This window comes from Kitasatospora sp. NPDC059648 (assembly GCF_042734825.1).
Taxonomy (GTDB): Bacteria; Actinomycetota; Actinomycetes; order Streptomycetales; family Streptomycetaceae; genus Kitasatospora.
Genome location: NZ_JBHWDU010000051.1, coordinates 1 through 55,638 on the forward strand (window position 1 = coordinate 1; position 55,638 = coordinate 55,638).

Consider the following 55,638-nt stretch of genomic DNA (forward strand, 5'->3'; position numbering starts at 1 on the left):
GGCCCTACGGGATCGCCACCGCCGTACCGGAGACCCGCACCCGGGCGTCCTCGGCACGCAGTTCGACCCGCAGGACGCCCGGGCGGCCGAGGTCCTCGCCCTGGTGCAGCGTCAGCACCGTAGGCGCCGCCACCTCGCCCAGTTCGCGCAGGTAGGCGCCGAAGGCCGCCGCGGCGGCGCCGGTGGCCGGGTCCTCGACCACGCCGCCGACCGGGAACGGGTCGCGGACGTGGAAGACCTCGGCGGCCTCGCGCCAGACCAGCTGCAGGGTGACCAGGTCGCGGGCGCGCATGAAGGCGGCCAGGCCGTCGAAGTCGTAGTCCAGCCGGGCCAGTCGGGCCCGGGTGCCCGCGGCGAGGACCAGGTGCCGGGCACCGGCGTAGGCGATCCGCGGCGGGAGCGCCGGATCCAGGTCGGCGGCCGCCCAGCCGAGCAGCGCGAGCGCCTCCTCGACGTCCGGCGCCGGCACCTCCTCGACCTTCGGCTCGACGCTGGTCAGCGTCGCCCGCAGGCCGTCGGCACCGCGCTCGACCTCGACCGGGACGTCACCGGCGGCGGTGTCGAACACGTACCGCCCGGGGCCGGTCCGGTCGGCGAGCGCGACGGCGGCGGCCACCGTCGCGTGCCCGCAGAACGGCACCTCGGTGAGCGGGCTGAAGTACCGCACACGGTAGGTGCCCTGGGCGTCCCCGGGGGTCAGGAAGGCGGTCTCGGAGTACCCGACCTCGGCGGCGACGGCGAGCATCCGCTCCTCGGTCAGTCCGGTGGCGTCGAGCACCACGCCCGCCGGGTTGCCGCCCTCGGGGCGGATCGCGAAGGCGGCGTAGCGAAGGATCTCAGGGGCGTCGTCGGTCATGACCGGACGAACGTCCCGCCGGTGACCGCTGTTCCCGGCGGCCCGGATCACCGCAGCACCGCCTCCAGGAAGTCCGAGCCCAGCCGGGCGCTGCCGGCCAGGTCCAGCTGGTAGAGCATGTACCGCCCGCGCCGCTCGGTGACCAGCAGCCCGGCCCTGCGCAGCACGGCCAGGTGGCGGGACACCTCGGGCGCGCTGAGCTGCCAGGCGGTGGCGAGTTCGCCGGTGGTGTGCGGGCCGCGGGCGATGGTGCGGGCCAGCCGCAGCCGGACCGGGTGGGCGAGCGCCTCCAGCCGCTGCTGGACCAGGGCCAGCGAGACCGGCTCGGGCAGGCCCGCCTCGGCGACGGGGTACTGGAGCACCGGCCGCCAGCCCTGGGCGTACACCGCCAGCAGATGGGGGCGGCCGAAGACGGTGGGGATGAAGGTGACGCCGCCCCGGTCGGCGGCGTTGGCGGTGCTGTCCTGGAGCTTGTCGATGACGATCCGCCGCCGCCCGTCGCGCTCGTCCAGGGAGACCGAGGGGGACATCGCGGCGACCGCCTCGGCGAGGCCGCGGCGGGCGAGCAGGTCGGCCTTGTGCCGGGCGTCGGCGGCGAGGTCCGGCAGGACGCGCTCCCAGGCGTCGCCGAAGAACGCGGACCGGCAGTCCTCCAGCAGCTTCCGTACCAGGGCCCGGACCGCGGGCGGATCGGCGAGCAGCCGCTCGGCGAAGGCGGCCTGCCGGGGGCCCCGGGCGAGGGCGAGGTCACGGGCGCGCTCGTTGGCGACCGGATCGGTGAGCGGGGAGGCCAGCCGGTAGGGGAAACGGGAGGCGCCGCAGGTGGTGATCAGGGCGGAGGCGACGTACCGCTCGTCGTCGAGCCGGTCGACGGCGTCGAGCTCCTCGGCGAGGGTGGTGCCGGGCAGGCCGGGGACGAGGAAGTCGGCGCGCGAGGAGCGCCACAGGAAGTCGGCCTCCAGCAGCCGCTCGGCGAGCTCCGGCGGGATCGCGGCGGTGGTGCTGGCCGCCCAGCCGTGCAGCGCCGGATGGTGCGCGGGCTCGGAGAGCACGTGCAGCATGGCGTTCAGCTCGGCGAGCGGGGAGGGGCTGAAGAGCAGGCGCTCCTCGGACAGACCGGTGATGTCGATCGTCACACTCATGCGCCCACCTCACCGCGCTCGGCAGGGGCGTTCGCCCGCCCGCCCCTCTTGATGGCCCGTTCGCTCCGCTCACTCACGACTGCGATCCTGCCACCCCCTCTGACCTGACCCGCCGTCGATTGACGCCAATCGTCAATCGACGGGACACCGCCCCCCACCCGGGCGGACCGTACCGGCCATGAGTGTGACCCAGGAGAAGTCCGTCCATGACCACGCCGCCGTCCGCGCCGGCGAGCCGCCCGCCCCGCCGATCGGCACCGGCCGCAACGGCCCGTCCGCTCTGCTGAGCCTGCTGACCGCCGCCGGCGGCCCCCGCTACGCGGCGGCGCTCGCCGTGGACGCGGTCGGCGGCGGCATGCTGCGCCCGTTCCTGCTGCTGTACGGCGTCGGGGTGCTGCACCTGCGCGCCGGGTCGGTCGGCCTGGCCCTGTCCGCCGGGATGGTCGCGGGCCTGCTGGTGGTGCCGCTGACCGGCCGTTGGATCGACAGCGGCGCCCGCACCCTGCCCGCCGCGGTCACCCTGGTGCTCCGGTCGGCGGGCGCGCTCACCCTCCTGACGGCCGACGGGCTGCCGCTGTTCACCGCGGCGGCCGTGCTGTTCGGCATCGGCAGCCAGTCCTGGCCGACCACCCACGCCGCCGTGGTGAGCACCCTGACCGAGGGTCGGCTGCGGGACGCCGCGCTCGCGGCCGGCAAGTCGGTGCGCAACGCGGGCCTGGGCGCGGGCGCGCTGCTGGCCACCGTCGCGGTGGCCGGCGGGACGGACTCGATCCGCCTGCTGGCCGGGGTCACGGGCGTGGCCTGCCTGGTCGCCGCCGCACTGGTCGGGTCGCTGCGGGTCCGGGCGCCGCAGAAGGTCGCCGAGCGGGCGGGGGCCGCCGGGGCGACGGGCGAGCCGCTGCGCCGGATCACCCTGCTGAGCCTCGCCAACCTGCCCTACGCGTTCTGCTTCGACGTGCTGGAGGTGGCGCTGCCCGCGCTGCTGGTGCTCCACCTGCACACCTCGGCGGCCTGGTCCTCGGGCGTGTTCGTGGGCAACACCGTGCTGGTGATCTCGCTGCAGCTGGCCATCGTGCTCCGGCTGGCGAGGCGCTCGCGGCGGGCCGTACTGGCGGCCGCGGGAGCGACGCTGAGCGTCTCGTACCTGGGCTTCTGGGCGGCCGGTTCGCTGGGCGGCACCTCGGGGGCGGCGGGCGTCGCGGCGGTGGCCGTGCTGTACACGCTGGGCGAGATCCTCTACACCGGCTCGGGCACGGCCCTGGTGGCGGCCTCCGCCCCGCCGCACCTGCTCGGGCGGGCGCTGGCCCGCTGGGAGCTGTCCTCGGGGGTGGGCCGGGCGGCGGCGCCGGCGGTGCTGACGGCGCTGCTGGCCTCCGGCCCCGGGCTGCTGTGGGGAGCGCTCGCGGTGACCACGGCGGTCGGGGCACTGGCGGTGCTGCGGCTGGGACCGGCGGAGTAGGGCGCGTCCGACAACTGGCGTCGGATCAGCGTGCCGCACGCCCGGCGGGAATCGTCGGACACGCCCTGGTGCCGACCGGATGGGACGATCACCCGCATGGCCCTCCCCGGGCGGCGGCTCCGGATGCGGAGCGGGTCCCCAGCGCCGATCCTGGCGACGAGCCGTGCCCGGCCCGAGGAAGGAACTGATAGAAGCATGAGTGCTCTCGACTTCGAGATCATCGACGCGCCCGACAGCTCGCTCAACAAGACCGCCGTCCTGGTCACCGGCCCGAACGACGCCATGCTGGTGGACGCCGGGTTCACCCGTTCCGACGGGCGCCGGCTGGTCGAGCGGGTGCGGGCCACCGGCAAGCGGCTGACCACCGTGTTCGTCAGCCACGGCGACCCGGACTTCTACTTCGGCGCCCAGGAGGTCCAGGACGCCTTCCCCCGGGCCCGCTTCCTCGCCACCGCCTCGACCGTGGAGCACATCCAGGAGACCTTCGAGGAGAAGCTGCGCGCCTGGGCGCGCCTGGGCCCCGAGCTGCCGACCCGGCTGGTGCGCCCCGAGGTGCTGCCCGGGGACGAAATCGTCTTCGAGGGACACCGTTTCGAACTGCGCGGCGCCGACTTCCACCTGCCCGACCGGCACTACCTGTGGCAGCACCACCACCGCGCGGTGCTCGGCGGCGTGCTGCTCTTCGAGGGCCTGCACGTGTGGACGGCCGACACCCCGACCGCCGCCCAACGGGCCGCCTGGATCGACCTGTTGGACGGCATGGAGGCGCTCCACCCGACCTGGGTGGCGGCCGGCCACCGGGTCGCCGACGCCCCCACCGACCTGAACGCCGTCGACCACACCCGTGCGTACCTGCGCGCCTTCGAGACCGAACTGGGCCGCAACGCCGACGCGGCCGCCACCAAGGAGGCGCTGGAGCGGCGCTTCCCCGATCTGGGGCTGCGGATCGCGGTCGACATCGGTACCAAAGTCGCCAAGGGCGAGATGGCGTGGGGGTGAGCACCCGGTGATCGAGATCCCCAGGGACGTCGCCGGCTTCGCCGAGTCCCCGGCCCCCGCCGACGTGGTGCGCCGCCAGTACCTGGCCTCCGCCCGGGGCGACCTGGCCGCGCTGCGCAGCACCCTCGCCGAGGACGTCGAGTGGACCGAGATGGCGGGCTTCCCGCTGGCCGGCACCTACCGAACCCCGAAGAGCGTCACCGCCAACGTCATGGAGCGCCTGGCCGCCGAGTGGGACCACTGGACGACGCACGACGACACCTACGTGGTGGACGGCGAGAACGTGGTGGTGCTGGCCCGCTACACGGCCGTGCACAAGACCACCGGAAAGCCGCTCTCGGTCCGGACCGCCCACCACTTCACGGTGCGCGGCGGCCGGATCGTCCGTTTCGAGCAGTTCACCGACACCGCTCTGGTCAGGGAGGCGATGACCGACTGAGCCGGAGCCCCGCGACCGCGCCGTTCACCCGAACGGGTCAGCGTGGCGCGGCGCGCCCGGCGCGGTCTCGACAGACCACCCGGACGGCGGCAGGCTGACCCCGGATCTGCAACGGAGCGCGAGGAGTCGGGAATGGCGGACAGCGGGCGGCCGATCGTGATCGTCGGGGCCTCCCTGGGCGGTGCCAAGGCTGCCGAGGCACTGCGGGAGGCCGGGTACCGGGGCGGCATCGTCCTGATCGGCGATGAGCACGAACGCCCCTACGAGCGGCCGCCGTTGTCCAAGGGCTACCTGATGGGCAAGGACAACCGGGAGAAGATCTACGTCCACCCGCCGCAGTGGTACGCCGACCATGACGTCACCCTGCGCCTCGGCACGGCGGTGGCCGCGATCGACCCGGCCGACCGCACCGTGACCCTCACCGACGACGGCCGGCTGCCCTACGACAAGCTGCTGCTGACCACCGGCTCGGTGCCGCGCCGGCTGCCGGTGCCCGGCGCGGACCAGGAGGGCGTGCTCTACCTGCGCCGGGTGGAGGACAGCGAGCGGATCAAGGCCGCGCTGCGCCCGGGCGCCCGGATCGCGGTGATCGGCGCCGGCTGGATCGGCCTGGAGGTGGCGGCTGCGGCCCGTACGGCGGGTGCCGAGGTGACCGTCCTGGAGTCCTTGGAGCTGCCGCTGCTGCGGGTGCTCGGCCGGGAGGTCGCCCAGGTCTTCGCCGACCTGCACCGCGACCACGGGGTGGACCTGCGCTTCGGCGTGCAGGTGACCGAACTGATCGGCGCCGACGGCACGGTGAGCGGCGTGCGGCTCGGCGACGGCAGCGAGGTGGCGGCCGACGCGGTGGTGATCGGCATCGGCATCTCCCCCGCCACCGCCCTGGCCGAGGCCGCCGGCCTGGAGGTCGACAACGGCATCAAGACCGACCAGCACCTGCGCACCTCGGCCCCGGACGTGTACGCGGCCGGCGACGTCGCCAACGCCTACCACCCGCTGTTCGGCAGGCACGTCCGGGTCGAGCACTGGGCCAACGCCCTCAACCAGCCGCAGACCGCCGCCCGCGCGATGCTCGGGCAGCCGGACGCGGTGTACGACCGTGTCCCGTACTTCTTCACGGATGCCGAGTGGACACCCCGGCATCCTAACGAGCCGGTGGCCTCGCGGGACAAGCTGAGCATGGAATACCTCGGCTACGTCGAGCCCGACGGCTACGACAGGGTCGTGTTCCGAGGGGACGTGAAGGCCAACGAGTTCATCGCGTTCTGGCTCAAGGACGGCCGGGTCCTCGCCGGTATGAACATGAACCTCTGGGATGTCACCGAACCGATCCGCGAACTGATCGTCTCCAAGCGCGTGGTGGACGCCGACCGCCTGGCGGACCCGAACATCGCCCTCGGCGAGGTCTGACTTAGCCGGCTGTTCCGACGCGGCTTCGGCCCACTCGACCTGTTCCTCCACCGGTTACCCGACCAGCCGCGGCTGGTACAACTGGCCCGCCGGCCAGTGCAGCTTCGCGGGCGGCGAGTTCTACAACAACGACGGTCAGCTGCCCGCCGGCGACACCTGCTACGAGTACGACGTCTACCCGCGCGCCCGCGGCAACCACCGGGACGCCTACCGGATCATCGTCGACGCCAACACCGGCACGGTCTGGTACTCCCCCAACCACTACCGGGACTTCTACCGCTGTAGGAGCGCATCGACCGCCCGGGGGCGGCGCCACTCCACCAGGGAAACGGCGTCGCCCCCGGTTCTGGCCGTGGCATCCAGGACCGCGCGGTAGTTCGCGCGGGAACGTGAGTTGGACCCGCCTCCAGGTGAGTACGGTCCTGCGGCCGCCCTGTCCCGGTGGCCCAGGCAAGGCGGACGGCACGGCGCATCAGGTGTCCCGGAGTCGACCGGCCCCTCGGGCGATCAGGGCCGCCTGGACGGTTGCAGGATGTCGACGCCGATGTCGGCGGCGGTGCTCGCGCAGCTCCGGCCGGCGCCCCTGGAACAGGGGACCGCCTACCCCCGCGCCGCCACGCTCCGTCTCCATGGCGTCGGTGGACTCCGTCCGGCGCCCGGCCCGGCCAGGTCTCGGCAACCAGGTCCAGGTCCCGACCACGCGGGGTATGGGTCGAGCTCCTGGGCCGGGCCGCCACGCCCGCCCGCGGCATCGCGCTGGCGGCAACCGCTGGTGCCCGGTGGCTCACCCCCAGGGCTGAGCGACCAGCCAGCTGGTGTCGGCGGCCCAACTGGTACTGCTGTCCCATGCATTGGCGCCGCCGTTGGAGGCGATGTAGGCCGTGTAGTTGTAGTGGCGGAGGTAGTTCGTCGGGAAGTTGACCGACCGGAAGGACGTGCCGGCCCCGCTGTTGCCCTTGGTGGGGCAGAAGGTGGCGTCCTTCGCGAACGAGCTGCCGCCGGTGTCGGCGTCCAGGTAGAGCTGGTAGTTGGAGTGGTGCAGGAACCGGCCGGGGCTGTTGGCGGACTCGAACGACAGGCAGGAGGTGTCGGCCAGTCCGGCGCGGACGATCCAGGTGGCGTCGGCCTTGTCCGCGGCCGAGCTGGAGGAGCTGGTGTCGGAGATGACGACCTTGTTGTCGGCGGAGTCGTGGCGGAGGTAGTGGGAGGTGCAGCAGGGCGCGGTGGTGGCCCGCAGGGAGATCCGGGAGCCGGGGGTCAGCGTGCCGGTGCCGGTCGAGCCGCTGTCGTAACCGGCGGCGGTGATGTTGGCCTGGACGGCGTTCTCGGTGGCGTCGGAGGGGTAGCCCTGGGTCATGACGCCCTCGTAGAAGGTCCCGGCGCTGGCGTTGCTGTTGTCGCCGCCGGTGCCGAGGATGATCGCGTCCTGCTTCTTCATCGGGTTGTAGCCGCCAGCGGTGGGGCGTATGCCGTTGAAGAAGGTGGACGGGCTTCCCGCCTGGGCGTCGCCGCCGCGGATGGCCCACTGGTTCGGGCCGCCCTTGAGCATGGCCGTCAGGAAGCGGTTGTTGACGCTGGGGTCATTGGCGTTGAAGCCGCGGTTGACGCCGGAGAACAGGCCGTTCTCCAGGTCGGCCATGACCCAGGGACCGTTGCCGCTGCCGTAGCCCCAGCCCTTGCTGTTGCCGAAGTAGAGGGCCTCCATGGTGCCGTTGCCGTCGTCGTTGCCGGTCGTCTCGGCGTTGCCGTAGTCGAAGCAGCAGCCGCCGTTGAAGTGCGTGCCGTCGAAGATCGCGTACATGCCCTCGGGCTGGTCGCCGGTCGCGACGCCGTTGGTGTGGTTGTTCCGGTAGCCGGTCCCGGGGGCCGCGTAGACGCCGTACGCCTTGTGGCCGGCGACGGTGACCGGCGCCTCGAAGGCGTTGGCCAGGTTGTCGTTCCCGCCCTCGGCCGGCCCGGGCCAGTGCCCCCTGAGCGCCTGGGTGAGGTGGTTGCCCTTGCCGGACTGGTCGTAGGTGACGGTGATGACGCAGCTGGTGCCGGCGCAGAAGGAGTCGGAGCCCTGTCCCCCGGCCGAATCATCCGAAGTCCGGCAGCTCGCCATCACCATCGACCGCCTCCGAGAACCGGCAACAAGGACTGTGGGCGCCGAAGCGGGTCGATCAACGGCAAGGGTCAGGGTCTGGCCCCCCGAGGGGGGCCTGAGCCCGCACGCACCTCTGCCCGGCGGGCCGGGAGCGGCGCGGGCAGAGGTGCGCCTTGCCTTTCAGTCGCCGTTGGCGGTGAGGGGGATGCGCAGGCCGACCCGGTAGCCGCCTTCGGTGGTCGGGCCGGCTTCGAGGCACCGTGGCCCGCTACCGGTGGCGAGGGACCTGCGTCCCCAACCCCGGAACTCCACAGACCGATTGACGGAGCCTCCGTGGAGAGCCCGCTGCATGACGGGATACGCAACGTCGAGCGCGTACCTGGCGGGAGCTTTCAGCGCGCGAGCGCGGGCCGGTCGGTCGCGCGGATCGCGCTGTTCAGAGCGGCGTGAGCTGACCAATGACCCCGGCCGCCTCGATCCAACGACAAGGGTGCGCGAAAGCTCAGCCGCCGGATGGACCGGGGCTGCCGCGCCGTCGTAGGAGCCACGGGCTGGCCCCGCGTGCCATCGACGGCTACCGACGGTGCGGGGCCTGGTCGGACCGCAGGTGTTCTCTGAGCCACTGTTCGGTGTTGCTCACGTGCAGCAGTGCGGTGGCCTGGCTGCGGAGGACGTCGCGGGTGGACAGGGCGTGGAAGATCGCCTCGTGCTCGGCGAGGGTCCGGCTCGCGGCCTGGGCGTCGACCAGGCCGCGCCAGATGCGGGCACGCAGCGTGCGGCCGGAGATGCCTTCGAGAAGGGTGAGCAGCGTCTCGTTACCCGTGGCCGCGATGACGACGCGGTGGAAGGCGGCGTCGTGGATGTTGAGCTGCTCGACGTCGTCGCGAGCCTCGCGCATGGCTTCGAGGTGCTGCTTCACCTCGGCAAGCTGCTCGTCGGAGATCCGGGTGGCGGCCAGGGCGGTGGCGACCGGTTCGAGCAGGCGCCGCACCTCCATGAGGTCCTGCAGCGCGGAGGAGTCGCCCTGCAGTAGTTCCACCGCCCCGCCGATCCCTTCCAGGAGCAGGCTCGGCTGCAGGCTGGTCACGTACGTGCCGTCACCCCGCCGGACCTCCAGAACCCGCGCGACTGCCAGCGCCTTGACCGCCTCACGGGCCAAGTTGCGGGACAGGCCCAGCTGGGCTGCCAGGTCCGGCTCCGGCGGCAGCTTGGAGCCCGGAGGCAGCGCACCCGTGCGGATCAGCTCGCGGAGCTGCGCTATGGCCTTGTCCGTCAGGGACACTTCGGACTCCTTCCGGAATCGTTCACCGTGGACACGTCCGACCTGATCAGTCCTCGGGCACGGAGGTCATCCCAGAGACCTTCGGGGATCCGCTGATCGTAGAGCTCCACGTTTCGCACAACCTGCTCCGCATTCCGCACACCGAGCGTGACGTTGATGATACTGGGATGGGTGCGCGGAAAGGCGATCGCGGCGGCGGGCAGGGTCGTGCCGTGCGCCGTGCAGACGTCGGCGATCGCCCTGGCGCGGGCCACCAGGGCAGGCGGGGCGTCCTGGTAGTCGTACTTCATGCCCTCGGCGGGGAGGTCGCGGGAGAGCAGCCCCGAGTTGAAGACGCCGACCGCCACGACGCTCTTGCCGAGTTTCCGCGCGGCGGGCAGGACATCGTCCAGAGCCGACTGGTCGAGGAGTGTGTAGCGCCCGGCCAGCATGACCAGGTCGGCTGCGGTCTCGTTCAGGAAGCGGGCCAGCATGGCCGACTGGTTCATGCCGGCGCCGATCGCACCGATCACCCTCTGGTCGCGGAGGTCCGCGAGGGCGGGCATGGCCTCCACGGCGGCCTGTCTCCAGTGGTCGTCGGGGTCGTGCAGGTAGACGACGTCCAAGCGGTCCAGGCCGGTGCGTTCCAAGGTCGCCTCGATGGAGCGGAGCACACCGTCACGGCTGAAGTCCCACTGCCTGCGCAGGTCGTCCGGCACCGCGAAGCCCTCCGGGTCGATGCCGCGCGGCTGCTCGTTGGGGACGAGCAGCCGGCCGACCTTCGAGGAGACGACGTACGCGTCGCGTGGACGGTCCCGCAGGGCGGATCCCAGGCGTCGCTCGGAGAGACCGAGCCCGTAGTGCGGTGCCGTGTCGAAGTACCGGATGCCGGCGTCCCAGGCCGCCTCGATCGCGGCGCGTGCGTCGCGAGGAGGGGTGACACGGTAGAGGTTGCCGATCCCGGAGGCCCCGAAGCCGAGTTCCGTGAGCTCGACGGAGGTGTTCGCGATCTTCCGGTGTTTCATGGTCCGGTGTGTCAACTGCTCTCCTCTTGTGGCCCCTGGTGTGCGGTTCGGTACGGCGGCCGAGGGCCGGTCATCGTCTGACGGCGGCCGAGCCATCCGCCATGAGCGCCTCGATCTCGGCGAGTGAGGCCATGGAGACGTCACCGGGCGTGGTCATGGTCAGTGCGCCGTGGACGGTGCCGTAGGCCAGTGCGCGTTGCAGGCGGGCGGCGTCGAGGTTCTCCGCGAGGCCGGTGCTAGCCGCCGAGCCGCCCTCCTCTCCGCCGCCCGTCAGCAGTCCGTAGATCAGTCCGGCCGCGAACGCGTCACCGGAGCCGATGCGGTCCAGGACGTGCAGACCGGGCATGCCGGGGCCGTGCACGCAGCCGGTCCGGGCCGACCAGGCGGCCGAGGACCAGTCGTTCACCCCGGCCGAGGGCACCGCGCGTACGGTCGTCGCCAGCAGCTCGGCCCCGGGCAGGCGTCCCGCGACCTCCGCGAGCGCGTCCGGCACCTCGTCCGCCTCGACCCGCAGCGCCCCGGGGTAGGGTCCGGCCAGGCCCAGTGCACCCACGACGACGTCGGCGTGGCGGGCGAGGCTCAGGTCGACCTCGCGTGCCCGGTCTGCGCCGCCGCGGCCGTCCCAGAGACTGGGGCGGTAGTTGGGGTCGTAGGAGACTGTCACACCGTGCCGCCGCGCGGCCGCCATGGCCTCCTCCGCGACGTCCGCGGTCGTGTCCGACAGGCCGGCGAAGATACCGCCGGTGTGGAACCAGCGCGGCCCCGAGGAGAAGACCTCGTCCCAGTCGACGTCCCCCTTGCGCAGCTGCGAGACGGCCGTACCCGCCCGGTCGCTGACGCCCAGCGCGCCCCGGACACCGAATCCGCGCTCGACGAAGTTCAGGCCGTTGCGCGCGGTACGGCCGATGCCGTCCGCGGGCACCCAGCGCATCAGCGAGGTGTCGACACCGCCCTGGAGGATCAGGTCCTCGACCAGCCGCCCCACCTGGTTGTCGGCCAGGGCGGTGACGACGGCCGTGCGCAGGCCGAAGCAGCGGCGCAGCCCGCGCACGACGTTGTACTCACCGCCGCCCTCCCAGACCTGGAAGGTGCGCGCGGTGCGGATCCTGCCCTCGCCCGGGTCGAAGCGGAGCATCACCTCGCCGAGGGCCACCACGTCCGTCATGTCGAACTCCCGTGCACCGCCTCGGCGATCAGCCGGCGGATCTCCCCGTACTCCCCCCGCTGCAGATGGGCAGCGGTGGCCATCCAGCTGCCGCCGACGGCGAGGACCGCCGGGACGGCGAGGTAGACGGGCAGGCGCGGAGCGTCGATGCCACCCGTCGGCACGAACCGTGCCTGCGGGAAGGCTGCCGCGAGGGCGTGCAGCATCGGGGTGCCGCCGAGCGGTTCGGCCGGGAAGAGCTTGACGGTGTCGAGGCCGGCCCGCAGGGCGCGCATCAGCTCGGTGGCGGAGGCGACACCGGGCACCACGGGCACTCCCAACTCGCAGCACTTGGCGACGACCTCCTCGTCGAAGCCCGGGGAGACGACGAAGCGTGCCCCGGCCGCCACGGCCCGTTCCGCCTGCTGCGGTGTGAGGACCGTGCCGGCGCCGACGGTCAGCCCGCCGTGGGCGGCCATCGCCCTGAGTACCTGCTCGGCGTCGGGGGTGCGGAAGGTGATCTCGGCACAGCGGGCGCCGCCCGCCGCGAGCGCGTCGGCCAACGGGCCGGCGGTCGCGGCGGAGGGCACGGTCAGCACCGGCACCACGCGGGCACCGTCCAGCACGGAGGCGAGGTCGGTGTGGGTCATCGGCCCAGCCACCCGCCGTCGACGGGCAGCACGGTGCCGTGGACGTAGGCGGCGGCGTCCGAGGCGAGGAACACCGCGGCGCCCGCCAGGTCGTCGGCGCGGCCCCAGCGGGCGGCCGGGATCCGCTCCAGGATCGCCTTGCTGCGGACCGGGTCGTCCTGCAGCGCCTGGGTGTTGTCCGTGGCGATGTAGCCGGGCGCGACGGCGTTGACGTTGACGCCGTGCGGCGCCCACTCGTTGGCCAGTGCCTTGGTCAGGCCGGCGATGCCGTGCTTGGCGGCCGTGTAGCCGGGCACGGTGATGCCGCCCTGGAAGCCGAGCAGCGACGACGTAAAGATGATCTTCCCCTGGCCGCGGGCCACCATGGCCGCTCCCACCGGCCGGGTCAGCGCGAACTGTGCGTTGAGGTTGACCTGCAGGACCAGATCCCAGTCCGCGTCGGTGTGTTCGGCGGCCGGTGCCCGGCGGATCGTGCCGGCGTTGTTGACCAGGATGTCCACCGGCCGCTCGCGCCCGGCGAGGTCCGCGCCCAGGGCCCGGACCGCGGCCGGGTCGGCGAAGTCGGTGCGGATGGCTTCGAAGGTGCGGCCCGCGGCCAGGACGTCCTTCTCCACGTCGCTGCCGGTCTCCTCCAGTGAGGCGCTGACGCCGATGACGTCCGCGCCGGCCTCGGCGAGGGCTCGGGCCATGGCCCGGCCGATACCGCGGCGGGCGCCGGTGACGACGGCGAGTCTGCCGGTGAGGTCGAAGGCGTTCACCGGGTGGCTCCCGGGGCGTCGTCGGTGCAGTTCACGAGGATCTTCATCACGTCGCCGCCGCCCTCCAGGGCCTCGAACGCCGTCGGCGCCTCGGTGAGCGGGACGACCTTGCTGATCAGCCGCTCGGCCGGGATCATGCCATCGGCCACCAGGGTCACCGCCTTCTCGAAGTCGGAACGGTCGTACAACCGGGCTCCCACGAGCGTGAGTTCACGCCAGAAGAAGCGGTGCAGGTTCACCTCGCGCGGGCGGGCGTGGATGGCGACCAGGCACAGCCGGCCGCGCACGCCGAGAACCTCGACGGCGGTGTCCACACCGCCCTGCGCGCCGGAGACCTCGAAGGCGACGTCCGCACCGGCGTCGCCGGTCCACTGCCGGACCAGCTCGGGGATGACGTCGGTGCCCGGATCCCAGGCGGCCAGCCCCAGTTCCTCGGCGATCCGTCGCCGGTGCGGGCTCGGCTCGACCACTCGGACGTCGGCGCCGGCGGCCCGGGCGACCAGGGCGATGAGGACGCCGACGGGGCCGCCGCCGACCACGACGGCCTTCTCGCCGTCGCGGACCTGGGCGCGGCCGACGTCGTGCACCGCGACCGCGGTGGGCTCCACGAGGGCGGCGCGGTCCAGTGGGAGAGAGTCGGGCAGGCGGACGAGGGTCGTGGCGGGCACGGTCCAGCGCTGCTGCATCGCGCCCGGGGAGTCGATGCCGATGAAGTCCAGGTGCTGGCAGATGTGCCGGTGCCCCGCCTGGCAGGCCGGGCAGCTGTCGTCCCAGCGCAGCGGCATCACGGTGACCGCGTCCCCGGGCGACCAGCCCTCCACTCCGGCACCGACCCGTACGATCAGGCCGGACATCTCGTGCCCGATGACGGCCGGCGCGGCGACCCGGGCGTCCATGTCGCCGTGGAAGATGTGCAGGTCGGTGCCGCAGATACCGACGTAGGCGGGGGCGATCTCCACCTGCCCCGGGCCGGGGGACGGGCTCTCGGCGAGAGCGGTGTCCAGGGTGCGGGCGGCGAGGTAGCGGACTGCGAGTGTCATCGTGTTCCCAGGGTCCCTTCAGCGCGGACGCCGATGGTGAGCAGCAGGTTGGCGTAGGTGCGGATGTCGGCGGTGACGACGGCGAGTGCCAGGTCCGGTGAGCGGGCGGCGTCGTAGAACTCGAAGCGGCCGAGCGTCTCGACGGGGACGGGCGCCAGCATCGAGCGGTACTCGGCGATGGGCGGCGGCTCCGGCTCGCCCTCGGGCGGCACCATCACGTGCGCCGACTCGACGGGCAGAGCCCGCAGCAGGACGTCGAGCACGGTGGTGACGTCCAGCAGACCCGGCGCCAGGTTGAGATGGACGCTCCTGGCTCGCGGGCCGGTGGCCGTACTCGCCGGATAGTGGCCGTCGGCGAGCAGGACCCGAGCTCCGTGCCCGGCGCCCGCCAGGGCTTCGAGGATGCCCGGGTGCAGCAGTTCGGTCAGGAGCACGGAGTGCCCTCCTTCCCTTGATCGGGGTCGAGGTCGAGGCGGTAGAACGCGGTGGCGGTACCGGCGAGGACCGCCTCGGTCTCGGCGGCGGAGCAGCCGGCCAGGAGTTCCTCGACGGCGGCGGCCCACCGGTTCCATCCGCCGGCGAGGACGCAGACCGGCCAGTCGGAGCCGAACATGAGCCGGTCGGGGCCGAAGGCCGCCAGCAGGACCTCCCACACCGGCCGGAGGTCGTCGACGGTCCACTTCTCGTGGTCGGCCTCGGTGACCAGGCCCGACACCTTGCACCGCACCTGGGGATGAGAGGCCAGCCGCCGCACGCCCCGCTCCCAGTCGCCCAGGTCCTGCTGGGCGATGGGTGGCTTTCCGGCGTGGTCGAGGACCAGGGGAAGGCCGGGGAGGCGTTCGGCCAGGTGGATCGCCTGGGCGAACTGGTGGCTGCGGATGAGCAGGTCGTACCCGAGGCCCCGATCTGCCACCGCCCGCAGCCCCCGCTCCACCGGGGGCTGTTGCAGCCAGGCGGCATCGGACTCCCCCTGGACGAGGTGGCGTACGGCGCGCAGGTGGCCGCCGCCCGGCCCGGCGCGCAGTGCGTCGAGTACGTCGCCGATCGCGGGGGACGTGAGATCCGCCCAGCCGACGACCGCGCCGACGAGCGGGTCGCTGTCGGCGAGGGCGAGGAACTCGCGCGTCTCGTCGACGGACGTCACGCACTGGACGAGCACCGTGCGCCCCAGCCGCCGGCCTGCCACGGTCGCGGTCGCGGCGGTGCGCAGGTCGGCGGTGCCGAGGGTGCGGCGGATGGGCCCGTGGCCGGGCTCGTCCAGCCAGTGCTGGGGGCGGACGTCCAGGTCCCAGACGTGGTGGTGCGCGTCGACGAGGAGCTGGGTGTCAGGCACGGGCCGTCCAGACCGGGCCGTCGGGGTAGGTGTACTCCTTGAGCGAGCCCGGACGTATCTGCGCGCTCAGCCCGGGCAGGGTCGGCGCGAGGTAGTGGCCGTCCACGATGCGGACGGGGTCGACGAAGTGCTCGTGCAGGTGGTCGACGTACTCGATGACCCGGTCCTCGGTGGTGCCGGAGACGGCGACGTAGTCGAACATCGACAGGTGCTGGACCATCTCGCACAGCCCCACACCGCCGGCGTGCGGACAGACCGGCACCCCGAACTTCGCGGCGAGCAGGAGGATCGCGAGATTCTCGTTGACGCCGCCGACCCGCGCGGAGTCGATCTGCACGATGTCCACCGCGCCGGCCTGGAGGAGCTGCTTGAAGACCACCCGGTTGGCGATGTGCTCGCCGGTGGCGACCTTGATGGGGCTGAGCGCCGCGCGGACGGCGGCGTGTCCGAGGATGTCGTCGGGGGAGGTGGGCTCCTCGATCCAGTACGGATCGTAGGGGGCGAGGGCGCGCATCCAGTCGATCGCGGGTCCGACATCCCACCTCTGGTTGGCGTCGACGGCGACGCGGATGTCCGGGCCGACCGCCTCGCGGGCGACGCGCATGCGCCGTACGTCGTCCTCCAGGGACGCACCGACCTTCAGCTTGATCTGGGTGAAACCGTCGGCGACGGCCTCGCGGGCCAGGTGGGCCAGCTTCTCGTCGGAGTAGCCGAGCCAGCCGGGCGTGGTGGTGTAGGCGGGGTAGCCGCGCTCCAGAAGACGGGCGATGCGCTCCTGGCGACCCGGTTCGGCACGGCGCAGGATCTCCAGCGCCTCCTCGGTAGTGAGCGCGTCGCTGAGCCAGCGGAAGTCGACCTGGGCGACCAGCTCCTCGGGGGACATCTCGCCGAGAAACCGCCAGACGGGCCGGCCCGCGCGCTTCGCGGCGAGGTCCCAGGCGGCGTTGACGACGGCTCCGGTGGCCATGTGGATGGCACCCTTCTCCGGGCCCAGCCAGCGCAGTTGCGGATCGTGCACGAGCGAGCGGGAGAAGGCCCCGAGGTCACCGCAGACCTCCTCGACGGACAGGCCGACCACATACGGGGCGAGGGCGGCGATGGCGGCGGCCTGCACGTCGTTGCCGCGTCCGGTGGTGAAGGCGAGGGCGTGGCCCTCCAGTCCATCGCCGGCGTCGGTGCGCAGCACCACGTAGGCGGCGGAGTAGTCGGGCTCGGGATTCATCGCGTCCGAGCCGTCGAGGTGTTCGGAGGTGGGGAACCGCACGTCCAGGACGTCCAGGGCAGCGAGGCGGGCGGTTGGGAGCACGGGCGAGGACATGGCGGCAACTCCTGTGAGGGGCAAGGGGCGATCCCCCTTGCGACGAGACGTGAACGCGGCGGAGAACGAGCGGCGGGCGACAGCCGCCCGGGTCACTCCTGGACCTTGCCGCCGGTGATGCGCGAGATGGCGAGGGCGACCAGGATGATCAGACCGTTGAGAGCACCGATCCACTGGGCGGGGACGCCCGCCAGCGTGAGCACGTTCTGGATCATGAACAGCAGCAGGATGCCGCAGAAGGCGCCGAACACCGTGCCCTTGCCGCCGTTCAGGCTGATCCCGCCGATGACGGCGGCGGCGAAGACGGTGAAGATGTAGCCGTTGCCCTGCGCGGACGCGACCGAGGCCAGGCGTCCGGACAGCATCAGGCCGGCGAGGGCGGCGAGCACGCTGCCCGTGACGATCACGGTCCACAGCGTCCGGTCGGTGCGGATGCCAGCCGCCTTCGCCGCGTCGACGTTGCCGCCGATGGCGTAGAGGGAGCGGCCGAAGCTGGTCCAGCCGAGCACCACGGTCGCGACCGCGAACAGGGCCAGACAGATCCAGATGGAGGCGGGAATCCCGAACCACTCGGCGGTACCGAGGTAGAGCATCGAGTCCGGCAGCTGGAAGAAGGTCTGGCCGCCGGAGATGCCGGTGAGGATGCCGCGCAGGACGATGAGCATCCCGAGGGTGACGATGAAGCCGTTGAGTCCGAAGCGGATGATCAGCAGGGCGTTGATCACGCCGACGAGTGCGCCCACGGCGAGGGTGACGGGGATCGACCAGGCACCGGGGAGCAGGCCGAGTCCGTGTCCGGCGCCTGCCGGGACGACCAGCCAGGCCGCGACGCCGGGCGCGAGGCCCATGGTGGACTCCAGGGACAGGTCCATCTTCTTGACGATCAGGATCATCGTCTGGGCGAGGACCAGCAGGGCCATCTCGGACATGGTCTGCAGGACGTTGATGAGGTTGTCGGCCTGCAGGAAGACCGGATTGACGATCTGGCCGACGACCGCGATGACGACGATCGCGGGGACGAGGGCGAGGTCTCGCAGGCGGGCCAGGGGTATCCGGCCGCCGAGCAGCGCGGTGCGCCCGGGCTTGCGTTCCACGGCCTTGGCGGCTGCGTCCGGGAGGACGGTTTCAGGCATCGAGGTCCACTCCTTCCATCGCGGCCACGAGTTCGTGGTCGTGCCAGCCGCGGGCCAACTCCGAGGTCACCCGGCCCTGGAACATCACCAGGACCCGGTCGCACATGCGCAGGTCGTCGAGTTCGTCAGAAGCGACGAGTACTCCCGTGCCGGTCCGTGCCGTCTCCTCGACCTTGCCGAGGAGGAACTCCTTGGAGCGCACGTCCACGCCCGCGGTCGGGTTGATCAACACCAGCAGGCGAGGGTCGTCCGCGAGGGCGCGCGCCATGACGACCTTCTGCTGGTTGCCGCCCGAGAGCGCGGAGACGGGCAGCTCGGGTCCAGGTGTCTTGATCGCCAGCTTCTCGATCATGTTGTCGGCGAGCCGGTCCCGTCGGTCACGGCTGAGGAAGCCGTTCCTGCCGAGCCGGTGAGGAACGGACAGCGTGGCGTTGTCCGCGATCGACATGTCGGGCACGAATCCCTGGTGGTGCCGGTCCTGCGGGACGAACCCCGCGCCCGCGGCGAGCGCGGCGGGAACGCTGCCCGGCCGGGGTCGCAGACCGGCGATCTCCACCGCGCCCACCTGGGCCGCCCGCAGCCCCACGACGGTCTCGGCGACCTCGGTACGACCGCTGCCGGCGGCCCCCGCGAGGCCGACGATCTCCCCGGCGCCCACCTCGAAGGTGACGTCACCGTAAGTGCCGTCACTGCCCAGCGCCTGCACGGAGAGGGCGGGCGTGGCGGTGCGGTCGAGGCTGCTCGACCGCGTCTGCAACCCGTCGACCGCCGCCTCGCCGGTCATCGCGGCTACCAGCTCGGTCCGGGGAAGCTCCGCGACCGGCGCGGTCACGATGTGCCGGGCGTCGCGGAACACCGTCACCATGTCGCAGATGTCGTAGACCTCCTGGAGATGGTGGCTGATGAACAGGAAGGTCACGCCCTGGTGCTGCAGGTCGCGGATCCGGTCGAAGAGGCGGTTGATGGCCGCCCCGTCGAGCTGGGCGGTCGGCTCGTCGAGGATGATGAACCGGGCACCGAAGGACAGCGCCCGGGCGATCTCCACGAACTGCCGCTGCTCCACGCCGAGATCGCCGGCCGGGGTCTGCGGGTCGACGTCCACCGACCACGCCGACAGCAGCTCCTGAGCCCGCCGACGCACACCCTGCCAGCTGATGAGCCGGCCGCGACCGTGGTCGTGCCGGTTGAGGAAGAGGTTCTCGGCGACGGTCAGGGTGGGGATGATCGTCGACTTCTGGTAGACGCAGGCCACGCGCTGTCGCCAGGCGTCGCGGTCCGCGAGTCGTGGTGCGGGGCTGCCGCCGAAGGTGACCGTTCCCTCGTCGGGTGCCTGCAGACCGGTGAGGACCGACACGAGCGTCGACTTGCCGGCCCCGTTGCGGCCGACGAGCGCGTGGGTCTCGCCGGGCCTGATGGTGATCCGGGCGCCGTTGAGGGCCACCGTCGGACCGAATCGCTTGACTATGCCCGTCGCCTCGACGACGGGCGGGCCTGCCGGGATCCGTCCGTCGTCCGCCGGGGCGGGCGCGGGGTTGGCTGTTCGCTCCCCGTCGCTCATCACAACCGCCTTGTACTCGTTAGCTGTTGGGTTCCTGGCAGGGGATGTCAGCCGAGGTTGTTGCCCCACAGGGAGGTGTCACCGCTCTTGACGCTGGGCACGCCGCCGTAGGCACCGCCGTCGGCGGTGACGAGGGGAGCGGAGAGCTGGTCCTCGAGCAGACCGGGACGGACCTGGATGATGGTGCTGTCATGGTCAGTCTTGCCGGGCTGGAACGTCTTCCCGTCGATCGCCGCCTTCAGGTAGGACAGGGCGTACTTGGCGTACAGGTCGGCCGGCTGGGAGACGGTGGCGTCGATGTTGCCGGCCGCGATGTTCTTGAGCTCCTCGGGGATGCCGTCGTTGGACACGATGAAGACGTGCTTCGGGTCCGTGGGGGCGACCAGCAGGCCCTTCTGCTTGAGCACCTGGAGCGTGCCCGACAGGGCGAAGCTGGACTCCATGTAGATGCCCTTGATGTCCGGGTTGGCGATCAGATCGGTCTGCAGCTTCTGCGCGGCGACCGCACCGTCCCAGTTGGTGGCCTCCCCGAGCACCTTGATGCCGGGGTAGTTCATCTTCATGCAGTCGTTGAACGCCTCGGTGCGGTCACGGCCGTTGATGGAGTCCAGGCCGCCCTCCAGCATGACGACCTTGCCCCCGCCGTTCAGCTTCGCGCCGAGGAACTGGCAGGCCTTCTCGCCGTAGGCGCGGTTGTCGGCCCGCACCACCATGAACACCTTGCCGCTGTCGGGGCGGGTGTCGACAGTGACCACGGGGATCTTCTTCGCCTCCAGCTGCGCCAGCGTCGGCGCGATGGCGGCGGTGTCCTGGGGCGCCATCGCGATGCCCTTCACACCCTGGCTGATGAACGTCTGCGCGTTGGCGGTCAGCTTGGCGACGTCGTTCTGCGAGTTCGTCGTCTTGAGCGAGAGGCCCAGCTGACCAGCGTAGTTGGGCGTGTACTTGATGTAGGAGTTCCAGAAGTCGGTGTCGGAACGCGGGTAGTCGACCCCGACCAGCGGTGCGCCGCTGGACGCGGAACTGGTGCCCGAGCTGCTGCAGGCGCTGAGCAGCGCCAGGGCGGACAGAGCTGAGGCGGTGGAGTAGAGGGCGGTTCTGAGTCTCATCGGTACTTCCTCGCGCTGGTCCCGTGAGCGGGAGAGAGTTCTGCAGGGCGACAGCTGTGCGTCGTCGCATCAGAGAGATGGGATGTATGTATAGGTGGCGACGGAATCTGCTGTCTAGACGTCAGGAGAAAGTTGCTGGAAGAGAGATGAGCGGGGAGCTCCCAGGGCGACCCGTGGGAACCAAATCAATCCCATCAATGACGCGTACTCGTGATGCCCGCTCACGGCTTACGCCGGAGCTCCCGTGCGGCGGCGGCCCTCCGTCGCCCCCCGAACGTTCCATGTCTGGTGCATAGCACCCCGGCGGCAGCGAGCAGCGACGCGGCGGCAGCGACGGCGGACACGCCGCGGTAGCCCAGCGGGCCGCCCAGCACAGCGCCTGCCGGCACGCCGAGAGCGAGAGGGTCGTGTCGTCATTCGGCTCAGTCTCTGGCCGGTGGCGGATGCCGCTGGGGCCAGCCCCGCGGCCGGCCCCGATGACTCAGCGGCCCCGCCTCGGCGTACCGGCCCGAGCTCCGGCCAGCGGCGCGTCCTCGCAGAGATATCACCCACTCTCCGCCGCTGAACATCCCATGTATGCCACAGACTTCAAGCTCCGTGACGAGGAGGAGCTCACCGTATCTCATTCAGTGCCGCTCGCAGCAGCCTTACGCCCGCCGGTCGACAACTCGCCACATGGCCCAACACATCCCATGTATCGGACCAGGCGACTCATTCTGTCCTACGTCTTGACAGTCACCCTGAGGCTGCCAGAATCGGCAAGGCCGTAGAGCTGTTATCGCTCACATTTCTCGTCCCCCTCGCGCCGCAGGCCGTGTCGAGCCGCACTGCATGCGCTGCCCGAGCTTCGGCGTCGCGGCCCCGAACGTCCCCACCCAACGACGAAGGATCCAGCCATGGCGATCAACAGACGCGTCTTCCTGTCGAGTGCCGCCGGCATCGCTGCCGCCGCTACGGCGAATCTGACGATTGGTACGGCGAGGGCGCTCGCGGCTCCGTCGTCCTATTCACCCACCTGGGCCTCGGTGGATCAGCACCCACCGGCGCCGGAGTGGTTCCAGGACGCCAAGTTCGGGATCTACTTCCACTGGGGGGCCTTCAGTGTCCCGGCGTACGGCAGTGAGTGGTACCCGCGGAACATGTACATCGGTGGAAGTGATGTGAACAGCCATCACATCGCCACCTACGGGGATCCGTCGGTCTGGCCCTACGACAACTTCATCGACGGGGCCCGCGACAAGGCCGGCAACTGGGTGCAGTTCTCGCCCAAGCTGACCTCCCAGGGCGGGAACTTCGACCCGGACGCCTGGGCCCAGCTCTTCGTGGACGCCGGCGCCCGGTTCGCCGGGCCGGTGGCGGAGCACCACGACGGCTTCTCGATGTGGAACAGCTCGGTCAACGAGTGGAACTCGGTGCAGCGAGGGCCCAAGCTGAACCTCCTGCAGATCTTCCGCGACTCGATCCGGGGCAAGGGTCTGAAGCTGCTGGTGGCGATGCACCACGCCTACAACTTCAACGGCTACTACGACCACGCGCCGGCGCAGCCGACTGCGAGCCTGCAGAAGCTCTTCGGCCAGCTGGGCACGACGGCGGAGAACCAGCTCTGGTACGACAAGCTCAGGGAGGTCGTCGACCTGGCCCGACCGGACATCCTGTGGGAGGACTTCGACCTCTCCAAGGTCGACGAGACTCAACGCCTGAACTTCCTGTCGTACTACTACAACCAGGCCCAGGGCTGGGGCCAGGAGGTCGTCGCCACCTACAAGGACGGCTACGACAACCTCGGCGAGGTCTTCGACTACGAACGCGGTGGCCCGGGCGACATCGCCAGCCCGTACTGGCTGACCGACGACAGCATCAGCAGCTCCAGCTGGTGCTACACCGTCGGCATCGGCTACTACTCCACCCAGCAGATGCTGCACGCGCTGATCGATCGGATCAGCAAGAACGGCAACATGCTGCTCAACATCGCTCCGACGGCGGACGGGACGATCCCCCAGGGCCAGAAGGACGTCCTCCTGGGCATCGGCGACCACCTCCACCGATTCGGCGAGTCCCTGTACGCCACCCGGGCCTGGACGGTCTACGGGGAGGGGCCGACCAAGATGGGCGGCGGCTCCTTCACCACCCCCGTGGCGGGCACGAACAAGGACTTCCGGTTCACCCGCAGCAAGGACAGCACCGTCCTGTACGCCACGGTCCTGGGCTGGCCCGGGAGTTCCACGACCATCAGCACCCTGGCGAGCGGCCGCATCGACCTGAGCTCCCTGACGTCGGTCCAGCTGCTGAATCCGACCGCGGGCACGTACACCAGCCTGCCCGCGCCGACCCAGGCGAGCGACGGCCTGCACATCACCCTGCCGTCGTCCTCGGCCCCGTTCAATGCCCTCGCCTACGTGCTGAAGTTCACCTTCTCCGGTCAGATCCCCGTCCTCCAGCCCGGGGGCACCGGCGTGGTCACCGCGTACAGCGACGTCTCGTACGCGGGCACGGCGGCCGGCCTGGTGCTGGGCGGCTACACGGCCGCCCAGTTGCAGAGTGCGGGTCTGGCGGCGCGGACCATCTCCTCCGTGCGGGTGCCGGCGGGCTACCAACTGGTCGGCTACTCCGGCGACAACTTCACCGGGACGGCGTGGACCTTCAGTGCGGACACCCCCGACCTGCGCAACACCGGCAACAACGACGCCATCACGTCGCTGAAGGTGATCTTCAATCCGGCCACCTACTTCCGGATCGGCAACGTCACCGACGGCCTGGCCCTGGACAGCGGCGGCAACGTCGCCTCGGGCAGCAACCTCAAGCAGTGGACCTGGGACGGCAGCCCCAACCTCCAGTGGCAGGCCGTCGACCTCGGCAACGGCTACTACAAGCTGGTCAACCGCACCAACGGGATGGTGGCCGACGGCTGGGGCTCCACCTCCAACGGGGCACCCGCGCAGCAAGCTCCCTGGAACGGCGGCACCAACCAGCAGTGGCAGATCACAAACCGCGGCAACGGCCTGTACAGCATCGCCAACCGCACCACGGGCCTGGTCCTGGACGGCGGCGGCCAGGTCGCCGCCGGCTCCGTCACCAAGCAGTGGGGCTGGAACGGCAGCCCCAACCTGCAGTGGTCCTTCATCGCACAGTAGGCCGCCGACCGGGCGGTTCACGACGCACTGCCCGAACCCCTGCAATACCGTCAACGCGTCGACCCCGCAAGCGCGTCCGCGTGGCCGCCGCGCTCCACTTCGTGGTGCGCGGCGGCCACGTCGTCCGGTGCGAGCAGTCCCAGCAGAGACCCCGCCTGTGCGTCCTGCGGCGGGGGTGCCACCCCGTCGACCCCGCACAACGCCGTCCACCATCCCTTGGGGCCCGGGCGCCACGCGGTTCGGGGACCGTCTCCGTGGTCGGGGATGGGCAGGCGCACTCCGACCTGGCGGGCGCCCAGGCCGCGATGGTCGACGACGATGCCTACTACCGGCTGGTCCCAGTGCGCAGCGGCAAGGTGCTGGAAGGAGGACGGCCTGTCGGGCGCGGCCGGTGTGGGGTCGCCGAGTTGCCGATCTGCTCGCGTTGCCTGGTTTCCACGCTGATGACCGGCTCGCCTGCCGCCTGGTACTGCTCGACCCGGCGGGCCTGCGCGAACACCTGGAGGACCTCGACGACGAACTCGCCGAACACGCCGGCCCGGACGCCGACCCGGGCGTCCGGCGCTACGACGCCCCGCCCGCCTGGCTCACCCCACTGGCCGACCTCGCCTTCACGGGCGAGGCCGGGAAGACGGCCGAGCACCAGGTCGGCCGCCCGATGGACTCAGGCGGCCGACCTCCCCGACCCGGCTTGGGACGCCGTGGCCGCCGAGGGTGAATTCGCGCTCACTCGGGCGATGCTGGCGATGACCCAGCTGGCCCGCCCCAAGCCCACGTGCTTCCTCGCGGTAAAGACGGCCCACGGCGGCGGGCCGCTCGCGGCCACCGTCGTCCAAATGGTCGCTGAGGGCACCTCCGAGTCCTCCTTCGTCCGGCTCGACCTGATGCTGCGCCGGATCGCGGCGGACGCGGGCCCGCTGCCCGTGCCCGAGGGGGCCCGTGCCACGTCGCGTGACGCGGCACGGGCCCCCGGCCGCTTCGAGCCGCCCCCGCGCACCGACCGGCGCAAGCCCCCGGCCCGCTCCGGCTTCAGCCGCGCGGCGCACGCCGCATCGTCCACAGCGTCGGGCCGTCGCCCGGCAGCGGCACCTCCTCCAGCACCTCGAAGCCGAAGTGCCGGTAGACGGCGAGGTTCTCCGCCTTCGAGGACTCCAGGTGGACGGGCAGTCCAGCCGCGTCCGCCCTGGCCAGACCCGAGCGCAGCAGGGCGGCGCCCTGCCCCTGGCCCCGCGCGACCGGTTCCGCGCCGATCACCGCCAGGTACCAGTGCGCCTCCTGCGGGGCGTTCGCGGCGGCCGCCTCGACGCACTGGCGGAACCAGTGGGCCCGGTCACCCAGGAGTTCCGAGAGCTCCCGGATCGTTTCCTCGTCCGGGGTGGCCTTCTCCTGCGCCTCCGGCGCCACCCAGAAGGCGGCCGCGTGCCCGGTGCGCTCGCACAGGCCGTACGGCAGGTACTGCCGGGTGAACAGCGTGGTGAAGTAACCGCCCAGTGCGGCGGGGCGCTCGGCGGCGTCCGGGAAGAACCAGCACATCATCGGATCGTCCTCGAAGGCCCGGGCCAGCACCCGGGATATCACCCCGACGTCCTCGCCGGTCGCCGCCCTCGGCGCGTTCGCCGTCCTGTTCGAGGACGCAGCCGGGTCCGCATTCATGTTCGTCATCCGCATACGGACATTCTGCGCGCCCTTATCCCGCCCGCCCAGGCCGGGTCCGTCAACTCCACTTCTGAGAAACCTTCCTGACGGTCAGCAGCGGCGGACAGCGAGGGGACGGTCAGCACCGCACAGCCGGCCCGGCGGGCACAGTACGGGGGGACCGGGCGGCGCAGCCCGCGGCGCAGCGGGCCGCCGCTGCGTCCGAGTACCAGCAGGTCGTCCGGCCGGTCGGCGACGTGCAGCAGGGCGGGGCCGGTCTCTCCGCGGATCACCACCGGCCGCACCGGGACACCAGGGGCGACCCCGCCGAAGGCCGCGTCCAGCGCCTCGTCCAGCCGCCGCTCGGCGGCCTCCCGGACGACGGCGAGCAGCGGCGGGCACGGCGAGCACCGGTAGCCGTGCTCACCGCCCGGCGGCTCCCAGGCGAGCACCGGCCACAGCTCGGCGCCGCGCTCCCGGGCCTCGGCCGCGCCGCGGTGCAGCGCCGCCAGGCTCCCCGGCGAGCCGCTGACCCCGACCACCACCCTGGGTGCCGTGCCGCCCTGCCGCCGCCCGTCGCCGTGCATGGTTCGCCCTCGTCCGTTCCGGTGGTTCATCGCCCCCCACCCAACCGCCACCGGGCCGGCCGACCGGCCCTCGTTGACGGCTTCCTGACGCCGCGGACCGGGTTTCCTACGGACTCCGTACACGCCGTCGGCCGACCGGGGCCGGAGCGGATCCGGCGGGACCGCCGACAGCGCGGAGCGGGCGTCCTCAAACGCTCACGGACATTCGGCCCATCCCGCCGCCCTGCGAGGTGACCCCCGCACGCATTCGGCGAGGGGCCGAGGCGCAGCGGTTATGCATACGGCATGAAGCTCACCCCCAACGCCGCCCTCGGCGTCCCACTGATGATCGCCGCCGCCCTGGCCCTGGGCACCTCTCCGACCGCCGCGGCCACCGGAGACCTGGCCGTCAACGGCACCACCCACACCGACCCCTCCGGGTGCTACGCACTGGACGGGACCGCCAGCATCGTCGACAACCTCACGGACGAGGCGGCGGAGATCCACTCCGGCGCAGACTGCACCGGGGAGGTCGTCGAGGTGATCCAGGCCGGCGACGACAGTCGCGTCACGGAGGCGCAGAGCCTCTACATCCCCTGATCCGGAACCAACCCATGGTGCTAACCTCACTAGCACCATGTTGCTGAAGCTCGATCTTGGCGACGCCCGCCCCCTGCACGAGCAGGTGGCGGGCGCGATCCGACGGGCCGTCGCGGAGGGCGAGTGCGCCCCCGGCGACAAGCTGCCGCCCGCCCGGGAGCTGTCCCGGGCCCTCGGAGTGAACACCAACACCGTGCTGCGCGGGCTGCGCGCCCTGCGAGACGAGGGGGTGCTGGAGTTCCGCCGGGGCCGTGGCATCACGGTCGCGAAGGAGGCCGGCACCCGCGCCGAACTGGTCGACCGGGTACGGCAGCTGATCGCGGAGGCGGCCAGGGCCGGCTACAGCAGGAACGATCTCGTGGATCTGATCAGGGGGATGTCGTGAGGGACGAGGAGCCTACGGGAGAGCCCGCCCCGGACGGGCCGGTCCGGCGGGGCGCACTGTGGGGGGCGGTGGTCTGGACCCTCGGTGTGGCCGCTCTGCTGGTTGCGATGCCGATGAGCGCGCGCGACCGGCTGCCGGAGCGGGTGGCGACCCACTGGAGCGGGAGCCGGCCGGACGGTTCGATGCCGCTGACGACGGCGGCGCTGTTCCCTGCCGCCGTCTGGCTGCTGGTCGCGGGGGCGCTCGCCGTCGCGCTCCGGTTCCGGCCCGGGTGGGCCCGCGGCCTCGCCGGGCCCCTACTGGCCGCCACCGGGGTGCTGCTGAGCGGGGCGCAGGCCTCCATCGTGCGCGCCAACCTGGACCGCGCCCGGTGGCAGGACGCCGCGCCGATGGGCTTCGAGGTGGTCCTGATCGTCGTGGCGGCCGGCCTGACGGGCGCCCTGGCCTGGCTGGCGACCCGACGGCCCGTCGGCGCCAGCGTCGGCACCGGCACCGGCGCCCCGGCCGCCCCGCTCGGGGCGCCGGTGCTGGAGCCGAGGACCGGTGAGCGGCTGGTCTGGCTCTCGCAGGCCTCCAACCACTGGCTGCAGACGCTCTCCTCGGTCCTGGGGCTGCTCTCGGTGCCGGGAGTGATGCTGGCCGCGAGCGGGCTCACCGGTTCCGTGGACTGGCGGGCGGTCACGTTCTTCGGCCTCGGCGCCGTGGTCACCCTGCTCTGCTCCTCGGTGCGGGTCCGGGTGACCGAGGCGGGCCTGCACGTCGGCTTCGGCCCGTTCGGCTGGCCCGCCCGGCACCTGGCCCCCGCCGAGCTGGTCTCGGCCCGGGTCGAGCGGCTGACCGCCCGCCAGGCCGGCGGCTGGGGCTACCGCGTCCACCGCGGGGGCAGCATCGTGTTCCTGCGCCGGGGCGAATGCCTGGTGGTCCGCACCGAGCGCGGACGGGACTTCGCGGTCAGCGTCGACGACGCCGAGCGCGGCGCCGCCCTGCTCAACGCACTGATCGCCCGTAGGGCCGACGCCTCGACGCGCTGATCGCCCGTAGGGCCGACGCCCCGACACGCTGATCGCCCTACCGCCGGTGCCCCAGTACGCCGAGCCCCGCCCGGGCCCGCCACCCGTGAGCAGCCCTCCGGTGGCGGGCCGGTCCGTCTGCGGCGAGGCTGGTGCGCGGCCGACCCAGCGGCCGGGACCCGTCCTCGGGTGATGAGCGGGCGAGCAGCGGAGGACGGTGGTGCGGGTGGCCGACGGCAGCGGCGGCTTCCCCTCGCGCAGCGTCTGGCGCCGCCCCGAACTCAGCTGGGTCGACGTGCTGGTCGCCGCCGCGCTGGTGGCCGGGCTGTACGGGCTGCTGCGGCTCGCCCCCTCGCTGGACGCGCCGTTCCTGCCCGCCCAGGCCCCCGCCACGGTCTCCACCGACCCGTCGAACCTCCCCTTCTACGCGGTGCGTTCGCTGCTGCGGATGTTCGTCGCGCTGTTCGCCTCGGTGCTGTTCACCTTCGTCTACGCGAGCGCCGCGGCCCGGCTGCGGCGGGCGGAGAAGGTGCTGCTGCCGGTCCTGGACATCCTCCAGTCGGTGCCGATCCTGGGCTTCCTGTCGATCACCGTCACCGCCTTCATCAACCTCTTCCCCGGCTCCACGCTCGGCCTGGAGTGCGCGTCGGTCTTCGCCATCTTCACCTCCATGGCCTGGAACATGACCTTCGCGTTCTACTACTCCCTGGTCAGCCAGCCGCGCGAACTGGACGAGGCGGCCCGGGTGATACGACTGACCAAGTGGCAGCGGTTCTGGCGCCTGGACGTGCCCGGCGGCATGATCCCGCTGGTCTGGAACGGGATGATGAGCTTCGGCGGGGCCTGGTTCTTCCTCGCCGCCTCCGAGTCGATCGGCGTGCTCAACCACCGCTACGCGCTGCCCGGCATCGGCTCCTACGCGGCCACCGCCATCGGCGACGGCGACCTGCGGCAGGTCGGCATCGCGACCGGCGTGATGGTCGTCATGGTGATCGGCGTCAACGTGCTGTTCTGGCGGCCGATGACGGCCTGGTCCGAGCGGTTCCGGGTGGAGGAGTCGGAGTCCGCCGACCGGCCGCGCAGCGTCGTCCTCGACCTGCTGCGCCGCTCCAGCCTGCCGGAGCTGGCGGCCCGGCCGCTGCGGCCGCTCGGGCTCGCGCTGGACCGCGGCACGCGCGTCTTCGGCCTGGCCGAGCACCCGCTCGCCCGCCCCGCTGCCCGGGAGCGCACCGGGGACGTGTTCTTCGCCGGGGCGGTGGCCGTCCTGGTCGTCTTCGGCGCCTGGAGGGCCTTCGACTACGTCCGCACCACCGTCGGCCTCGGCGAGTTCGGCCACGCCTTCGCCCTCGGTGCGGCCACCTTCGGGCGGGTGGTGGTGGTGCTGGTGGCGGCGACCGCGCTGTGGGTGCCGGTCGGGGTTTGGATCGGGATGAACCCCGGGGTCGCCCGCTTCGCCCAGCCGGTGGTGCAGGTGCTGGCCAGCTTCCCGGCAAACTTCCTGTTCCCCTTCGCCACCGCCGCATTCGTCGCCCTCGGGGTCCCGCTGGACGTCGGCGCGGTGCTGCTGATGGCCCTCGGCGCCCAGTGGTACATCCTGTTCAACGTCGTCGCCGGGGCCTCCGCGATCCCCAGCGACCTGCGCGAGGCGATGGCCGGCTTCCAGGTCGGGGGCGGGCTGCGCTGGCGCGCCTTCGTCCTCCCGGCGGTCTTCCCGTACTACGTCACCGGCGGCATCACCGCGGCCGGCGGCGCCTGGAACGCCTCGATCGTCGCCGAGGTGGTGGACTACGGCTCGCACCACCTCACCGCCACCGGGCTCGGCTCGTACATCGCGGACGCCACCGCCACCGGGGCCTTCCCGAAGGTCCTGGTCGGGGTGAGCGTGATGAGCGTGTACGTGGTCGCGCTCAACCGGCTGCTGTGGCGCCGGCTCCACCGGCTCTCCGAGACCCGCTACGCCCTGTGAGGAAGTCCGTGACCACCACCAGCGCCCGCACGACGATCGTCGAGGCCTCCGCCGTCACCAAGACCTTCACCACTCCGGACGGGCGGGCCCTGCCGGTGCTGGACGACATCAGCCTGCACCTGGCCGAGGGCGAGATCGTCGCCCTGCTCGGCAAGTCCGGCTCCGGCAAGTCCACCCTGCTGCGTTGCCTGGCCGGGCTGATCCCGCCCTCCTCCGGGACGATCAGCTACCGCGGCATCCCGCTGCGGGCCGCCAACCCGGGCGTGGCGATGGTGTTCCAGTCCTTCGCGCTGCTGCCCTGGCTGACCGTCCAGCAGAACGTCGAACTGAGCCTCCAGGCCCGCGGGGTGGGCGAGGAGGAGCGGCGGGAGCGCGCCCTGCGGGCGATCGACCTGATCGGTCTGGACGGCTTCGAGGGCGCCTACCCCAAGGAGCTGTCCGGCGGGATGCGCCAGCGGGTCGGCTTCGCCCGGGCGCTGGTGGTCGAACCGGACGCGCTGTTCATGGACGAGCCGTTCTCCGCCCTGGACGTGCTGACCGCCGAGAACCTGCGCAACGAGCTGGTCGGCCTCTGGGAGGGGCACGAGGCGCCGGCCAAGTCGGTCCTGATCGTCACCCACAACATCGAGGAGGCGGTGCTGCTGGCCGACCGGATCCTGGTGCTGTCCTCCAACCCCGGCCGGATCCGCTCCGAACTGACCGTCGGCCTCCCCCGCCCGCGCGACCGCCGCACCGCCCAGTTCGAGGCCCTGGTCGACACCGTCTACGGCATCCTCACCGGCCGCGGGGAACAGCCCGCCGCCGAACCCGCCGCCCGCCAGGCCGCCACCCCGATCACCACCCCGCTGCCGCCCGCCACCGTCGGCGGACTGGCCGGCCTGCTGGAGATCCTGCTCGCCATGGGCGGCGAGGAGGGCCTCGCCGAGATCGCCGACGAACTGAACTTCGAGGTCGACGACCTGCTCCCACTGGTCGACGCCGCCGTCCTGCTGGACCTCGCCCGCACCACCGGGGGCCGCTTCGCCATCACCCCGGCCGGCCGCGAGTTCGCCGCCGCCGACATCCTCACCAGCAAGCAGCTGTTCGCCCGCAACGCCGCCCGCCACGCCCCGCTGGTGCGCGCCGTCGTCCAGGCGCTGGCCACCACCGAGGACCACAAACTGCGCGAGGACTTCTTCCTCGACCTGCTGCGCGCCGGCTTCGACACCGAGGACGCCCGGCGGCAACTGGAGACCGCCATCGACTGGGGCCGCTACGGGGAGCTGTACGACTACGACGCCGACGACGCCGAATTCGTGCTGGACCCGGGCGCGGCGGCGACCTTGTGGGCGGCCGATCAGTCCTGCCGGTAGAGGACCGGGGTGTCGACCTTCAGCGGCAGGCGCTCGCCGGCCCGGGGAGGCGGCTCCGTGCGGGTCGACCGGGTCGACCCGGTCGATGCTGGTCACCGGGGGATGCCAGTGGGCTCTCCGCGGGCTAAACCACCCGATCAAGTGGTGGGGCGATCTCCTGTGCGGGTACACCAGTTGACGGCCAACCATCGCACGGACCAGCGAGGAGGCATCCGTGAGCGACGACCGGAGCATCCAGAGAGCAATCGATTCACGGCGGACCGTCCAGGACGAACGAACAGTCAGGTTCCTGCGCTTCGGGGTCGGGGCGATCGGCGTGCTGCTGCCGCCCGCCCTGCCGCTGGGCGACTGGCTGGCGGACGAGGTCACGGGGCGCTCGACGGGCGGGTTCTGGCCCGCGTCGATGAGCGCCGCGTACTACACGGGGACGCGCGACGTCTTCGTCGGGGCGCTGTGCGCGCTCGGGGTGTTCCTGGTCTGCTACCGCTTCGACCGGCGGGACGACCGGTGGAGCACGGCGGCCGGGCTGTTCGCGCTGGGGGTGGCGCTGTGCCCGACGGCGCCGGGGGATCCGACCGGGCTGCAGCGCACGGTCGGGGTGTTCCACCTGGTGTTCGCCGCCCTGCTGTTCGTGATGCTGGCGCTGTTCTGCCTGTACTCCTTCCGCAATCCGCGCTCGACGCAGCCGGCCCGGGTCGGTGCGGCGTACCTGGCGGCGGGGGTGCTGATCCTGGTCGCGCTGGTGGCGGCGGCGGTCGCGGGGCTGTCGGGGTTCGGGGCGGACTGGGCGGTCCGGCCGATGTACCTGTGCGAGTGGGTGGCGACCTGGGCGTTCGGTGCGGCCTGGATCGGTGCGGCGGTGGAGCTGGCGGCCGGGCGCGGCGGGCGGGCCGGGTCCGGGACGATCCCCCGTCAGGCGGTGGCGCTGGACGTACGGAGTCCGGAGGCGCCCCAGACCTGAGCCTTCGTCCCCGGCGTGACCCTGGTCCACCACTGGCGGCCGGACGCCGACGCCCCGGCGATCCGCGACCGGGACAGCGCGATGTACGCGGGCGTGGCCGTCAAGCGCTGAGCGCGCCCTGAGTGCCTGATCAGCCGGGGACGGAGACCAGGCCCGTCTCGTAGGCGAGGATGACCAGTTGGACCCGGTCACGGGCGTCCAGCTTGGCCAGAAGCCGGGTCATGTAGGTCTTCACGGTGGCGACGCTGAGAACCAGCTCGGCGGCGATCTCGGTGTTGGACAGGCCCCGGCCGACCAGGGTGAGGATCTCCCGCTCCCGGTCGGTGATCACGTCCAGTCGGCGCGGGACCGGCACCGGAACCGGCTTCGGCTGCTGTCCGGCGAACGCCCCGATCAGCCGGCGGGTGACACTCGGCGCGATCAGGGCCTCCCCCGCGGCGACCACCCGCACCGCGGCGAGGATGTGGTCCAGTGCCATGTCCTTGACCAGGAACCCGGACGCCCCGGCGCGCAGCGCCGCGTACACGTGCTCGTCCTCGTCGAAGGTGGTGAGCACCACCACCCTGGTCGGCCCGTCGGCGGCGGTCAGCTGCCGGGTGGCCTCGATGCCGTCGGTGCCGGGCATCCGGATGTCCATCACCACGACGTCCGGGCGCAGTTCGGTGGCCAGCCGGACGGCCTCGGCGCCGTCGCCCGCCTCGCCGACCACCTCGACGTCCGTCGTCTCGGCGATCACCATCTCCAGGGCGGCCCGTACCAGCGGCTGGTCGTCGGCCAGGACGACGCGGATCACGCCGTCGCCTCCCCGGGGACGGGCAGCCGGGCGGCGACCCGGAAGCCGCCCTCCGGGCGCGGTCCGGCCTCGAACTCGCCGTGCAGCAGGGCGACCCGTTCGCGCAGCCCGGCCAGGCCGAAGCCGCCGGGCGCGGTGCCGTGGCCCCGGCCGCGGTCGGTGATCTCGACGCGGAGCTCCCCCGCGGTACGGCCGACGGTCACCAGGCAGTCGCGGACGTCCGCGTGCCGGAGCACGTTGGTGACCGACTCCTGGATGATCCGGAACGCCGAGAGGTCGATCTCCGGTGGCAGCGGCCCCGGTTCGCCCGAGCGCCGCACCTCGACCCGCACACCCGCCGCGGTGGTGGTCGCGGCCAGCCGGTCGAGATCGGCCAGGCCCTGCGGGACGGTGTGCGACACCTCGCCGTCGGCCTGTCGCAGGGCGACCAGCATCCGGCGCAGCGCGGCCAGGGTCTCCCGCCCGGCGGACTCGATCTCGCCCAGTGCCTGCTTGGCCCGCTCGGGCCGGCGGTCGATGACCCGGCGGGCGGCGCCGGCCTGCAGGGCGACGATGCCGATGCTGTGGGCGACGGTGTCGTGCATCTCCCGTGCGATCCGCAGCCGTTCGGCGGTGACCGCCTCGGCGGCGGCCCGGCTGCTCAGTGCCTCGGCGTGCTCCCGGTTCTGCCGCAGCGAGCGCCCTGCCAGCCAGGCGACCAGGGCGAGCAGCGCGGCGCCGTCGGCGGTGCCGATGTGGGTGCCGGTGAAGATGCCGACGGTGTTGCCGGGGACCAGTCCGATGTGCAGCACCAGGAAGGTCATGACCAGTGCGAAGGCGGCGCGCGAACTGCGGCGCGGGGCACGGGCGGTGATCAGGAACAGCGCGACGTCCACGGCGAGCAGCGCGACCGCGGGCACCTGCGACTTCGCCGCCCAGCCGTCGGTCTCCGTCCAGGTGGCGATCAGTAGCACGGCGACCGAGAGCACCGGCACCCGGCGCACCAGCGCGGCGCCGGCGAAGGCGACGGCCGTATCGGCCAGGGTGAACGGCAGGCCGCCGTGCGCGGCGGCGCCGCCGTACAGCCGTCCGGTGCCGCGGAGCAGCAGGGCGGGATAGGCGACGGCCACGCACCAGGCGAGGGCGGTCCAGGCCTCGGGCGGGACGTGCCGGAACAGCGGGGGCGTCGGTGTCGCGGGCATGGTTCGAGATCGTAACGACGGCGGTGAACGCCGTCATCCGACCGTGGTTGTACGACCGGGGCCGACCTGTGGTGTCGACACCGGTCCGATGTGGCGGCAGGGGCTCCCCCGGCACCGTGGTGCCCATGATCGAAGTCATCGAACTGACCAAGCGCTACGGCCGCCGACCGGCCGTCGACCGGCTGACCTTCACCGTGCGCCCCGGTCACGTCACCGGGTTCCTCGGCCCCAACGGCGCCGGCAAGTCCACCACCCTGCGGCTGGCCCTGGGCCTCAACGACCCCACCTCGGGCACGGTGACCGTCGACGGCCGGACCTTCCGCGGGCTGCCGCGCGGCCTGCGCGAGGTCGGCGCGCTGCTCGACGCGGGCGACGTCCACGGCGGACGCACCGGCGCGGCCCACCTGCTCGCCCTGGCCCGCAGCAACGCGGTCCCGCCCGGCCGGGTGGAGGAGGTGCTGGCCGAGGTCGGGCTCGCCGACGCCGCCGGGCGGCGGATCGGCGGCTACTCACTGGGCATGAAGCAGCGCCTCGGCATCGCCGGCGCCCTGCTCGGCGACCCGCCCGTGCTGCTCTTCGACGAGCCGCTGAACGGGCTGGACCCGGAGGGCGTGCTGTGGGTGCGCGGGCTGTTCCGGCGGCTCGCCGCGGAGGGCCGGACGGTCTTCGTCTCCAGCCACATGATGGCCGAGATGGAGCACACGGCCGACCGTCTGGTGGTGATCGGCCGCGGCCGGCTGATCGCCGACGAGAGCCTCGCCGAGTTCTCGGCCCGGGCCGGCCGCTCCGCCGTCACCGTCCGCGCCGCCGAACCCGAGCGGCTGACCGCCGTGCTGCGCGCAGCCGGCGCCGCCGTCCGACCCGGCCCGGACGGCGGCCTCGACGTCACCGGCCTGGACGCCCGCAGGATCGGCGAACTCGCCCTGGAGCAGCGCCTGCTGCTGTACGCCCTGACCGAGCGCGGCGCCTCCCTGGAGGAGGCCTTCATGGAACTGACCGCCGACAGCGTCGAATACCTCGCCGGAGAGCCCCGATGAGCACCGCCACCCTCCCGACCCCCGTGCGCCGCCACCGCTTCGGCGACCTGCTCGCCGCCGAGTGGCTCAAGTTCTGGTCGCTGCGCTCGATCCCCTGGGTGCTCGGCCTCGCCACGCTGTTCGCCGTCGCGGCCAACGTCAAGTCCGCCCAGTACACCCACGACCACTACGCGCCCGGCGACGGCGACCCGGCGGTGATGGCACAGGTCGCGCTGAACGACTCCTTCATCACGGCCTCGGCCGACGTCCTGATGCTGGTCGGCGGCGGTCTCGGCGCGATCGTCATCGCGGGCGAGTACGCGACCGGACTGATCCGCACCACCCTGGCCGCCGTCCCCGACCGCCGGGCGGTGCTGCTCGCCAAGGCGGCCGTGCTGACGGCGGTGCTGCTCGGCTTCGGGACGGTCACCGCGGGCGGCTCCTTCGGCCTCACCCAGGCGATCCTGGCCGACCGGGGCATCGGGCGGTCCATCACCGACCCGTCCGCCCTTCGGTACGTGGCGGCGGCCGCGCTGTTCGCCCCGGTGTGCGGACTGGTCGGGCTCTGCCTCGGTACCCTGATCCGGCACAGCGCGGGCGCGGTGGTCGGCACCGTGGTGGTGCTGTTCTTCCTGCCGTCCCTGGTCACCGAGCGCTACCGTTGGACGGCCGACCTGCTGCACGCCCTGCCCTTCCCCGCGTGGCAGCGCCTGTCCCGGATCTCGCCGGCGGGCATGCGGCCCACCGACTACCCGGCCACCGTCGCGGGCTCCTGGACCACCTACGCGATGTGGGCGCTCGTCTCGGTGGCCGTGGCGGTAGCGGCGATCCGGCGCCGCGACCACTGACGATCAGAAGGCCGCGATGCTGCCCGGCGCCCGCTCGGCCCGGCTGAGCGCCCGCAGCACGCTCACCTGGCCGTGCCTGCGCACCGCCAGCCGGGTCAGCAGGTCGATCACCGACCGGGCCGTCTCGGACGGGAGTTCGGGGGTCGGGACCCCGACGCTGACCGCGAGGTCGTCCGCGTGGACGGCCAGTTCCATGGTCCGGGTGGTCAGCAGGTCGTCGAGTACGAGCGACCACGCCCCCCAGAACGGCAGCCGGACCGGCCGGGCGCCGTCCTCACCCGCGAGGACGGCCGTGAGCCCGCCGAGCGTCTCGGCCAGCCGGCCGCTCAGCGCCGCCGCCCCTGGGGCCGCGACCGCTTCGCTGCCCTGCCGGATCCGCACGTTGATCTCGGTGTCGACCCCGGCCCCGACCCACCGGGACCGGCGGTAGTGCTCCAGCAGCCCCACCGTCTCCTCGCCCGGCACCGGGGCGGCCAGCACCTCCGGCACGCACAGCACCTGGTACGCCAGGTGCCCGGCCAGGCCGCCCACGCTCCACCGGGCCAACGCACTGGGCCTCGCCCAGTCGTCGGCCACCTCGGCCCGGCGCAGCAGCGCCTCCGCCGCGCGGGCCGCCGCCAGGAAGTCCGTCCGGGCATCCGTCATGCCGCACCTCCTACCCCGCTGCCGCCCCGACTCACCACGGGTCAGGGCCCCCGGGACCGCCCCGTGCTCTCCCGCTGGTTCGCCCACTCGTCGGCCAGGGCCACCAGCAGCGCCGCGAGGACCAGCCCCGAGGCGACGGTGTCGGCCAGCTGGAAGGCGAGCGCCCAGTCGGGGTGGGGGCCTGCGGCGTGGGCGAAGAAGACCGAGCCGACGACCGCGATGCCGACGGCCGAGCCGACCCGCTGGGCGGTCTGCAGGACGCCGCCGGCGCTGCCGGCGCGGGCGAGCGGGACGTACTGGAGGGTGAGCGTCTGGTTCGGGGAGATCACCAGGCCGCTGCCCACCCCGGCCACCAGCAGCGGGCCGAGGGTCGTCCAGCCCACGGAGGGGCCGGACCACAGCTGGACGGCCAGGACGGAGACCAGCAGACCGAGCAGCACCAGCACCAGCCCGAGCACCACCAGCCGCCGTCCGAATCGGCTGACCAGCCGCCCGCCCACGGCGGCGGCCACTCCCGAGCCGACCGCGAAGGGGGTGACCGCCAGGCCCGCCGTCAGCGCCGAGTAGTGCAGGCCCGCCTGGAGGTAGAGCGTGAAGATGAAGAAGACCGCGGTGAAGCCGGCGAAGTACACCAGCGACAGCAGCACCCCCGCCGCGTACGGGCGCACCGTGAACAGGGCCATGCTGACCAGCGGTTCGCGCCGCCGCGCGTAGTGCCGCTCCCAGCCGACGAAAGCGGTCAGCAGCACGGCAGCCACCGGCAGCAGCAGCCAGCGGGTCGCGCTGTGCCACTGCTGCTGCTGCACGAAGGGCAGCAGCAGGGCGACGGTGCCCGCGCCGAGCAGCAGCACCCCGACCGGGTCGAAGTCGCGGTGCCCGGCCCGTTCGGCGGCCGGGCCGGGCGGCGGGAGCAGCCGGTAGGCGATCGGCAGGGCGGCCGCGCCGATCGGCAGGTTGACCAGGAACACCCAGCGCCAGCCGTCCTGCCGGCCGAACAGCTGGATCAGCAGGCCGCCGAGCAGTGGCCCGACGGCGGTGGACAGTCCGATGGTGGCGCCGAGCGCGCCGAAGGCCCGGCCGCGTTCGGCGCCCTGGAACAGGGTCTGGATGAAGCCGGACACCTGGGGCACCAGCACCCCGCCGGCCGCGCCCTGGAACAGCCGGGCCAGCACCAGCCACTCCTGGCTCTGGGCCGCCCCGGCCAGCGCGCTGGCGGCGGTGAACAGGGCCAGGCCGGTGAGGAAGACGGCCCGTCGGCTGCGGGCGTCCCCGAGCCGCCCGGAGGGGACGAGCACCAGGCCGAAGGCGAGCGCGTAGCCGCTGAGCACCCACTGCAGTCCGCTGTCCGACATGTGCAGCCCGGCCCGGACGGTGGGCAGCGCGACGTTCACGATGCTGACGTCCAGCAGGGTCATGAATCCGGCGACCAGGCAGACCGTCAGCGCTCGCCAGCGCCGAGCCTCGGCCCGCCCACTGGCGGCGGTGGAACCGGGCGGCTGCGGTTTCTCCGCGTCGCGGGACGGTTGGGAGGTCATGGGGGCCTCTTCGCGGGGTCCGGGCACTGGTCCCGGGTGGGCCTGGCTCTGCTCCGGCTCATCCTCGCCCGGCCCCCGGCGCGCCGCCACCCGGGTCCGCCGCGGCCCGCGCGCGCCCCACCGCGCGGCCGGCCGCGCACACCGCGCCGGTCGTCCAGGCCCACTCGGACGCGCTGCACACCGTGCCGTTCAGCGGGCCAGCAGGTCCCGGAGCGCCTCCGTGACCTCGTCGGGCGCCTCCTCCGCCATGAAGTGCCCGGCCCCGGTCAGCCGGTGGTCCAGGTCCGGTGCCCACGCCCGCCACACCGCGGCGGCGTCGTAGCCCAGCTGCGCCCCCCAGTCCTGCTGGACCACCGTCACGGGCATCGCCAGCTGCGACCCGGCGTCCAGGTCCGCCTGGTCGTGCCGGACGTCGACGCCCGCCGAGGCCCGGTAGTCCGCGACGATCGACGGCACCGCCGCGGCGCAGGCCCGCAGGTACTCGGCCCGCACCTCCGGCGGCAGGGCGGCCGGGTCGTTCCCCCAGGCGTCGAGGAAGGAGCCGAAGAACGCGTCCGCACTGTTGGCGATCATGGTCTCCGGCAGGCCCGGCGGCTGCGCCATCAGGTACAGGTGGTAACCGACCGCCGCCGACACCCCGTGCAGGACGTTCCACATGTCGAGCGTCGGCACGACGTCGAGGATGCCCAGGTGGGTGACGGTCTCGGGGTGGTCGAGCCCGGCCCGGAAGGCGACCAGGGCGCCCCGGTCGTGGCCGACCAGGGCGAAGCGGTCGTGGCCGAGCGCCGCCGCCACGGCCACCACGTCGGCGGCCATGGTGCGCTTGGCGTACACCTCGGGGCCGGTCTCCGCCGGCTTGTCGCTGGCGCCGTACCCGCGCAGGTCGGGGCAGATCACCGTGTGCTGGTCGGCGAGCCGCTCGGCGACGTGCCGCCACATCAGGTGGGTCTGCGGGAAGCCGTGCAGCAGCACGACCGGGCTGCCGCTGCCGCCGACGGCGGCGGCCAGCCGCACTCCGTCCGTGCCGGGCAGGCGGAGGTGGTCGAAGCCGGGGATGGTGGGGGCCATGGAGGGCGTCTCCTCTCGGGTCTGGGACCGGGCGTCGGGAACCGGGCGCCGGAAAGCGGGTGCCGGGAACCGGGCGCGGGGTGCCGGGTGCAGGGGGTTGGGTGCGGGGTGTCGGGTGGAACCGACCTGGCCAGCCTGCTCGACCCCGATCAGCAACCGATCAGTGCGGTCGGGCGCGGCCCACCCCCGGCACGGAGGATGGGGGCATGCGAATCGACGTGCTCGGAGCCGTACGGGCCCTCCGCGACGACGGCTGCCCCGTCGAGCTGGGCGGCCCCCGCCACCGGGAGGTGCTGGCCCGGCTGGTCGCCGCCGAAGGCCGGATGGTCACCACCGACACCCTCGTCGAGGACCTGTGGACCGACCCGCCGGTCCGCGCCGTGGGCGCCCTGCGCACCTTCGTCGCCGCGCTGCGCCGCGCCCTCGAACCCGACCGGCCGCCCCGCGACGCGCCGCGCGTCATCGTCACCGAGGGCCCCGGCTACGCGCTTCGCCTGCCCCGCGAGGACGTGGACGCCCACCGGTTCCAGGACACCCTGGCCCGCGCCCGGCGCGACCCCGGCACGGCGGCCGAGCTCGGCGCGGCACTCGCCGCCTGGCGCGGGCCCGCCTACGCCGACGTGCCCGACTCCGCCTGGGCGCAGCGCGAGCGCGCCCGCCTGGAGGAGCTGCGGCTGGAGGGGGTGGAACTGCGCGCCCGGCTCCTGCTGGACGCCGGGGAGGGAGCCGGGCTCGTCGCCGAACTGGGCGCCCACGTCGCCGAACACCCGTGGCGCGAGCCGGCCTGGGGGCTGCTCGCCCGCGCGCTGCACCGCGCGGGCCGCCAGGCCGACGCGCTGGCCGCCCTCCGCCGTGCCCGCGCCATGCTGGTCGACCAGCTCGGGCTCGACCCCGGCGTCGAACTGCGGCGCCTGGAGGCGGAGATCCTCAACGGCCCCGCACCCGTCGGGCCCGCCCGGACCACCTGGTCCGGGCCCGGCGTCCGGCTCGGCCCGCGCACCACCGTGGAACTGGCCCGCACCCTCGCCCTGGCGGGCGGCGACGCCCTCGTCCACTCCCGTCGCGACCGGCTCGCCGCGATCCGGGCGGCGGAACGCACCGGGGACCTGCTGCTGACCGCCCGGATCATCGGCGCGTACGACGTGCCCGCCCTGTGGAGCCGGGCCGACGACCCCGAACAGTCGCGCGCGGTCGTCGAGGCCGCCGAGCGTACCCTCACCGCGCTCGGCCCCGACGGGCCCGCCGACCTCTCCGCCCGGCTCCTGGCGACCGTCGCCGTCGAGAGCCGAAGCGCCGACCTGTCCACGGCCGGACTGCGGCGCGCGAACCGGGCCGCCCGGCAGGCCGAGGCGCTGGCCCGGGGCCTGGCCGATCCCGGGCTGCTGGCCTTCGCCCTCAACGGGGTGTTCCTGCAGTCCTTCGGCCGCCCCGGGCTGGCCGTGGCCCGGGACGGGATCGGCACCGAACTCCTCGACCTGGCCGGTCGGCACGGCCTGGCGAACTTCGCCGTACTGGGCCGGCTCGTGCGTCTGCAGTCCGCCTCGGCCCTCGGCGACCTGGACGCCGCGGCCGCCCACGCCGAGGCGGCCGAACGGATCGCCGCCACCACCGAGGCGCCGCTCGTGCCCGTGCTCACCGGGTGGTTCCGGGCCCGGGCGACGGCCGCCCACAGCGCCGAACCCGGCGGGCCGACCGCCGCCATGGCCGCGGCGGAGTACCGCGCCGCCGAGGAGGCCCTCCGCACGGCCGGCATGCCGGGACTGCACCGCGGCCTCTTCCCGCTCGCCCTGCTGGGGCTGCGCCTGCTGCACGACCGTCCGGCGCCCACCGACCCGCGGCTCGACTGGGGACCGTACCGGCCCTGGGCGCGGCCCCTGGTGCTGCTCGCCGAGGGCCGGGCCGAGGAGGCCCGGGCCGCCCTCGCCGCGGCACCCGAACCGCCGCACGACCACCTCCAGGAGGCCCTGTGGTGCCTGACGGCCCGCGCCGCCTCCCGCCTCGGCGAACGCGCGACCGCCGCCCGGGCCGCGGCCGCCCTGCACGGCGCCGCGGTGGAGGACGCCGGTGGCGCCAGCGGGATGCTGACCCTCGGCCCGGTCGCGCGGTACCTGGCAGAGGCGGAGGCCTGCGCCGGGGCCGACGGCGGCCCCGCGGACGCGAGTTCGCGGAGGGGCCCTGGCCGGGACCGGTGCTGAACGGTGCCCGTCTGATCGTCCTGCCGGGGCTCTGATCGTCCTTCCGGGGCTCGCCCACCGGGGCACCCGTGGCGGCGGCCGGGGAGTGCGCGTCAGGCCTTCGGCCAGTTGCGCAGCAGGGCGTCGAGGGCGTCGAGGACGCGCGCCCAGGTCTCCTCCGTGGTGCGCGGGGTGTGCTGGAAGCTTCCCGCCCGTTCCAGCGCGACGTAGCCGTGGAAGGTGCTGCCGAGCAGGCGGACCGCGTCGGTCTCGTCGGGCTCCGCGAGGTCGTAGCCGCGCAGGATCGCGCGGGTCATCCGGGAGTGCCGGACGGCGGCGCTGTCGAGGGCCGTCTCGTAGTCGAGTTCGAGCTGCGCGGCGGCGTAACGGCCGGGGTGCTCGCGGGCGTAGTCGCGGTAGGCGTTGGCGAAGGCGGCCAGGGCGTCCTTGCCGGCGCGTCCGGCCAGGGCGGCGGAGACCCGGTCGGCGAGTTCCTCCAGCGCGAGCAGGGCGATCCGGGTCTTGAGGTCCCGGGAGCTCCTGACGTGCGAGTACAGGCTCGCGTCCTTGACCCCGAAGTGCCGCGCGAGCGCGGAGACCGTGACCTTGTCGAAGCCGACCTCGTCGGCCAGTTCCGCTCCCGCCCGGGTGAGTCGTTCCGCGTTCAGTCCTACGCGTGCCATGGGCTTCCCCTTCGATCGCCTGAAGCCATTATACGTTTGCCTAATTCCCCTAGGTAATTTACTTTGCTCCCTATGAAGCCGATGACCGAACACGAGATCCGCTCCGCCTTCGTGAACTGCAGCAAGGGCGAGGCGAAACGCCTGCACGTCCCCCGGGACCTGACCGAACTGCCTTGGGACGACCTGGACTTCCTCGGCTGGCGCGACCCCCAGGCGCCCGATCGCGCCTATCTCGCGGCCCAGCTGGACGGCCGCACCGTGGGCGTCGCCCTGCGCTCCTCCGGCGCCGCCTCCTGGCAGGCCCGGCGCAGCATCTGCTCGCTCTGCGTGACCACCCACACCGGGGGCGTCTCGCTGCTGGTCGCACCGCTGGCCGGAACGGCCGGGAAGCAGGGCAACTCCGTCGGCGCCTACATGTGCACCGACCTCGCCTGCTCGCTCTACGTGCGCGGAAAGCGGGAGGTCGGCACCCGGCTCCACGAGTCGCTCACCCTGGAGGAGAAGATCCGGCGCACCGTCGACAACCTCGCCGCCTTCCTCGCCAAGGTCACGGCCTGACCGGCCACCGGACCGCGGGCGGGTCAGCCGGCCAGCGGCGGGTCGAGCCGGGCGAAGGCGGCCTGGCGGCGGTACGGGAAGTAGGGGTACGGCGCGGTGCGGGCGCTGGCCGCGTCCAGCCGGGCGATCTGATCCTCCGTCAGCGACCAGCCGACGGCGCCGAGGTTCTGCCGCAGCTGCTCCTCGTTGCGGGCGCCGATGATGACCGAGGAGACGGTCGGGCGGCGCAGCAGCCAGTTGATGGCCACCTGGGGAATGGTGCGGCCGGTCTCGGCGGCGACCCCGTCGAGGGCGTCGACCACCCGGTACAGCAGCTCGTCCTCGACCGGCGGCCCGTAGTCGGCGGTGTCGTGCAGCCGGCTGCCGGCCGGGAGGGGCCGGCCGCGCCGGATCCGGCCGGTGAGGCGCCCCCAGCCGAGCGGGCTCCACACCAGGGCGCCGACGCCCTCCTGCCGGGCGAGCGGCATCAGCTCCCACTCGTAGTCGCGGCCGACCAGCGAGTAGTAGACCTGGTGGGCGGCGTAGCGGGGGCGGCCGTGGCGGTCGGCGAGGTCCAGGGACTTCATCAGCTGCCAGCCGGAGAAGTTGGAGACGCCGGTGTAGCGGATCTTGCCCGCACGGACCAGGTCCTCCAGAGTGGCCAGCACCTCTTCGATCGGGGTGGCGGCGTCGTAGGCGTGCAGCTGGAACAGGTCGAGGTGGTCGGTACCGAGGCGGCGCAGCGCGTCGTCCACCGACCGGATGAGCCTGGCGCGGGACGTACCGGCGTCCTGCGGGCCGTCGCCGAGCGGCAGTCCGGCCTTGGTGGAGATCAGCACCTGGTCGCGGCGGCCGCGGAGGGCCTGGCCGAGCACCTCCTCGGAGGCGCCGTCGGAGTAGACGTCGGCGGTGTCGAAGAGGGTGACTCCGGCGTCGATGGCGATGTCGAGCAGGCGGCGGGCCTCCTGGACGTCGGTGGTTCCCCAGGCGCCGAACAGCGGGCCGCGGCCGCCGAAGGTGCCGGTGCCGAGGCTGAGCGCGGGGACCTTGAGTCCGGACGCGCCGAGCCGGCGGTACTCCATGCCGCTGGATTCCGTGGTGGTTGCCATGACAGTACTCCCCTCGGAGTCCCTAATGGGATTCCCGTTCCGTTAGGATGCTTCGAAGCTAGCAGACTCCACCCGACTAATGGAACAGGAATCCCGTTAATGGCTGTCGAGCCGGTTGAACCCGCCGAGTCCGCCGACCCCGCCGCCTCCGGCCCGCCCGGTTCGCCCGGGACGGCTGGGGCGCCCAGGACGGCTGGGGCGCCCGGGACGGCTGGGGCGCCCGGGACGACCGGCTCGCCCGGGAGCGTCCGCCCCGGCGGCCGTACCGCCCGGGTCCGCGCCGCCGTCCTGCGGGCCGCCGAGGACGCCCTGGTCGAGCACGGCTTCGGCGGGCTCGACCTCGCCGACCTCGCCCAGCGGGCCGAGGTCGGCCGGACCACCGTCTACCGCCGCTGGGGCAGCACCACCGCCCTGGTCGCCGACCTGCTCGCCGACATGGCCGAGCAGTCGCTGCCGCGCTCCCGCAGCGGCTCGCTCACCGAGGACCTACGGGCCAACGCCCGACTCGTCCAGCGCACCCTGGCCGACCCCCGGCAGGGCGCGCTGTTCCGCGCCGTCATCGTGGCCGCCAACGGCGATCCGGGGACGGCCGAAGCCCTGCGGCACTTCTACCGGCGCCGGGTCGAGGAGTGGGCGCCGTGCGTCACCGAGGCCGTCGAACGCGGCGAACTCCCGCCGGACACCGACGCGTTCGAGGTGATCCGGGCCGTCTCGGCACCGCTCTACTACCGGATGCTCACCACCGCCGAGCCGCTCGACGAGCCGGCCGCCGACCGCGCCGCGGCCGCCGCCGAGGCCGCCGCCCGGGCGGGCGCGTACCGGCGGCAGGAGGCCTGAGCGGACGCGGCTGCACCGCCCCGGGCACGGGAACGGCCGCACGACGCGGTTGCGCGGTGCGGCCGGTGCCGGGAGCGGGGGGAAGAGCGGTGACGACTCAGAAGAACGAGTCGTCGTCGTCCTCGTAGTAGTTGTTGACGACCACCTGGGGTTCGTCGTCGCTCAGCGCCTCGTTGAGCAGCATGCCGCCGACCAGGCCCGCCGCACCGGCGCCGAGCATGGCACCGGTGCCGAAGCGGCGGCCGCCCTGGTCCTGCTGCTGGGCGGGCACCTGCGGCCGGACCTGCTGCTGCGGGTAGCCGGCCTGCGGCGGGGTGTAGAACGGCGGGACGGTGGTCTGCACCCGCTGGGCGCAGGCGGCACAGGCCTCGACCTGACGCGGCACGCCCCACTGCGGCTGCCACAGCACCGCGGCCGAGCCGACACCGTGGGTGGGGTCGAAGAAACACGTCACGGGGGAACTCCCTGTTACTGGCTGGGTCTTCGGAACAGCGGGAACGACGGCGGCGGGCGCGGCCGCCGGCATCGGGGGCAGCGGCGCCGGGGCCTGCGCCGGGGCGGAGGGGGCGGCCGGCGCCGGCTGGAGGACGTCGACACCGAAGTCGGTGGCGATGCCCGCGAGCCCCGAGGCGTACCCCTGGCCGACGGCGCGGAACTTCCAGTCCGCGCCGTTCCGGTAGAGCTCGCCGAACACCATCGCCGTCTCGCTGCCCGTCTCCGGCGTCACGTCGTAGCGGGCCACCTCCGCGCCGCCGTCCGCGTCGGTGAGCCGGACGTGGGCGCCGCGCACCTGCCCGAAGGTCTGCCGGCGCTGCGCCGCATCGTAGATCGCCACCGCGAAGACGACCTTCTGCACGTCGGCCGAGACGTCCGCGAGCCGGACCTCGATCCGCTCCTGGTCCTCGCCCCCGCCGTCCGCGCCGAGGTGGCGCACCGCGCCGTCCGGGCTCTGCAGGTTGTTGAAGAAGACGAAGTGCTGGTCCGTGAGGACCTTCCCGGACGCCCCGCAGAGCAGGGCGCTGGCGTCCAGGTCGTACCCGGGGCCGGCCGTCCAGCCGAGGCAGACCCGGACGGACCGCACGCCGGGCGCCTGCCGGTTCAGGGAGACGTTGCCGCCCTTCGTCAGGGCCACACTCATGGGGTTTCCTCCACCACCGTCCGAATCACGCTTTTCGACCACGACAACGCTGTAGATGCCACGCCGGTTCCCGTCACCTCGATCAGAACCGGACCGGGAGTTCCAGCAGGCCACGGGCCCTCATGGTGGGGCGGTGGCGCAGTCGCTCGGCCGGGACGTCCAGGGCCAGCGCGGGGAAGCGGCGCAGCAGGGCCGTGAGCGCGAGCGAGGTCTCCATCCGGGCCAGCGGGGCGCCCAGGCAGTAGTGGATGCCGTGGCCGAGCGCGAGGTGGCCGTTCTCCCGGCGGCGCAGGTCGAGCCGGTCGGGGTCGCCGAACTGCCCGGGGTCGCGGTTGGCCGAGGCGAGCGAGAGCAGGACCGTCTCCCCCGCCGGGACGGTGACGCCGCCGATGGTGACGTCCTCGCGCGGGAAGCGGCGGATGGCCAGCGGGGCCGGTCCGTCGAAGCGCGCGAACTCCTCGACGGCGCCCGTGATCAGCTCCGGCTCGGCGCGCAGGGCCGCGAGCTGCTCGGGATGGGTGAGCAGGGCGAGGACGGCGTTGGCGATCAGGTGGACGGTGTTCTCGTAGCCCGCGAAGAGGATGAGGAAGGCGAGCGAGGTCAGTTCCTCCTCGCTCAACCGGTCCTGTTCGTCCCGGACGGCGATCAGGTCGGAGAGCAGGTCGTCGGCCGGCTCGGCGCGCTTGCGCGCGATCAGGCCGGTGAAGAAGGCGAGCATCGCCCCGACGGCGTCGCGGGCCTGTTCGGGCTGGTCCGGGTCCGGGGTGATCAGGGTGTCGGTCCAGGCCCGGAAGTCGTGCCGGTCGTCCTCGGGGACGCCGAGCAGGTCGCAGATGACGGTGATCGGCAGCGGCGCGGCGTAACTCGCGAGCAGGTCGACGCGGCGCGAGGACCCGGCGGCGTCCTCGGCGGCGTCGAGGAGTTGCTCGGCGACGCGCTCGATCGGCGCGCGCAGGGCGGCGACCCGGCGCGGGGTGAAGGCCTGGACGACCAGGCGGCGGATCCGGGTGTGGTCCGGCGGGTCCATGTTGAGAAGGTTGGCGTCCAGCGCGGGCGGCAGCGCGAAGCCCCGGTAGTTGCCGGGCGCGGCGTGCGCCCGGTCGAGGGCGAGGCGCGGGTCGGCGAGGGCCTGGCGGACGTCCGGGTAGCGGGTCACCAGCCAGACGGGCAGCCCGTCCGGGCCGACGATCCGCCGGACGGGTGCCTCGGCGCGCAGCTCGGCGTAGGCGCCGTAGGGGTCGGTGAGCAGGGACTTCACGGTCGGGTCGAGGGGTGTCACGCGGTCAGCCTACGGGGCGGGGACAGGCACCCTGGCGGGGCGTCAGCGCCGTACCTATTGTCAGCGTCCATGACAAACATTCACCGCGCCGCCGGACGCCCCGCACGTGCCGCCGAACGTGCCACCGGGCGTACCGTCGGCCGTGCCGCCGCGCTGGCCACCGCCCTCGCCGGAACCCTCGCCGCCCTTCTCGCGCCGGCCGCCGCCCAGGCCGCGCCGGCTGCCTGCCGGACCGTCACCACCGCCCCGACGGACGCCGAACAGGCCCGGCTGCAGGACGCCCGGACCGACGTCTTCACCGAGCGGTCCGGCCTCGACGACCTGCTCCACGGCTTCCCCGCCGCGCTCTGCTCCGCCCGCACCGCCCACCGCGCACAACGGGTGGTGGACACCTGGGGCCGCAGGCTCTGGCAGGCCGGCCTCGACCGCGCCCAGGGCCGTCGGCCCGGCGGCGAACTGCCCGCCCTCGACGACCGTCCGCTGTACTGGACCCGGCTCGCCATGACCGTCCAGCTCGCCGGCTGGCAGCCCGGGTTCGACGTCGACCACGACGAACTGCGGGCCCGCTTCGAGGACGCCTCCCGCGGCCTGGACGACGGCTTCGGCGACGAGTCGGGCCCCGGCTCCGGCTCCGGCGTCCGGCGGATCTTCATCAGCGGATTCGACCCCTTCGGCCTGGACACCGAGCCGCGCCGCGCCAATCCCTCCGGTGCGGCCGTCCTGCAACTGGACGGGCAGCGGATCACCCTGGCCGACGGCAGCACGGCCGAGGTGCGGGCGGTCGTCCTGCCGGTGCGCTACCGGGACTTCGACGAGGGCATCGTGGAGCGCGCCTTCGGCCCCCGCCTGCGGCCCGGCGGCCCGCAGTCCGCCGACCTGGTCACCAGCATCAGCCAGGGCTACCCCGGCACGTTCACCCTGGAGGCCTGGGCCGGGCGCGCCCGCTCCGCCGACCCGGCCACCGACAACGCCGGCGCGCTCTCCGGCGGCACCACGACCCACCCGGTGGACGCCCCGGGCCTGGCCGCCGGTCCGCAGTTCATCCGCACCACCCTGCCCACCGACGCCATGACGGCCGTCCAGCAGCCGTACCCCGTCCTGCTCAACACCCCCGTCGTCGAGATCCCCGCCGGCGCCACCGCGCCGGTCCAGCGCACCGACGGCCCCACCCCCGGCTCCCGCGCCGTCGCCGGAGGCGGCGGGGGCTACCTCTCCAACGAGGTCGCCTACCGCTCCAACCGGCTGCGCCTCGCCCTCGACCCCGACCTCCCCGGCGGCCACCTCCACACCCCCGTCCTCACCGGCCTGCCGGACCAACAGGACCAGCTCACCTCACCGGAGTTCGAGCACAACGAGGCCGCGATCTCCGACGAGGTCCGCGCCGTCCTGAGCAGCGGCCGGCTCTGAGCAGCGGCCGCGCGGGCCCGGCTCTCCCGGCTCCCCCGGCTTCCCCAGCAGCCGGGCTGCCGGGGAAGTCAGGCCGGGTGAGCGAAGCGGGTGCCCACCGCGCGGGCGCGGGATTCGGCGATCTCGGTGCCGGCCGCCTCGCGGCCGGCCCAGTGCGAGCCCTTGACGGACTTGCCGCGTTCGAGGTCCTTGTACACCTGGAAGAAGTGGGTGATCTCCAGCAGGTCGAACTTGCGCAGGTCGTCGATGTCCCGCAGGACGGCGTAGCGCGGGTCGTGGGCCGGAACGCAGAGGATCTTGTGGTCCGGGCCGCGCTCGTCGCGCATCACCCACATGCCGACCGCCCGGCAGGTGAGCACGCAGCCCGGGACGGCGGGTTCGCCGCCGAGGACGAGGGCGTCCAGCGGCTCGCCGTCGCCGCCGAGGGTGCCCTCGACGTAGCCGTAGTCCGCGGGGTAGCGGGTGGCGGTGAAGAGCGTGCGGTCGAGGCGGATCCGGCCCGCGTCGAAGTCCATCACGTACTTGTTCCGCGACCCCTGCGGGGTCTCGATCATCACGTCGAACTCGGCGGGTTCCACCGGGGCCTCCTCCTCGGCTCATGGGCCAGATCGTCCGCCGTCCGGGCTCCCCGGGCAGGGTCGAAACGGCCCCCGCGGTTCACGGCCAGCCGCTAGCATCCGGGCCAGGGGGAGTTGGCGGGTCACGGTCATGCACCACCATCGCACGGCGGGCGGACGTCCGCAGGGCCGCCCGGCGGGGCCGCTGGCCCGGCAGGACGGGTGGGAGGTGCACGGCGGGGACGGCGTGCTCGGCTGCGTCGACCGGACCGGCCTGGTCCGCTGGCGGCAGCCCTGCCCGGGGCGGCCGAACGCCGCGCACGTCTCCGCCGACCGGGTGCTGGTCACCACCGACACCCACGAGTACACCGACCGGGGGCACCTCGGCCCGGCCCTGCTGCTGGACCTCGCCGACGGCACACCGGTCGCCGAGCTGCGCGGCGAGCGCGGCGCGGCGACCGGGGGCGGGCGGTTCCTCCTCGGCCTGGAGGGCCACGGCGCCTTCGACACCCGGGCCCACGACCGGGACGGCGCCGTCACCGACTCCTGGCGCAGCTTCGGGCACTACGTGGTCGACGACGGCCTGCGCGTGGTCGAGACGGACCGCCGGCGCCCCACCCGGAGCCGGGTCGTGCGGCTGCTGCCCGGCGGGGCGGTGGAGCGCGGTCCGCTGCTCAGCGACGCGCGGGTGCCGGAGCCGCTGGCGCTTCCCGACGGCACCCTGCTGGTGCTGGACGCCGGTGTGCTGCGGTCGGTCGGGCCGGAGCTCGACGACGCGGTGCTCGCCGAACTGCTGCCGCTCCCGCCGGAGGAGCAGAACCGCTCCACCGGTGCGCTGAGCCGGACGGCCAAGGGACTGAGCGCGACGCTGGTCGAGCGCCACCCGACCCGGATGGGCAGCTACACCACCTACACCTGGGCCATCGGCCTGGTCGGACCGTGACCGCCGTCGCGCCGCTCAGCGGGTGGTCGCCTCCCACGGGCCCTGCTCGGGCCGCGCCTCGGTGTCCGTTCCCGGCCAGGGCGGCATGGTGACGGCCGTGATGCGCAGCGGTCCGTCGGCGTCCGGGTCGGCCCGGAACTGGAAGGCGGTGCCCAGCGGGATCGACGCCGCCGTCCCGGCCGCGATCCGGAGAGTCTCCTCCCGGCCGTTCTGGCGGCGCCACAGCTCCCCGCTGCCCGCGGTGACCTGCCACAGCTCCTGCACGGTGGCGTGCGACACCGCGTGGGCGACCTGCCCGGGGGCGAGCTCGAAGACCGCGAGGCTGCCCAGCCCGTCCAGTACCAGCAGCGGACGGACCACGGCGCCGTCCGGGGCGGTCACCACGGGGGCGTCGGCGGCCTCGGCGCTCTCGAAGGGCTGGTGCACAGGCGGTAGGGGTTGCTCACTCATCCGACGACCCGGCCTCTCGTGTGACGGAATGTTCCTCCCTACCCAGGAACGCCCCCGGCCTACCGCCCGGACTGCCCCGGGACGCCGCCGAACTCGCGCACGGCCTCGGTGACGATGGACTCCAGCCGGGCGTGGTGGGCGCCGCGCCAGTACGCCTGGCCGCAGTCGGCGCACTGGGCGAAGGCGTCATAGGAGCGCTCGGTGCCATCGTGGAGCTGCTCGCGCACGGTGGTCTTGCTCACCGTGCGCAGCGCGCCGTTGCAGGTGGTGCAGCGGCTCCAGGGCGCGAGCGGCGGGGCGAATCGGGAGAGCACGTCGCGCAGTTGCTCGGCGGGGCGGTGGCTGTAGACGTAGGCGCCGGCCCACAGTTCGCGGCGGCGCAGCAGGCCGCGGTCGCGGGAGAGCATCACCCGCTGCTCGGCGGCGGAGCGGGCGGCCAGGGCGGCGTCGCCGATGTCCGGGTTCTCGTACGCGGCGTCGATGCCGAGCAGGCGGAGCCGGCGGGCGAGGGTGCCGAGGTGGACGTCCAGCAGGAAGCGCGGCGGGGCGGGCGAGGGCTGCGGGCGGGCCACGGCCTCGACGCTGATGTGCTCCGTGTCGGCCGGGACGTGCGAGTCCGGGACCGGCCGGCCGTCCACCAGCAGGGTGCCGACCTCGGTGAGCGGGACGCCCAGCGACTCGACCACATGACCGAGGGTGGAGGTGCCGTCGGTGCGCAGCGCGGTGCGGCCCGCCCGCCGGGGCGCGGAGACGAAGAGTTGCAGCTCAGGGGCGAAGTCGAGCCAGATCTGGGGTCGGTCCACGCGGCCAGCATGCCAGCGGGGGACGGGCCGGGGCCACCGGTTTCCGGGCCGCGCCGCCGGTACGGACCCCAGGCCGCCGCGCCGCCGGTACGGACCCTAGGCCGCCGGGATGACCGGCGCGGGTGCCGGCCGTCGGTCGCGCGCCGCCCAGCGGGCGACCGGGCCCATCGCGTACCCGGCGGCCAGGAACACGCCGCCCAGCACCAGCCAGCCCGCGAGGCCGCCCTCAAGCAGCAGCGCGGTGAGCAGCAGCGGCCCGAGGGTGCGGGCGACGGTGACGCCGGTGCCGAAGAAGCCCTGGTACTGGCCGATCCGCTCGGGCGGCGCAAGGTCGAAGCCGAGCTGCCAGGAGCCGGCCGACTGCCGCATCTCGCCGGCCACCTGGAGCACGGCGGCGGCCACCAGCAGCGCGCCGAAGGCCCACACCGGCACGTCCAGGGCGGAGAGTCCGCAGACCACGCAGGCGGCGAGCAGCAGCACCCCGGAGGCGCGCACCGCCCGGACCGCCGACTCCAGCCCGCTGACGTCACGGGCCGCCCGGACCTGGAAGGCCAGCACGGCCAGGGTGTTGAGCACGAAGAGCACCGAGCCGAGCCAGCCGAGCCCGGAGGCACGCTGGGCGATCCACAGCGGCAGGATCAGGCTCAGCAGCGGCATCCGCAGCAGCAGCACGGTGTTGACCAGGGTGACGGCGGCGTACCGGCGGTCGCGCAGCACGGCGAGGCGCGGGCCGGTGCCCGACTCCTGCGGCGCGGGCGGGACTTCGGGCAGCCGCCGGAGCACCAGGGCCCCGGCCAGGAAGCCGAGCGCGGTGACGGCGAAGGCGCCCAGGTAGGCGCTCCGGGTGCCGACGGTCAGCGCGATGCCGCCGATGGCGGCCCCGACGGCCAGCCCGCCGTTGAGGGTCGACTGCAGATGGGCGAGCAGTCCGGTCCGTTCGGCACGCGGCACCAGGCCCGCGACCAGGGCCTGCCGGGCGGCGGTGAGGCCGGACTGCGCGGTGGCGTAGAGGCAGACGGCGAGCAGGAACAGCGCGTAGGAGCGCACCGCCAGGAGGGCGGCGACCACGGCGGCCGTGCCGAGCGCGAGGGCCACGGCGGTGCGGCGGGGGCCGCGCCGGTCGGCGAGGTGGCCGAGCGGGACGCCCGCCACCGAGCCGAGCGCCCAGGCGATCGCGAGGCCGAGGCCGAGGGCGGTCGGGGACATCCCGACGACCCGGGTGAAGTAGAGCGCGGAGCAGGTGTAGTAGGCGCCGTCGCCCACCGAACTCGCCAACTGGGCTGCGGCTAGGGTGCGCTGGGGGCCGGCGGGGGGCAGCAGGGCGAAACCTGCGGCGCTCTGGTTCGGCACTTCTCTCCTGTCGGACGGGCGGCGCGCGGGCCGGAGGTTCACGACCGCCGGGGCGGCTCTCAGCGGGGCACCGCCCAGCCTAGGGACCGAATGGACCGGCCGGCAGATCCAGTGATCTTGAATTTTCCCGGGCCACTTGGCCCGCCCGTCGGACGGCCCCCCCGCCGCACCGCCGAGCGAGCCCTGAACTCCCGTACGAGGGAGGCAGGTTGCCCCGGGGGCACGACCCCGGACCGGCCTCCCCCGCCCGGCCGAAGCGCCGTCCGTACCCGCTCCGACGCCGCCGCCCCAAGCGGACGGAAGCCCTCCACCACCCGGCCGGAGGGCCAAGATCGGTCATGTTGACCCGCCAGTAGTGCCCTCCTATGCTCAGCGGCGTTCGCGATCCGGCACCGGGGCCGGGGCCGTCCGTGCCCGCCCGATCCGGCGCCGTCCTTCGGCTCGAAGGGTTTCCTCCCATCAGCACCTCCATCGCCCCCTCGGACTCCGCCGGTCACCCGGGCGACGGCGGACGAGCGGCCGGCGCCGCTGCCCCGGAGAGCCCCGCGAGCCCCCCCGAGGCCACCGGCCGCCGCCGCTTCCTCACCTACCTGCTGGCCGCCCCGACCCTCACCGTCGCCGCCCGGCTCGGCCTCGACGCCGCCGCGCCCGCCTCCGCCCGAGCCGCCGTCCGCGCCACCGCGGCCGCCCAGGACGCCTCCGCGCCACCGCAGCTGCTCGGCCTGCCGGGCATCCCGGACGTCCTCGACCTCGGCGACGCGATGATCCTGGCCGGGCTGCCCACCGCGCACCTGCTGGTGCTCGAAATCACCCCTGCCGGGCGTGCCGCGCTCCACCTGCCCAGGCTGGAGGTCGGCCAGGGCCTGACCACCGCGATCGCCGTGCTGGTCGCCGACGAGCTCGACGCCAGGCTCACCGACGTGGACGTGCCGCTCTCCGACGGCCGCCCCGAACTGCTCTTCAACCAGCTCACCGGCGGCTCCAACTCGGTGCGCTCGCTCTACGACCCGGTGCGGGCCGCAGCCGCCGCCGCCCGCGCCCGGCTGGTCACCGCCGCCGCCCGGCGCTGGAACGTTCCGGCGAGCGGACTGCGCACCGCCGACTCCGCCGTTCTCGCCCCCGACGGCCGCCGCCTCGGCTTCGGCGAACTCGCGGCCGACGCCGCCTCGGTGGTCGTGCCGGACGTGCCCGCCACTCCCAAGTCCGCCGACCAGCGCCGCCTGGTGGGCAGGCCCACCGGACGCATCGACGCGCGTGACATCGTCACCGGGCGGGCCGAGTACGCCGGGGACCTGCAGATCCCGGGCGCCGCACCCACCGTGGTCGCCCGCCCGACCACCGTCAACGGCACCCTCAAGTCCCTGGACGCCTCCGTCGCCCGCGCCATGCCCGGCGTGCTCTCCGTGGTGCAGATCCCCAGCGGCGTCGCGGTCCTCGCCGAGACCTTCGACCAGGCGCTCAAGGCCCGCGACGCGCTGCGCACCACCTGGAACCCCGGCCCGGTCGCGGACCTGTCCGACGCCGACGTCCGGGCGAAGCTGCGCGCCGCCCACGCGCCGTTCCTGCTGCCACCGCTGCTCACCTCGCACCTGGACGGCGAGTTCGACTTCGCCTTCGTCAACCACGCCCCGATGGAGGTGCTGACCGCCGTCGCCGACGTCCGGCCGGGCCGCGCCGAGCTGTGGTTCGCGGCGCAGAGCCCGATCACCGCCCAGCAGACCATCGCCGCCGAACTCGGCCTGCCGCAGAGCGCCGTGACCGTCCACGTGGTGCGCGGTGGCGGCTCGTTCGGACGCCGGCTGTTCTTCGACGCCGCCCTGGAGGCCGCCCAGATCTCCAAGGCCGCCGGGCGCCCGGTCAAGCTGATGTGGACCCGCAACGACGACATGCGCCACGGCCGGATGCGCCCCGCCAGCCACCACCGGATCCGCGCCACCTACGGCCTCGGCCAGGTGCTCACCTGGGAGCACCGCGCCGCCACCGTCCGGACCGACCTCTCGCACGGGCTCGGCGAGGCGCTCACCGGCGCCGGGTTCGACCTCTCGGCCGCCGGGATCAGCCTCGCCCAGGCCTTCTTCCTGCTCACCGAGAAGAACCCGTACGACGTCGGCATCCCCACCCAGCTGCTCGCCGAGCTGCCGCTGCAGCTGCACACCGGCAGCTGGCGCTCGGTCTACTCGGGCACGGTCCGGGTCGCCGACGAGATCATGATGGACGAACTCGCGCGCCGGATGGGCCAGGACGAGGTCGCCTTCCGCCGCGCCCGGCTGCGCGACGCCGCCGGGCAGGCCCTGCTGGACACCGTCGCCAGGGCCGGCGGCTGGGGCCGCCCGATGCCGGCCGGCCGGGCCCAGGGCGTCGGCTACCACGACGAGAACGGCGGCCGGGTCGCCTACCTGGTCGAACTCGACGCCACCGACCGCGCCGATCCCCGGGTCACCAAGGCCGTCATCGCCGCCGACGTCGGCCAGGTCATCAACCCCCGCGGCCTGGAGGCCCAGCTGACCGGCGCCCTGTGCGACGGCATCTCGGTGATCCTCCGGGCCGGCAACCACCTCGACAACGGCGCCTTCCGGGAGGGCAGTTACGCCGATTTCCACTACGCCCGGCAGCGCGACACCCCGCCCACGGTCGAGATCCACCTGATGCCGTCGAGCGGAGCCCCGGGCGGGGCCGGCGAGCTGGGCGTCCCGGCCGCCTGCGCCGCGGTCGCCAACGCCTACGCCCGGGCGACCGGCACCAGCCCGCGCTCCTTCCCGATCGACTTCTGATCCGCACCGACCCCTGACCGCCCGGAACCAAGGACATCGACTCCCCGTGCCCACCCACACCTTCGTCCTCAACGGGCAGCCCGTGACCGTCGACGCCCCGGACGACATGCCGCTGCTCTGGGTGCTCCGCGACAAGCTCGGTGTCACCGGCCCCAAGTACGGCTGCGGTGTGGGTGTCTGCCGGGCCTGCA

The 55,638-nt window shown here is 73.5% G+C and carries 51 protein-coding genes and 1 pseudogene (1 of these 52 only partly in view); 22 read left to right on the forward strand and 30 right to left on the reverse strand.

Annotated features, from left to right (window positions below; translation table 11 throughout):
* Window positions 1-4: 4 nt before the first annotated feature.
* Both ACFV1W_RS25785 and ACFV1W_RS25790 read right to left on the reverse strand, forming a co-directional pair.
* Window positions 5-856 carry a PhzF family phenazine biosynthesis protein gene (locus ACFV1W_RS25785; protein WP_380419604.1) on the reverse strand — a complete coding sequence of 284 codons (852 nt, stop codon included), beginning with the start codon at window positions 854-856 and terminating at the stop codon, window positions 5-7.
* Between the two features lie 47 nt (window positions 857-903).
* Window positions 904-1,998, reverse strand: coding sequence for a DUF5937 family protein (locus tag ACFV1W_RS25790; protein WP_380419605.1), 1,095 nt, complete (start codon window positions 1,996-1,998; stop codon window positions 904-906).
* 178 nt (window positions 1,999-2,176) lie between these two features.
* Between ACFV1W_RS25790 and ACFV1W_RS25795 the strand changes: the two genes are divergently transcribed.
* The 5 genes and pseudogenes from ACFV1W_RS25795 to ACFV1W_RS25815 form a co-directional block, all read left to right on the forward strand.
* Window positions 2,177-3,457 carry an MFS transporter gene (locus ACFV1W_RS25795; RefSeq protein WP_380419606.1) on the forward strand — a complete coding sequence of 427 codons (1,281 nt, stop codon included), beginning with the start codon at window positions 2,177-2,179 and terminating at the stop codon, window positions 3,455-3,457.
* Between the two features lie 195 nt (window positions 3,458-3,652).
* Window positions 3,653-4,456, forward strand: a complete 804-nt coding sequence (locus ACFV1W_RS25800; protein ID WP_380419607.1) for an MBL fold metallo-hydrolase — start codon at window positions 3,653-3,655, stop codon at window positions 4,454-4,456.
* A 7-nt stretch (window positions 4,457-4,463) separates the two neighbouring features.
* On the forward strand, window positions 4,464-4,895 hold the full coding sequence (locus ACFV1W_RS25805) for a nuclear transport factor 2 family protein (RefSeq protein WP_380419608.1): 432 nt from the start codon (window positions 4,464-4,466) through the stop codon (window positions 4,893-4,895).
* Between the two features lie 132 nt (window positions 4,896-5,027).
* A complete protein-coding gene (locus ACFV1W_RS25810) occupies window positions 5,028-6,302 on the forward strand; it encodes an NAD(P)/FAD-dependent oxidoreductase (RefSeq protein WP_380419609.1) in 1,275 nt (424 codons plus the stop codon).
* A gap of 70 nt (window positions 6,303-6,372) precedes the next feature.
* Window positions 6,373-6,678, forward strand: a pseudogene (locus ACFV1W_RS25815) (ribonuclease domain-containing protein); the annotation flags it as partial.
* A 408-nt stretch (window positions 6,679-7,086) separates the two neighbouring features.
* Here ACFV1W_RS25815 and ACFV1W_RS25820 read toward each other — a convergent pair.
* From ACFV1W_RS25820 to ACFV1W_RS25880, 13 genes are all read right to left on the reverse strand, one after another.
* Window positions 7,087-8,412: an alpha-L-arabinofuranosidase B gene (locus tag ACFV1W_RS25820; RefSeq protein WP_380419610.1), complete on the reverse strand. Its 1,326-nt coding sequence runs from the start codon at window positions 8,410-8,412 to the stop codon at window positions 7,087-7,089.
* A gap of 550 nt (window positions 8,413-8,962) precedes the next feature.
* On the reverse strand, window positions 8,963-9,670 hold the full coding sequence (locus ACFV1W_RS25825; protein ID WP_380419611.1) for a FadR/GntR family transcriptional regulator: 708 nt from the start codon (window positions 9,668-9,670) through the stop codon (window positions 8,963-8,965).
* Window positions 9,661-10,674, reverse strand: coding sequence for an aldo/keto reductase (locus ACFV1W_RS25830; protein WP_380419612.1), 1,014 nt, complete (start codon window positions 10,672-10,674; stop codon window positions 9,661-9,663). Before ACFV1W_RS25830 ends, ACFV1W_RS25825 begins: the two co-directional genes overlap by 10 nt.
* 70 nt (window positions 10,675-10,744) lie before the next feature.
* Window positions 10,745-11,839 (reverse strand): PfkB family carbohydrate kinase, encoded by a 1,095-nt coding sequence (locus tag ACFV1W_RS25835; protein WP_380419613.1) that lies wholly within the window; start codon window positions 11,837-11,839, stop codon window positions 10,745-10,747.
* On the reverse strand, window positions 11,836-12,468 hold the full coding sequence (locus tag ACFV1W_RS25840) for a bifunctional 4-hydroxy-2-oxoglutarate aldolase/2-dehydro-3-deoxy-phosphogluconate aldolase (protein ID WP_380419614.1): 633 nt from the start codon (window positions 12,466-12,468) through the stop codon (window positions 11,836-11,838). The genes ACFV1W_RS25835 and ACFV1W_RS25840 overlap by 4 nt, the downstream gene beginning before the upstream one ends.
* Complete coding sequence (locus ACFV1W_RS25845) at window positions 12,465-13,226, reverse strand: SDR family oxidoreductase (RefSeq protein ID WP_380419615.1); 762 nt, start codon at window positions 13,224-13,226, stop codon at window positions 12,465-12,467. Before ACFV1W_RS25845 ends, ACFV1W_RS25840 begins: the two co-directional genes overlap by 4 nt.
* Window positions 13,223-14,266, reverse strand: coding sequence for a zinc-binding dehydrogenase (locus ACFV1W_RS25850; RefSeq protein ID WP_380419616.1), 1,044 nt, complete (start codon window positions 14,264-14,266; stop codon window positions 13,223-13,225). Before ACFV1W_RS25850 ends, ACFV1W_RS25845 begins: the two co-directional genes overlap by 4 nt.
* Complete coding sequence (locus ACFV1W_RS25855) at window positions 14,263-14,700, reverse strand: RbsD/FucU domain-containing protein (RefSeq protein ID WP_380419617.1); 438 nt, start codon at window positions 14,698-14,700, stop codon at window positions 14,263-14,265. The genes ACFV1W_RS25850 and ACFV1W_RS25855 overlap by 4 nt, the downstream gene beginning before the upstream one ends.
* Window positions 14,691-15,599: an amidohydrolase family protein gene (locus tag ACFV1W_RS25860; protein ID WP_380419618.1), complete on the reverse strand. Its 909-nt coding sequence runs from the start codon at window positions 15,597-15,599 to the stop codon at window positions 14,691-14,693. The genes ACFV1W_RS25855 and ACFV1W_RS25860 overlap by 10 nt, the downstream gene beginning before the upstream one ends.
* Window positions 15,592-16,917 carry an enolase C-terminal domain-like protein gene (locus tag ACFV1W_RS25865; protein ID WP_380419619.1) on the reverse strand — a complete coding sequence of 442 codons (1,326 nt, stop codon included), beginning with the start codon at window positions 16,915-16,917 and terminating at the stop codon, window positions 15,592-15,594. The genes ACFV1W_RS25860 and ACFV1W_RS25865 overlap by 8 nt, the downstream gene beginning before the upstream one ends.
* Before the next feature lie 92 nt (window positions 16,918-17,009).
* Window positions 17,010-18,050 (reverse strand): ABC transporter permease, encoded by a 1,041-nt coding sequence (locus ACFV1W_RS25870; protein WP_380419620.1) that lies wholly within the window; start codon window positions 18,048-18,050, stop codon window positions 17,010-17,012.
* Entirely contained in the window at window positions 18,043-19,608 is a 1,566-nt protein-coding gene (locus ACFV1W_RS25875; RefSeq protein WP_380419621.1) for a sugar ABC transporter ATP-binding protein, read from the reverse strand. The genes ACFV1W_RS25870 and ACFV1W_RS25875 overlap by 8 nt, the downstream gene beginning before the upstream one ends.
* Before the next feature lie 47 nt (window positions 19,609-19,655).
* Window positions 19,656-20,717 carry a sugar ABC transporter substrate-binding protein gene (locus tag ACFV1W_RS25880; RefSeq protein ID WP_380419622.1) on the reverse strand — a complete coding sequence of 354 codons (1,062 nt, stop codon included), beginning with the start codon at window positions 20,715-20,717 and terminating at the stop codon, window positions 19,656-19,658.
* A gap of 896 nt (window positions 20,718-21,613) precedes the next feature.
* Between ACFV1W_RS25880 and ACFV1W_RS25885 the strand changes: the two genes are divergently transcribed.
* A complete protein-coding gene (locus tag ACFV1W_RS25885) occupies window positions 21,614-23,848 on the forward strand; it encodes an alpha-L-fucosidase (RefSeq protein ID WP_380419623.1) in 2,235 nt (744 codons plus the stop codon).
* 424 nt (window positions 23,849-24,272) lie between these two features.
* Window positions 24,273-24,566, forward strand: coding sequence for a hypothetical protein (locus tag ACFV1W_RS25890; RefSeq protein ID WP_380419624.1), 294 nt, complete (start codon window positions 24,273-24,275; stop codon window positions 24,564-24,566).
* 311 nt (window positions 24,567-24,877) lie between these two features.
* Here ACFV1W_RS25890 and ACFV1W_RS25895 read toward each other — a convergent pair whose 3' ends face one another.
* Window positions 24,878-25,510, reverse strand: a complete 633-nt coding sequence (locus ACFV1W_RS25895) for a GNAT family N-acetyltransferase (RefSeq protein WP_380419625.1) — start codon at window positions 25,508-25,510, stop codon at window positions 24,878-24,880.
* Entirely contained in the window at window positions 25,507-26,070 is a 564-nt protein-coding gene (locus ACFV1W_RS25900) for a universal stress protein (RefSeq protein ID WP_380419626.1), read from the reverse strand. Before ACFV1W_RS25900 ends, ACFV1W_RS25895 begins: the two co-directional genes overlap by 4 nt.
* Before the next feature lie 285 nt (window positions 26,071-26,355).
* Between ACFV1W_RS25900 and ACFV1W_RS25905 the strand changes: the two genes are divergently transcribed.
* From ACFV1W_RS25905 to ACFV1W_RS25930, 6 genes are all read left to right on the forward strand, one after another.
* Window positions 26,356-26,649 carry a hypothetical protein gene (locus ACFV1W_RS25905; protein WP_380419627.1) on the forward strand — a complete coding sequence of 98 codons (294 nt, stop codon included), beginning with the start codon at window positions 26,356-26,358 and terminating at the stop codon, window positions 26,647-26,649.
* A 37-nt stretch (window positions 26,650-26,686) separates the two neighbouring features.
* Window positions 26,687-27,034 carry a GntR family transcriptional regulator gene (locus tag ACFV1W_RS25910; protein ID WP_380419628.1) on the forward strand — a complete coding sequence of 116 codons (348 nt, stop codon included), beginning with the start codon at window positions 26,687-26,689 and terminating at the stop codon, window positions 27,032-27,034.
* On the forward strand, window positions 27,031-28,065 hold the full coding sequence (locus ACFV1W_RS25915; RefSeq protein WP_380419629.1) for a DUF1648 domain-containing protein: 1,035 nt from the start codon (window positions 27,031-27,033) through the stop codon (window positions 28,063-28,065). Before ACFV1W_RS25910 ends, ACFV1W_RS25915 begins: the two co-directional genes overlap by 4 nt.
* A gap of 205 nt (window positions 28,066-28,270) precedes the next feature.
* Window positions 28,271-30,010, forward strand: coding sequence for an ABC transporter permease (locus ACFV1W_RS25920; RefSeq protein ID WP_380419630.1), 1,740 nt, complete (start codon window positions 28,271-28,273; stop codon window positions 30,008-30,010).
* A gap of 8 nt (window positions 30,011-30,018) precedes the next feature.
* Entirely contained in the window at window positions 30,019-31,362 is a 1,344-nt protein-coding gene (locus tag ACFV1W_RS25925) for a nitrate/sulfonate/bicarbonate ABC transporter ATP-binding protein (RefSeq protein WP_380419631.1), read from the forward strand.
* Between the two features lie 214 nt (window positions 31,363-31,576).
* Window positions 31,577-32,323 (forward strand): hypothetical protein, encoded by a 747-nt coding sequence (locus tag ACFV1W_RS25930; protein WP_380419632.1) that lies wholly within the window; start codon window positions 31,577-31,579, stop codon window positions 32,321-32,323.
* Window positions 32,324-32,453: 130 nt separating this feature from the next.
* Here the strand turns inward: ACFV1W_RS25930 and ACFV1W_RS25935 are convergent, their stop codons facing one another.
* Both ACFV1W_RS25935 and ACFV1W_RS25940 read right to left on the reverse strand, forming a co-directional pair.
* Window positions 32,454-33,116 carry a response regulator gene (locus ACFV1W_RS25935; RefSeq protein WP_380419633.1) on the reverse strand — a complete coding sequence of 221 codons (663 nt, stop codon included), beginning with the start codon at window positions 33,114-33,116 and terminating at the stop codon, window positions 32,454-32,456.
* Window positions 33,113-34,297, reverse strand: a complete 1,185-nt coding sequence (locus ACFV1W_RS25940) for a sensor histidine kinase (RefSeq protein WP_380419634.1) — start codon at window positions 34,295-34,297, stop codon at window positions 33,113-33,115. The genes ACFV1W_RS25935 and ACFV1W_RS25940 overlap by 4 nt, the downstream gene beginning before the upstream one ends.
* 125 nt (window positions 34,298-34,422) lie before the next feature.
* Here ACFV1W_RS25940 and ACFV1W_RS25945 point away from each other — a divergent pair, with 125 nt between their 5' ends.
* Together ACFV1W_RS25945 and ACFV1W_RS25950 are read left to right on the forward strand one after the other, a co-directional pair.
* Window positions 34,423-35,334, forward strand: a complete 912-nt coding sequence (locus tag ACFV1W_RS25945) for an ABC transporter ATP-binding protein (RefSeq protein ID WP_380419635.1) — start codon at window positions 34,423-34,425, stop codon at window positions 35,332-35,334.
* Entirely contained in the window at window positions 35,331-36,161 is an 831-nt protein-coding gene (locus ACFV1W_RS25950; RefSeq protein ID WP_380419636.1) for an ABC transporter permease, read from the forward strand. The genes ACFV1W_RS25945 and ACFV1W_RS25950 overlap by 4 nt, the downstream gene beginning before the upstream one ends.
* Before the next feature lie 3 nt (window positions 36,162-36,164).
* Here the strand turns inward: ACFV1W_RS25950 and ACFV1W_RS25955 are convergent, their stop codons facing one another.
* The 3 genes from ACFV1W_RS25955 to ACFV1W_RS25965 form a co-directional block, all read right to left on the reverse strand.
* Complete coding sequence (locus ACFV1W_RS25955; RefSeq protein ID WP_380419637.1) at window positions 36,165-36,806, reverse strand: maleylpyruvate isomerase N-terminal domain-containing protein; 642 nt, start codon at window positions 36,804-36,806, stop codon at window positions 36,165-36,167.
* Window positions 36,807-36,847: 41 nt separating this feature from the next.
* Window positions 36,848-38,341, reverse strand: coding sequence for an MFS transporter (locus ACFV1W_RS25960; protein ID WP_380419638.1), 1,494 nt, complete (start codon window positions 38,339-38,341; stop codon window positions 36,848-36,850).
* Between the two features lie 189 nt (window positions 38,342-38,530).
* Window positions 38,531-39,409 carry an alpha/beta fold hydrolase gene (locus tag ACFV1W_RS25965; RefSeq protein ID WP_380419639.1) on the reverse strand — a complete coding sequence of 293 codons (879 nt, stop codon included), beginning with the start codon at window positions 39,407-39,409 and terminating at the stop codon, window positions 38,531-38,533.
* Between the two features lie 206 nt (window positions 39,410-39,615).
* Here ACFV1W_RS25965 and ACFV1W_RS25970 point away from each other — a divergent pair, with 206 nt between their 5' ends.
* The gene (locus ACFV1W_RS25970) at window positions 39,616-41,604 is read left to right on the forward strand and encodes a BTAD domain-containing putative transcriptional regulator (RefSeq protein ID WP_380419640.1); all 1,989 of its coding nucleotides are present in this window, start codon (window positions 39,616-39,618) and stop codon (window positions 41,602-41,604) included.
* Between the two features lie 92 nt (window positions 41,605-41,696).
* Here the strand turns inward: ACFV1W_RS25970 and ACFV1W_RS25975 are convergent, their stop codons facing one another.
* Window positions 41,697-42,266 carry a TetR/AcrR family transcriptional regulator gene (locus tag ACFV1W_RS25975; RefSeq protein ID WP_380419641.1) on the reverse strand — a complete coding sequence of 190 codons (570 nt, stop codon included), beginning with the start codon at window positions 42,264-42,266 and terminating at the stop codon, window positions 41,697-41,699.
* A 72-nt stretch (window positions 42,267-42,338) separates the two neighbouring features.
* Here ACFV1W_RS25975 and ACFV1W_RS25980 point away from each other — a divergent pair, with 72 nt between their 5' ends.
* Window positions 42,339-42,824 (forward strand): FBP domain-containing protein, encoded by a 486-nt coding sequence (locus tag ACFV1W_RS25980; RefSeq protein WP_380419642.1) that lies wholly within the window; start codon window positions 42,339-42,341, stop codon window positions 42,822-42,824.
* Between the two features lie 23 nt (window positions 42,825-42,847).
* Here ACFV1W_RS25980 and ACFV1W_RS25985 read toward each other — a convergent pair whose 3' ends face one another.
* Entirely contained in the window at window positions 42,848-43,885 is a 1,038-nt protein-coding gene (locus tag ACFV1W_RS25985) for an aldo/keto reductase (protein WP_380419657.1), read from the reverse strand.
* A 126-nt stretch (window positions 43,886-44,011) separates the two neighbouring features.
* On the opposite strand from ACFV1W_RS25985, the gene ACFV1W_RS25990 reads away from it, so the two are divergent.
* Window positions 44,012-44,749 (forward strand): TetR/AcrR family transcriptional regulator C-terminal ligand-binding domain-containing protein, encoded by a 738-nt coding sequence (locus ACFV1W_RS25990; protein ID WP_380419643.1) that lies wholly within the window; start codon window positions 44,012-44,014, stop codon window positions 44,747-44,749.
* A gap of 97 nt (window positions 44,750-44,846) precedes the next feature.
* Here ACFV1W_RS25990 and ACFV1W_RS25995 read toward each other — a convergent pair whose 3' ends face one another.
* Window positions 44,847-45,887 (reverse strand): TerD family protein, encoded by a 1,041-nt coding sequence (locus ACFV1W_RS25995; protein ID WP_380419644.1) that lies wholly within the window; start codon window positions 45,885-45,887, stop codon window positions 44,847-44,849.
* An 82-nt stretch (window positions 45,888-45,969) separates the two neighbouring features.
* Entirely contained in the window at window positions 45,970-47,166 is a 1,197-nt protein-coding gene (locus ACFV1W_RS26000; protein WP_380419645.1) for a cytochrome P450, read from the reverse strand.
* Window positions 47,167-47,235: 69 nt separating this feature from the next.
* Here ACFV1W_RS26000 and ACFV1W_RS26005 point away from each other — a divergent pair, with 69 nt between their 5' ends.
* Window positions 47,236-48,573, forward strand: a complete 1,338-nt coding sequence (locus ACFV1W_RS26005) for a pyroglutamyl peptidase (RefSeq protein ID WP_380419646.1) — start codon at window positions 47,236-47,238, stop codon at window positions 48,571-48,573.
* A gap of 68 nt (window positions 48,574-48,641) precedes the next feature.
* On the opposite strand, the gene ACFV1W_RS26010 is transcribed toward ACFV1W_RS26005, so the two are convergent.
* Complete coding sequence (locus ACFV1W_RS26010; protein WP_380419658.1) at window positions 48,642-49,127, reverse strand: inorganic diphosphatase; 486 nt, start codon at window positions 49,125-49,127, stop codon at window positions 48,642-48,644.
* A 154-nt stretch (window positions 49,128-49,281) separates the two neighbouring features.
* On the opposite strand from ACFV1W_RS26010, the gene ACFV1W_RS26015 reads away from it, so the two are divergent.
* A complete protein-coding gene (locus ACFV1W_RS26015) occupies window positions 49,282-50,073 on the forward strand; it encodes a hypothetical protein (RefSeq protein ID WP_380419647.1) in 792 nt (263 codons plus the stop codon).
* A gap of 15 nt (window positions 50,074-50,088) precedes the next feature.
* Here ACFV1W_RS26015 and ACFV1W_RS26020 read toward each other — a convergent pair whose 3' ends face one another.
* From ACFV1W_RS26020 to ACFV1W_RS26030, 3 genes are all read right to left on the reverse strand, one after another.
* Window positions 50,089-50,523 carry a cupin domain-containing protein gene (locus ACFV1W_RS26020; RefSeq protein WP_380419648.1) on the reverse strand — a complete coding sequence of 145 codons (435 nt, stop codon included), beginning with the start codon at window positions 50,521-50,523 and terminating at the stop codon, window positions 50,089-50,091.
* 59 nt (window positions 50,524-50,582) lie between these two features.
* Window positions 50,583-51,326 (reverse strand): Mut7-C RNAse domain-containing protein, encoded by a 744-nt coding sequence (locus ACFV1W_RS26025; protein ID WP_380419649.1) that lies wholly within the window; start codon window positions 51,324-51,326, stop codon window positions 50,583-50,585.
* Between the two features lie 96 nt (window positions 51,327-51,422).
* Window positions 51,423-52,676: an MFS transporter gene (locus ACFV1W_RS26030; protein ID WP_380419650.1), complete on the reverse strand. Its 1,254-nt coding sequence runs from the start codon at window positions 52,674-52,676 to the stop codon at window positions 51,423-51,425.
* A 410-nt stretch (window positions 52,677-53,086) separates the two neighbouring features.
* Here ACFV1W_RS26030 and ACFV1W_RS26035 point away from each other — a divergent pair, with 410 nt between their 5' ends.
* Both ACFV1W_RS26035 and ACFV1W_RS26040 read left to right on the forward strand, forming a co-directional pair.
* The gene (locus tag ACFV1W_RS26035) at window positions 53,087-55,447 is read left to right on the forward strand and encodes a molybdopterin cofactor-binding domain-containing protein (protein WP_380419651.1); all 2,361 of its coding nucleotides are present in this window, start codon (window positions 53,087-53,089) and stop codon (window positions 55,445-55,447) included.
* Window positions 55,448-55,493: 46 nt separating this feature from the next.
* Window positions 55,494-55,638 carry the 5' end (the start) of a (2Fe-2S)-binding protein gene (locus tag ACFV1W_RS26040; protein WP_380419652.1) on the forward strand. It continues 320 nt past the right edge of the window, so 145 of the gene's 465 nt are visible here — the first part of the coding sequence; the start codon lies at window positions 55,494-55,496; its stop codon lies beyond the right edge, outside the window.

Bases quoted from the DNA above. Each gene is read 5' to 3' on its own strand.
- ACFV1W_RS25995 (WP_380419644.1), bottom strand. From the start codon at position 45,887: ATGAGTGTGGCCCTGACGAAGGGCGGCAACGTCTCCCTGAACCGGCAG.
- ACFV1W_RS25960 (WP_380419638.1), bottom strand. From the start codon at position 38,341: ATGACCTCCCAACCGTCCCGCGACGCGGAGAAACCGCAGCCGCCCGGT.
- ACFV1W_RS25910 (WP_380419628.1), top strand. From the start codon at position 26,687: ATGTTGCTGAAGCTCGATCTTGGCGACGCCCGCCCCCTGCACGAGCAG.
- ACFV1W_RS25835 (WP_380419613.1), bottom strand. From the start codon at position 11,839: ATGACGGACGTGGTGGCCCTCGGCGAGGTGATGCTCCGCTTCGACCCG.
- ACFV1W_RS25955 (WP_380419637.1), bottom strand. From the start codon at position 36,806: ATGACGGATGCCCGGACGGACTTCCTGGCGGCGGCCCGCGCGGCGGAG.
- ACFV1W_RS25840 (WP_380419614.1), bottom strand. From the start codon at position 12,468: ATGACCCACACCGACCTCGCCTCCGTGCTGGACGGTGCCCGCGTGGTG.
- ACFV1W_RS26005 (WP_380419646.1), top strand. From the start codon at position 47,236: ATGACAAACATTCACCGCGCCGCCGGACGCCCCGCACGTGCCGCCGAA.
- ACFV1W_RS25980 (WP_380419642.1), top strand. From the start codon at position 42,339: ATGAAGCCGATGACCGAACACGAGATCCGCTCCGCCTTCGTGAACTGC.
- ACFV1W_RS25950 (WP_380419636.1), top strand. From the start codon at position 35,331: ATGAGCACCGCCACCCTCCCGACCCCCGTGCGCCGCCACCGCTTCGGC.
- ACFV1W_RS25940 (WP_380419634.1), bottom strand. From the start codon at position 34,297: ATGCCCGCGACACCGACGCCCCCGCTGTTCCGGCACGTCCCGCCCGAG.
- ACFV1W_RS25880 (WP_380419622.1), bottom strand. From the start codon at position 20,717: ATGAGACTCAGAACCGCCCTCTACTCCACCGCCTCAGCTCTGTCCGCC.
- ACFV1W_RS25975 (WP_380419641.1), bottom strand. From the start codon at position 42,266: ATGGCACGCGTAGGACTGAACGCGGAACGACTCACCCGGGCGGGAGCG.
- ACFV1W_RS25885 (WP_380419623.1), top strand. From the start codon at position 21,614: ATGGCGATCAACAGACGCGTCTTCCTGTCGAGTGCCGCCGGCATCGCT.
- ACFV1W_RS25795 (WP_380419606.1), top strand. From the start codon at position 2,177: ATGAGTGTGACCCAGGAGAAGTCCGTCCATGACCACGCCGCCGTCCGC.
- ACFV1W_RS25875 (WP_380419621.1), bottom strand. From the start codon at position 19,608: ATGAGCGACGGGGAGCGAACAGCCAACCCCGCGCCCGCCCCGGCGGAC.
- ACFV1W_RS25900 (WP_380419626.1), bottom strand. From the start codon at position 26,070: ATGCACGGCGACGGGCGGCGGCAGGGCGGCACGGCACCCAGGGTGGTG.
- ACFV1W_RS25800 (WP_380419607.1), top strand. From the start codon at position 3,653: ATGAGTGCTCTCGACTTCGAGATCATCGACGCGCCCGACAGCTCGCTC.
- ACFV1W_RS26010 (WP_380419658.1), bottom strand. From the start codon at position 49,127: ATGATCGAGACCCCGCAGGGGTCGCGGAACAAGTACGTGATGGACTTC.
- ACFV1W_RS25965 (WP_380419639.1), bottom strand. From the start codon at position 39,409: ATGGCCCCCACCATCCCCGGCTTCGACCACCTCCGCCTGCCCGGCACG.
- ACFV1W_RS25945 (WP_380419635.1), top strand. From the start codon at position 34,423: ATGATCGAAGTCATCGAACTGACCAAGCGCTACGGCCGCCGACCGGCC.
- ACFV1W_RS25830 (WP_380419612.1), bottom strand. From the start codon at position 10,674: ATGAAACACCGGAAGATCGCGAACACCTCCGTCGAGCTCACGGAACTC.
- ACFV1W_RS25865 (WP_380419619.1), bottom strand. From the start codon at position 16,917: ATGTCCTCGCCCGTGCTCCCAACCGCCCGCCTCGCTGCCCTGGACGTC.
- ACFV1W_RS25990 (WP_380419643.1), top strand. From the start codon at position 44,012: ATGGCTGTCGAGCCGGTTGAACCCGCCGAGTCCGCCGACCCCGCCGCC.
- ACFV1W_RS25870 (WP_380419620.1), bottom strand. From the start codon at position 18,050: ATGCCTGAAACCGTCCTCCCGGACGCAGCCGCCAAGGCCGTGGAACGC.
- ACFV1W_RS25970 (WP_380419640.1), top strand. From the start codon at position 39,616: ATGCGAATCGACGTGCTCGGAGCCGTACGGGCCCTCCGCGACGACGGC.
- ACFV1W_RS25820 (WP_380419610.1), bottom strand. From the start codon at position 8,412: ATGGTGATGGCGAGCTGCCGGACTTCGGATGATTCGGCCGGGGGACAG.
- ACFV1W_RS26015 (WP_380419647.1), top strand. From the start codon at position 49,282: ATGCACCACCATCGCACGGCGGGCGGACGTCCGCAGGGCCGCCCGGCG.
- ACFV1W_RS26020 (WP_380419648.1), bottom strand. From the start codon at position 50,523: ATGAGTGAGCAACCCCTACCGCCTGTGCACCAGCCCTTCGAGAGCGCC.
- ACFV1W_RS25985 (WP_380419657.1), bottom strand. From the start codon at position 43,885: ATGGAGTACCGCCGGCTCGGCGCGTCCGGACTCAAGGTCCCCGCGCTC.
- ACFV1W_RS25905 (WP_380419627.1), top strand. From the start codon at position 26,356: ATGAAGCTCACCCCCAACGCCGCCCTCGGCGTCCCACTGATGATCGCC.
- ACFV1W_RS25850 (WP_380419616.1), bottom strand. From the start codon at position 14,266: ATGACACTCGCAGTCCGCTACCTCGCCGCCCGCACCCTGGACACCGCT.
- ACFV1W_RS25810 (WP_380419609.1), top strand. From the start codon at position 5,028: ATGGCGGACAGCGGGCGGCCGATCGTGATCGTCGGGGCCTCCCTGGGC.
- ACFV1W_RS25785 (WP_380419604.1), bottom strand. From the start codon at position 856: ATGACCGACGACGCCCCTGAGATCCTTCGCTACGCCGCCTTCGCGATC.
- ACFV1W_RS25790 (WP_380419605.1), bottom strand. From the start codon at position 1,998: ATGAGTGTGACGATCGACATCACCGGTCTGTCCGAGGAGCGCCTGCTC.
- ACFV1W_RS25895 (WP_380419625.1), bottom strand. From the start codon at position 25,510: ATGACGAACATGAATGCGGACCCGGCTGCGTCCTCGAACAGGACGGCG.